Annotated in this window: 56 protein-coding genes, 1 tRNA gene and 1 pseudogene (1 of these 58 running past the window's edge); 33 read left to right on the plus strand and 25 right to left on the minus strand. The window is 69.7% G+C overall.

The features are described from left to right. The 14 genes and pseudogenes from B8W67_RS04665 to B8W67_RS04730 all read left to right on the plus strand — a co-directional run. Nucleotides 1-248 (plus strand): annotated as a pseudogene (locus B8W67_RS04665) (MlaD family protein); the annotation flags it as partial. Next, entirely contained in the window at nucleotides 245-1,306 is a 1,062-nt protein-coding gene (locus tag B8W67_RS04670) for an MlaD family protein (protein ID WP_234806659.1), read from the plus strand. The pseudogene B8W67_RS04665 and the gene B8W67_RS04670, both read left to right, overlap by 4 nt. Nucleotides 1,307-1,311: 5 nt before the next feature. Further along, complete coding sequence (locus tag B8W67_RS04675) at nucleotides 1,312-2,337, plus strand: MlaD family protein (protein ID WP_234806660.1); 1,026 nt, start codon at nucleotides 1,312-1,314, stop codon at nucleotides 2,335-2,337. Continuing rightward, nucleotides 2,334-3,473 (plus strand): MCE family protein, encoded by a 1,140-nt coding sequence (locus B8W67_RS04680; protein ID WP_069393377.1) that lies wholly within the window; start codon nucleotides 2,334-2,336, stop codon nucleotides 3,471-3,473. Before B8W67_RS04675 ends, B8W67_RS04680 begins: the two co-directional genes overlap by 4 nt. Then, a complete protein-coding gene (locus B8W67_RS04685) occupies nucleotides 3,470-4,585 on the plus strand; it encodes an MCE family protein (RefSeq protein WP_085302468.1) in 1,116 nt (371 codons plus the stop codon). The genes B8W67_RS04680 and B8W67_RS04685 overlap by 4 nt, the downstream gene beginning before the upstream one ends. Then, a complete protein-coding gene (locus B8W67_RS04690) occupies nucleotides 4,582-5,853 on the plus strand; it encodes an MlaD family protein (protein WP_085302470.1) in 1,272 nt (423 codons plus the stop codon). The genes B8W67_RS04685 and B8W67_RS04690 overlap by 4 nt, the downstream gene beginning before the upstream one ends. Before the next feature lie 19 nt (nucleotides 5,854-5,872). Continuing rightward, nucleotides 5,873-6,532 carry an Rv1363c family protein gene (locus B8W67_RS04695; RefSeq protein WP_085302472.1) on the plus strand — a complete coding sequence of 220 codons (660 nt, stop codon included), beginning with the start codon at nucleotides 5,873-5,875 and terminating at the stop codon, nucleotides 6,530-6,532. 22 nt (nucleotides 6,533-6,554) lie between these two features. Then, nucleotides 6,555-7,148 carry an Rv1363c family protein gene (locus tag B8W67_RS04700; protein ID WP_085302474.1) on the plus strand — a complete coding sequence of 198 codons (594 nt, stop codon included), beginning with the start codon at nucleotides 6,555-6,557 and terminating at the stop codon, nucleotides 7,146-7,148. Next, on the plus strand, nucleotides 7,145-7,945 hold the full coding sequence (locus B8W67_RS04705; RefSeq protein WP_085302476.1) for a mannan-binding lectin: 801 nt from the start codon (nucleotides 7,145-7,147) through the stop codon (nucleotides 7,943-7,945). Before B8W67_RS04700 ends, B8W67_RS04705 begins: the two co-directional genes overlap by 4 nt. A 57-nt stretch (nucleotides 7,946-8,002) precedes the next feature. Further along, nucleotides 8,003-8,407 carry a DoxX-related protein gene (locus B8W67_RS21075; RefSeq protein ID WP_085302478.1) on the plus strand — a complete coding sequence of 135 codons (405 nt, stop codon included), beginning with the start codon at nucleotides 8,003-8,005 and terminating at the stop codon, nucleotides 8,405-8,407. After that, nucleotides 8,404-8,598, plus strand: a complete 195-nt coding sequence (locus B8W67_RS04715; protein ID WP_085302480.1) for a hypothetical protein — start codon at nucleotides 8,404-8,406, stop codon at nucleotides 8,596-8,598. The genes B8W67_RS21075 and B8W67_RS04715 overlap by 4 nt, the downstream gene beginning before the upstream one ends. 23 nt (nucleotides 8,599-8,621) lie before the next feature. After that, nucleotides 8,622-9,530: an oxygenase MpaB family protein gene (locus B8W67_RS04720; protein ID WP_084229000.1), complete on the plus strand. Its 909-nt coding sequence runs from the start codon at nucleotides 8,622-8,624 to the stop codon at nucleotides 9,528-9,530. Nucleotides 9,531-9,538: 8 nt separating this feature from the next. Further along, nucleotides 9,539-10,345: an oxygenase MpaB family protein gene (locus B8W67_RS04725; protein ID WP_085302482.1), complete on the plus strand. Its 807-nt coding sequence runs from the start codon at nucleotides 9,539-9,541 to the stop codon at nucleotides 10,343-10,345. Between the two features lie 76 nt (nucleotides 10,346-10,421). After that, entirely contained in the window at nucleotides 10,422-11,720 is a 1,299-nt protein-coding gene (locus tag B8W67_RS04730) for a TetR/AcrR family transcriptional regulator (protein WP_085302484.1), read from the plus strand. A gap of 52 nt (nucleotides 11,721-11,772) precedes the next feature. On the opposite strand, the gene B8W67_RS04735 is transcribed toward B8W67_RS04730, so the two are convergent. From B8W67_RS04735 to B8W67_RS04745, 3 genes are all read right to left on the minus strand, one after another. Further along, nucleotides 11,773-11,846, minus strand: a tRNA-Met gene (locus B8W67_RS04735). Between the two features lie 89 nt (nucleotides 11,847-11,935). Then, entirely contained in the window at nucleotides 11,936-14,905 is a 2,970-nt protein-coding gene (locus B8W67_RS04740; RefSeq protein WP_085302486.1) for a UPF0182 family protein, read from the minus strand. 74 nt (nucleotides 14,906-14,979) lie between these two features. After that, nucleotides 14,980-15,999: a YlbL family protein gene (locus B8W67_RS04745; RefSeq protein ID WP_085302488.1), complete on the minus strand. Its 1,020-nt coding sequence runs from the start codon at nucleotides 15,997-15,999 to the stop codon at nucleotides 14,980-14,982. Nucleotides 16,000-16,094: 95 nt separating this feature from the next. On the opposite strand from B8W67_RS04745, the gene B8W67_RS04750 reads away from it, so the two are divergent. Genes B8W67_RS04750 through B8W67_RS04760 form a run of 3 tightly spaced genes read left to right on the plus strand, consistent with a single transcriptional unit; the run spans nucleotide 16,095 to nucleotide 19,791 of the window. Next, nucleotides 16,095-17,492 carry a zinc-dependent metalloprotease gene (locus B8W67_RS04750; protein ID WP_085302490.1) on the plus strand — a complete coding sequence of 466 codons (1,398 nt, stop codon included), beginning with the start codon at nucleotides 16,095-16,097 and terminating at the stop codon, nucleotides 17,490-17,492. Between the two features lie 36 nt (nucleotides 17,493-17,528). Next, nucleotides 17,529-18,431, plus strand: coding sequence for a bacteriocin biosynthesis cyclodehydratase domain-containing protein (locus B8W67_RS04755; RefSeq protein ID WP_234806661.1), 903 nt, complete (start codon nucleotides 17,529-17,531; stop codon nucleotides 18,429-18,431). Then, entirely contained in the window at nucleotides 18,421-19,791 is a 1,371-nt protein-coding gene (locus B8W67_RS04760; protein WP_069393362.1) for a macrolide-binding ATPase MABP-1, read from the plus strand. Before B8W67_RS04755 ends, B8W67_RS04760 begins: the two co-directional genes overlap by 11 nt. Nucleotides 19,792-19,797: 6 nt before the next feature. Here B8W67_RS04760 and B8W67_RS04765 read toward each other — a convergent pair whose 3' ends face one another. Together B8W67_RS04765 and B8W67_RS04770 are read right to left on the minus strand one after the other, a co-directional pair. Next, nucleotides 19,798-20,067, minus strand: coding sequence for a WhiB family transcriptional regulator (locus tag B8W67_RS04765; RefSeq protein ID WP_085302492.1), 270 nt, complete (start codon nucleotides 20,065-20,067; stop codon nucleotides 19,798-19,800). 386 nt (nucleotides 20,068-20,453) lie between these two features. Further along, nucleotides 20,454-22,562, minus strand: coding sequence for an ATP-dependent DNA helicase UvrD2 (locus tag B8W67_RS04770; RefSeq protein WP_085302494.1), 2,109 nt, complete (start codon nucleotides 22,560-22,562; stop codon nucleotides 20,454-20,456). Between the two features lie 97 nt (nucleotides 22,563-22,659). Here B8W67_RS04770 and B8W67_RS04775 point away from each other — a divergent pair, with 97 nt between their 5' ends. Continuing rightward, entirely contained in the window at nucleotides 22,660-22,926 is a 267-nt protein-coding gene (locus B8W67_RS04775; protein ID WP_069393359.1) for a mycoredoxin, read from the plus strand. 16 nt (nucleotides 22,927-22,942) lie between these two features. Here the strand turns inward: B8W67_RS04775 and nudC are convergent, their stop codons facing one another. Genes nudC through B8W67_RS04795 form a run of 4 tightly spaced genes read right to left on the minus strand, consistent with a single transcriptional unit; the run spans nucleotide 22,943 to nucleotide 31,375 of the window. Next, complete coding sequence (nudC, locus tag B8W67_RS04780) at nucleotides 22,943-23,869, minus strand: NAD(+) diphosphatase (RefSeq protein WP_085302496.1); 927 nt, start codon at nucleotides 23,867-23,869, stop codon at nucleotides 22,943-22,945. 9 nt (nucleotides 23,870-23,878) lie between these two features. Further along, nucleotides 23,879-24,946 (minus strand): potassium channel family protein, encoded by a 1,068-nt coding sequence (locus tag B8W67_RS04785; RefSeq protein WP_069393357.1) that lies wholly within the window; start codon nucleotides 24,944-24,946, stop codon nucleotides 23,879-23,881. A gap of 40 nt (nucleotides 24,947-24,986) precedes the next feature. Continuing rightward, on the minus strand, nucleotides 24,987-28,247 hold the full coding sequence (locus tag B8W67_RS04790; protein WP_085302498.1) for an ATP-dependent helicase: 3,261 nt from the start codon (nucleotides 28,245-28,247) through the stop codon (nucleotides 24,987-24,989). Next, on the minus strand, nucleotides 28,244-31,375 hold the full coding sequence (locus B8W67_RS04795) for an ATP-dependent helicase (protein ID WP_085302500.1): 3,132 nt from the start codon (nucleotides 31,373-31,375) through the stop codon (nucleotides 28,244-28,246). Before B8W67_RS04795 ends, B8W67_RS04790 begins: the two co-directional genes overlap by 4 nt. A 76-nt stretch (nucleotides 31,376-31,451) precedes the next feature. On the opposite strand from B8W67_RS04795, the gene B8W67_RS04800 reads away from it, so the two are divergent. Beyond that, nucleotides 31,452-32,237, plus strand: coding sequence for an alpha/beta hydrolase (locus tag B8W67_RS04800; protein WP_109561710.1), 786 nt, complete (start codon nucleotides 31,452-31,454; stop codon nucleotides 32,235-32,237). A gap of 2 nt (nucleotides 32,238-32,239) precedes the next feature. Continuing rightward, a complete protein-coding gene (locus B8W67_RS04805; RefSeq protein ID WP_085302502.1) occupies nucleotides 32,240-32,551 on the plus strand; it encodes an MGMT family protein in 312 nt (103 codons plus the stop codon). A 100-nt stretch (nucleotides 32,552-32,651) separates the two neighbouring features. On the opposite strand, the gene B8W67_RS04810 is transcribed toward B8W67_RS04805, so the two are convergent. From B8W67_RS04810 to B8W67_RS04820, 3 genes are all read right to left on the minus strand, one after another. Then, nucleotides 32,652-33,506: a TIGR02569 family protein gene (locus B8W67_RS04810; protein WP_069393353.1), complete on the minus strand. Its 855-nt coding sequence runs from the start codon at nucleotides 33,504-33,506 to the stop codon at nucleotides 32,652-32,654. Between the two features lie 36 nt (nucleotides 33,507-33,542). Then, complete coding sequence (gene moeZ, locus B8W67_RS04815) at nucleotides 33,543-34,721, minus strand: adenylyltransferase/sulfurtransferase MoeZ (protein WP_085302504.1); 1,179 nt, start codon at nucleotides 34,719-34,721, stop codon at nucleotides 33,543-33,545. 184 nt (nucleotides 34,722-34,905) lie between these two features. Continuing rightward, complete coding sequence (locus B8W67_RS04820; RefSeq protein WP_069393351.1) at nucleotides 34,906-35,937, minus strand: DUF3152 domain-containing protein; 1,032 nt, start codon at nucleotides 35,935-35,937, stop codon at nucleotides 34,906-34,908. Nucleotides 35,938-36,119: 182 nt separating this feature from the next. On the opposite strand from B8W67_RS04820, the gene B8W67_RS04825 reads away from it, so the two are divergent. Beyond that, nucleotides 36,120-36,755, plus strand: coding sequence for an HTH-type transcriptional activator FasR (locus tag B8W67_RS04825; RefSeq protein WP_069393350.1), 636 nt, complete (start codon nucleotides 36,120-36,122; stop codon nucleotides 36,753-36,755). A 26-nt stretch (nucleotides 36,756-36,781) separates the two neighbouring features. Here the strand turns inward: B8W67_RS04825 and B8W67_RS04830 are convergent, their stop codons facing one another. Further along, nucleotides 36,782-37,045, minus strand: coding sequence for a DUF3107 domain-containing protein (locus B8W67_RS04830; RefSeq protein WP_069393349.1), 264 nt, complete (start codon nucleotides 37,043-37,045; stop codon nucleotides 36,782-36,784). 185 nt (nucleotides 37,046-37,230) lie between these two features. Between B8W67_RS04830 and B8W67_RS04835 the strand changes: the two genes are divergently transcribed. Next, on the plus strand, nucleotides 37,231-38,121 hold the full coding sequence (locus B8W67_RS04835; protein ID WP_085302506.1) for an MmpS family transport accessory protein: 891 nt from the start codon (nucleotides 37,231-37,233) through the stop codon (nucleotides 38,119-38,121). 27 nt (nucleotides 38,122-38,148) lie between these two features. On the opposite strand, the gene B8W67_RS04840 is transcribed toward B8W67_RS04835, so the two are convergent. Further along, the gene (locus B8W67_RS04840; RefSeq protein WP_069393347.1) at nucleotides 38,149-38,841 is read right to left on the minus strand and encodes a ferritin-like fold-containing protein; all 693 of its coding nucleotides are present in this window, start codon (nucleotides 38,839-38,841) and stop codon (nucleotides 38,149-38,151) included. Nucleotides 38,842-39,204: 363 nt separating this feature from the next. Here B8W67_RS04840 and B8W67_RS04845 point away from each other — a divergent pair, with 363 nt between their 5' ends. Both B8W67_RS04845 and B8W67_RS04850 read left to right on the plus strand, forming a co-directional pair. Then, nucleotides 39,205-40,710: a DEAD/DEAH box helicase gene (locus B8W67_RS04845; protein WP_069393346.1), complete on the plus strand. Its 1,506-nt coding sequence runs from the start codon at nucleotides 39,205-39,207 to the stop codon at nucleotides 40,708-40,710. Between the two features lie 23 nt (nucleotides 40,711-40,733). Next, on the plus strand, nucleotides 40,734-41,963 hold the full coding sequence (locus B8W67_RS04850) for an Rv3212 family protein (protein WP_085302508.1): 1,230 nt from the start codon (nucleotides 40,734-40,736) through the stop codon (nucleotides 41,961-41,963). A 15-nt stretch (nucleotides 41,964-41,978) separates the two neighbouring features. Here the strand turns inward: B8W67_RS04850 and B8W67_RS04855 are convergent, their stop codons facing one another. Continuing rightward, nucleotides 41,979-42,779, minus strand: a complete 801-nt coding sequence (locus B8W67_RS04855) for a ParA family protein (protein WP_069393344.1) — start codon at nucleotides 42,777-42,779, stop codon at nucleotides 41,979-41,981. Nucleotides 42,780-42,884: 105 nt separating this feature from the next. Here B8W67_RS04855 and B8W67_RS04860 point away from each other — a divergent pair, with 105 nt between their 5' ends. Genes B8W67_RS04860 through B8W67_RS04870 form a run of 3 tightly spaced genes read left to right on the plus strand, consistent with a single transcriptional unit; the run spans nucleotide 42,885 to nucleotide 45,077 of the window. Next, complete coding sequence (locus tag B8W67_RS04860; protein WP_234806662.1) at nucleotides 42,885-43,496, plus strand: acid phosphatase; 612 nt, start codon at nucleotides 42,885-42,887, stop codon at nucleotides 43,494-43,496. Next, a complete protein-coding gene (locus tag B8W67_RS04865) occupies nucleotides 43,489-44,586 on the plus strand; it encodes an isochorismate synthase (RefSeq protein ID WP_085302512.1) in 1,098 nt (365 codons plus the stop codon). The genes B8W67_RS04860 and B8W67_RS04865 overlap by 8 nt, the downstream gene beginning before the upstream one ends. Then, a complete protein-coding gene (locus B8W67_RS04870; protein ID WP_085302514.1) occupies nucleotides 44,583-45,077 on the plus strand; it encodes a GNAT family N-acetyltransferase in 495 nt (164 codons plus the stop codon). The genes B8W67_RS04865 and B8W67_RS04870 overlap by 4 nt, the downstream gene beginning before the upstream one ends. On the opposite strand, the gene B8W67_RS04875 is transcribed toward B8W67_RS04870, so the two are convergent. The 5 genes from B8W67_RS04875 to ectA all read right to left on the minus strand — a co-directional run bounded on the left by B8W67_RS04875 (nucleotide 45,017) and on the right by ectA (nucleotide 48,702). Further along, complete coding sequence (locus B8W67_RS04875) at nucleotides 45,017-45,460, minus strand: hypothetical protein (RefSeq protein WP_085302516.1); 444 nt, start codon at nucleotides 45,458-45,460, stop codon at nucleotides 45,017-45,019. The two genes, B8W67_RS04870 and B8W67_RS04875, sit on opposite strands and share 61 nt — an antisense overlap. Beyond that, complete coding sequence (gene thpD / locus B8W67_RS04880) at nucleotides 45,457-46,356, minus strand: ectoine hydroxylase (protein ID WP_085302518.1); 900 nt, start codon at nucleotides 46,354-46,356, stop codon at nucleotides 45,457-45,459. The genes B8W67_RS04875 and thpD overlap by 4 nt, the downstream gene beginning before the upstream one ends. Continuing rightward, nucleotides 46,353-46,745, minus strand: coding sequence for an ectoine synthase (locus B8W67_RS04885; RefSeq protein WP_085302519.1), 393 nt, complete (start codon nucleotides 46,743-46,745; stop codon nucleotides 46,353-46,355). The genes thpD and B8W67_RS04885 overlap by 4 nt, the downstream gene beginning before the upstream one ends. 32 nt (nucleotides 46,746-46,777) lie before the next feature. Further along, nucleotides 46,778-48,058, minus strand: coding sequence for a diaminobutyrate--2-oxoglutarate transaminase (ectB, locus tag B8W67_RS04890; protein WP_085302521.1), 1,281 nt, complete (start codon nucleotides 48,056-48,058; stop codon nucleotides 46,778-46,780). 74 nt (nucleotides 48,059-48,132) lie between these two features. Then, a complete protein-coding gene (gene ectA / locus B8W67_RS04895; RefSeq protein WP_069393337.1) occupies nucleotides 48,133-48,702 on the minus strand; it encodes a diaminobutyrate acetyltransferase in 570 nt (189 codons plus the stop codon). Nucleotides 48,703-49,023: 321 nt separating this feature from the next. Between ectA and B8W67_RS04900 the strand changes: the two genes are divergently transcribed. Both B8W67_RS04900 and B8W67_RS04905 read left to right on the plus strand, forming a co-directional pair. Continuing rightward, entirely contained in the window at nucleotides 49,024-49,995 is a 972-nt protein-coding gene (locus B8W67_RS04900) for a diacylglycerol/lipid kinase family protein (protein ID WP_085302523.1), read from the plus strand. A 270-nt stretch (nucleotides 49,996-50,265) separates the two neighbouring features. Next, on the plus strand, nucleotides 50,266-50,520 hold the full coding sequence (locus B8W67_RS04905) for a WhiB family transcriptional regulator (protein ID WP_069393335.1): 255 nt from the start codon (nucleotides 50,266-50,268) through the stop codon (nucleotides 50,518-50,520). Nucleotides 50,521-50,581: 61 nt separating this feature from the next. Here the strand turns inward: B8W67_RS04905 and B8W67_RS04910 are convergent, their stop codons facing one another. Together B8W67_RS04910 and B8W67_RS04915 are read right to left on the minus strand one after the other, a co-directional pair. Then, nucleotides 50,582-52,099 (minus strand): two-component system sensor histidine kinase PdtaS, encoded by a 1,518-nt coding sequence (locus tag B8W67_RS04910; RefSeq protein ID WP_069393334.1) that lies wholly within the window; start codon nucleotides 52,097-52,099, stop codon nucleotides 50,582-50,584. A gap of 15 nt (nucleotides 52,100-52,114) precedes the next feature. Continuing rightward, complete coding sequence (locus B8W67_RS04915; RefSeq protein WP_069393333.1) at nucleotides 52,115-52,330, minus strand: biotin/lipoyl-binding carrier protein; 216 nt, start codon at nucleotides 52,328-52,330, stop codon at nucleotides 52,115-52,117. A 166-nt stretch (nucleotides 52,331-52,496) separates the two neighbouring features. Between B8W67_RS04915 and B8W67_RS21655 the strand changes: the two genes are divergently transcribed. Next, nucleotides 52,497-52,571, plus strand: a complete 75-nt coding sequence (locus tag B8W67_RS21655; RefSeq protein WP_109470188.1) for a 50S ribosomal protein bL37 — start codon at nucleotides 52,497-52,499, stop codon at nucleotides 52,569-52,571. Between the two features lie 23 nt (nucleotides 52,572-52,594). On the opposite strand, the gene rsrA is transcribed toward B8W67_RS21655, so the two are convergent. Then, on the minus strand, nucleotides 52,595-52,891 hold the full coding sequence (gene rsrA, locus B8W67_RS04920) for a mycothiol system anti-sigma-R factor (RefSeq protein ID WP_069393332.1): 297 nt from the start codon (nucleotides 52,889-52,891) through the stop codon (nucleotides 52,595-52,597). Next, the gene (locus tag B8W67_RS04925) at nucleotides 52,888-53,583 is read right to left on the minus strand and encodes a sigma-70 family RNA polymerase sigma factor (RefSeq protein WP_085302597.1); all 696 of its coding nucleotides are present in this window, start codon (nucleotides 53,581-53,583) and stop codon (nucleotides 52,888-52,890) included. The genes rsrA and B8W67_RS04925 overlap by 4 nt, the downstream gene beginning before the upstream one ends. Before the next feature lie 230 nt (nucleotides 53,584-53,813). Between B8W67_RS04925 and B8W67_RS04930 the strand changes: the two genes are divergently transcribed. Next, on the plus strand, nucleotides 53,814-54,314 hold the full coding sequence (locus tag B8W67_RS04930; protein WP_085302525.1) for a YbaK/EbsC family protein: 501 nt from the start codon (nucleotides 53,814-53,816) through the stop codon (nucleotides 54,312-54,314). A gap of 35 nt (nucleotides 54,315-54,349) precedes the next feature. Beyond that, nucleotides 54,350-55,198 carry an SDR family oxidoreductase gene (locus B8W67_RS04935; RefSeq protein WP_069393330.1) on the plus strand — a complete coding sequence of 283 codons (849 nt, stop codon included), beginning with the start codon at nucleotides 54,350-54,352 and terminating at the stop codon, nucleotides 55,196-55,198. A 21-nt stretch (nucleotides 55,199-55,219) separates the two neighbouring features. On the opposite strand, the gene B8W67_RS04940 is transcribed toward B8W67_RS04935, so the two are convergent. Next, nucleotides 55,220-56,074 (minus strand): SOS response-associated peptidase, encoded by an 855-nt coding sequence (locus tag B8W67_RS04940; protein ID WP_085302598.1) that lies wholly within the window; start codon nucleotides 56,072-56,074, stop codon nucleotides 55,220-55,222. Between the two features lie 68 nt (nucleotides 56,075-56,142). Between B8W67_RS04940 and aroA the strand changes: the two genes are divergently transcribed. Continuing rightward, nucleotides 56,143-56,207 carry the start of a 3-phosphoshikimate 1-carboxyvinyltransferase gene (gene aroA / locus B8W67_RS04945; protein WP_085302527.1) on the plus strand. Its footprint extends 1,222 nt past the window's final position, so only the first 65 of its 1,287 coding nucleotides appear in the window; the start codon lies at nucleotides 56,143-56,145; its stop codon lies off the right edge, out of view.

Here is a 56,207-nt window from a genome sequence, read left to right on the forward strand (position 1 = left end):
GTCCACCACCGGGGCCCGTCGAGAGCCCCCCGCCGGTCGAGGCACCCGCCCCACCGCCGCTGGCCGCCGAGGTGCATCCGCAGTCGGCAATCATCGGCGGCAACGTCGGTGTGGTCGGAAGCGCCGTGGAGAAGAACCAGATCGCCCGCATCGCCGGCCGCAGCGATACCAGCACAGTGCTGCTGTTGGGACCACTGCTGCGCGGCAGCACGGTGCAGATCAGTCCGGTCACAGAGGAGGGCCGATGAGGACCCGTCGTATGCCGTTGGTCGGGCTGGCACTGTTCACCACGTTCGCGCTGCTCGTCACATGGATGGTGTACAACACGCTGCGCCGCGAGATCAACGGCCCCACGTACTTCTACTCGGCGGTGTTCACCGACGTATCGGGGATGGCGCCCGGCGACGACGTACGCGTGGCGGGCGTTCGCGTCGGGCGGGTCGACAAGATCGCACTCGACGGGACATCGGCGCGAGTGTTCTTCCGAGTGCTGCGCAGCCAGCCGCTCTACACCAACACGGTGGCGTCGGTGACCTACCAGAACATCATCGGTCAGCGCTACCTCGGGTTAGCCCAGGGGTTGGCTCAAGACACCGGTGACGACCACCGCCGGTTGCCGGACCGCGGGGAGATACCCGTCGGACGAACGAACCCGTCGTTGGATATCTCCTACATGCTCAACGGGTTCGAACCGCTGTTCGCCGTACTCGATCCCGACCAGGTGGACAATCTGAGCAACGCGACCGTGTTGGCACTGCAGGGAAACCAGAGCTCGATGCTGACGTTGATCACGCAAACCTCCGCGCTGGCCGAGATGTTCGCCGGGCCGGATGAGGTGCTGAGCACCCTGATCGCCAACCTCGATCGGCTGATGTCTGATTTGGCGAAGCAGAACCCCAATATCGAGACAATGATCCAGCAGTCACGCGACGCCATGGTGACGTTGGCCGATCACCGCGACGACCTCCTCGCCTCCGTCGGATCGATCAACGCGACGATGGCCCGCTTGGCGACGATCGTCGACAACGTCGCGCCTGACCTGCAGGAGTTTGTCGAGCGCCAGCCGGGTCTGCTGAACTACGGGATTCACGACGGGCGTGAACGATTCGCCTACATGGCGGCCAATCTGCCGTTCGTGCTGCAGGGGATGGCTCGGGTCAGCCAGGGCGGCAGCTATGCCGACGTGTACGCCTGCGAATTGGACTTTGGGCTCTGGCAAGGGCTGTTCCACTGGTTCCGCGCATTCGTGGGGGCGGCGACACCGAGTCCCGGCAGTGAACATTGGCATACGGCGGCGTGCAGGTGAGGATTATGCCCAAATTCAGCAAGCGTCCGCTCGAGTCGTTCAGCCGGCCGTGGATCGGAGTGTTCGCGATTATCACGATCGTCGCGGTTCTCGTCGGACTCGTGTCCTACGCCGGCCTGGGAGTCGGCAAGACCCGGTACAGGGGGAATTTCGCGCAGGCGGCGCAGATCCACTCCGGCGACGCGGTGACGATCGCCGGGATCAAGGTCGGTCAGATCGAGAACGTCGCACTCGCCGGCGATCACGTCATCGTCGGCTTCTACCTCGATAACGGCATCGCCCTCGGAGCCGACACTCGCGCGGCCATCAAACTGACCACGATTCTGGGGTCGCGGTACCTCGAGTTGTCGCCGGCCGGTGAGGGGCCCCTCGATGATCGGACGATCCCGCTGTCCAACACCGACGTTCCCTACGATCTGCAGCGGACTCTGGCCGGCGCAACCAGCACCTTCGGACCGGTAGACGCGGAGAGGTTCGTCGATTCCATCGAACTACTCAACGCCAACCTCGGTGGCGTTCCCGAGGAGCTTCCCGGTGCGCTGACCAATCTGCAGTCGATGTCAGACATCCTCGCCGACCGCCGAAGCCAGCTGGGAAGTCTGCTGACCAATACCGAGGCAGTGACCACCATGTTGCGCACCCAACGCGCCAATATCGGTGCCCTGGTGCTGCAGGGACGTTCGGTCCTGCGCGAGATCGCCACCCGCCGTGCCGCTGTTCAGCAGCTCTTCGACAGCGCCACCACCCTGGTCGACCGGGCCAAGACGATCCTCGATGACGAACCGGCCATCGATCAAATGATCAAAGACTTCAACGAATTCATGCGCATGACCGCCGACCACGACGAACTGTTGACCAGCTTCCTGCAGTCGGCCCCGGTGGCGGTGCGCAACTTCGCCAACGTGACCGGCAGCGGTAATGCCGCCGATGTCTTCCTGCCCGCCGGGATCTTCGTGGACTCCTGGATGTGCGCGCTCAGCGGCCGGGCCCAGCAGTTCAACCTTGTCGAGTACTTCAAGGACTGCCAATGAGGCGACAGATCAAGCTGATCATTCTCAGCGGTGCGATCCTGCTCGTGCTGGCCATCACCGGTATGGCAGCGGTCGGTCCGACTCTTCTGACGCGCATCCCCAGCGTCTCGCTGAACAAGGTCACCGTCACTGCGCAGTTCGCCGACGCCGTTGGGCTCTACTCCGGCAACGGAGTCTCGGTACTGGGCATGGAAGTGGGAAAGGTTCGCAGCATCACCCCCAAAGGCGGCTATGTGGAGGTGAAGCTGGCGATAGACCCCGGCGTCGACATCCCCGCCGATGTTGAGGCGGTGACGGTGTCGACCTCGGTGCTCACCGACCGGCACGTCGAGTTGACACCGCCCTACAGCGGTGGGCCGAGGTTGAAAGACGGCGACATCATCGGCGTGAACAACACACGCACCCCGGTCGAGTTCGAACGCACCCTGGCGATGATGCACAAGCTCGGTAGTGCCTTGCACGCCGACGAGAACAATCAGGGTCCACTCGGTGAGTTCGTCGAACTCGGTTCACAGATCACCCTGGCAAACGGAACCGACATCAAAGACACACTCGCCAGGCTGTCCAAGGCGCTGGAGGTCGGCTCCGACAAGGGCGCCCAATCGAAGAAGAACATCCAGGCCATCATCACCAACGTCGCTGAACTCAGCAAAGCCGCGTCCGACAACGACGCGGCTCTACGCGAATTCGGCTCCTACGTCCACGCTCTGGGCGACGTGCTCGCCGCCGAAAACCTCGGCGCCGGGCTGACGGGCGCGAAGATCAATCAACTTCTCGCCGAGACTTCGCGTCTGCTGGAGGGCAACCAGGAGCGACTCAAGGGCTCATTCAGCGATGTGCGCGGCATAGCCGACGTCCTCACCGACAACCAGCGCGATCTGGCCGAGCTCCTCGACGTCGGACCGCTGTTCGTCGACAACTTCTACAACATCATCGACAAGGAAGCGGGCAGCCTGCGCGCTCACCTCTTGGTCAGCAAGACCCTGTTCAACAGCCAGTTCGGCAAGGAGATCTGCAACCTTATGGGTTTGCGGCAATTGGCTTGTGCCACTGGGACGATGACAGATTACGGGCCGGATTTCGGGTTGGGCACCATGGTCGATCTGATGCAGGACGGGATCGGAGAGGGCCCATGAGACGTCCACTGGCCGGTCTGCGTCTTCTGCGCAACGTCATCGCCGTCGCATCAACGGCGGTCCTTGCCGGGTGCGGCCTCGACCTGGAAAGCGTGGCGCTCCCTGCCCCCGGTGGCGGCGGTACGTTCTACACGCTCAACGCGGTGTTCTCCGATGCGCTGAACCTGCCTACCAAAGCGAAAGTGCGGCTGTACGGAGCACAGATCGGGGAGGTCTCCGAGATTCGCGCCGAGGAGTTCACCGCCCACATCGCCATGCACATCCGATCGGACGTACCGCTGTATGAAGGCAGCACCGCGGAGTTGCGGGCGGCGACCCCCCTCGGCGATGTGTTCGTCCAGATCCGGCCCGATCCGAATCGCGGCGAGGACGCCGAGTTGCTGCGCGACGGCGAAACCTTACCGTTGGACGCCACCGCCAACGCTCCGACCATCGAAGAGCTTCTCGGATCGATGGCGCTGCTCGTCAACGGCGGGACGGTGCGATACCTGGTGTCGATGCTCAACGGCGCGGGAGACGCCGTCGGCGGGCGGGGTTCCAAGGTCGCCACCCTCATCGAGCAGACCGACACGCTGCTGTCCCGGATGAGTGCGCGCTCGGAACAGTTGGATGCCTCCCTGCAGAACTCGGCGGATCTGGCCGCGGCGATGTCGGAGCGCCAATCCACGTTCGACGAGGCGCTCACCGGCCTGGCGCCGGCACTCAACGTCATCTCCGACAACACCGACGCCCTGATCGATCTGATCAATACCGGGGCTCGGATCACCGCTCAACTCGCACGGTTCCCCTCGCTGCAGGGAACCGACACCCGCAGTATCAGCCAGGACATCAACACCCTCGCCGGGGTGCTCAATGAGATCACCGTCGATCCGGAGTTGTCGCTGACCCCGTTCAACCGGTTCCTCGGGATCTTGATGAAGACGTTCAACGGTACCGCGGCGCACCTGCACGGTGAGATTGCCAAACTCACCCTCGCCCCCTGGCCGGACAAGAACTACCCCGGCGATCCCGAGTTCCACTGGTCGGACGGGACCGACTGGCACCTGATGATCGGGGCTTTCCGCTACGAGTGGAACATGCTGCTGTCTCACATCTACGGGCCGCAACGATGAGGCCGTTCCTGGACCTGGTGGACCAGCTCTGCCGGCTCGCCATCGTCATCGTCCGCCGCGGCCATCAGCGGCGCATCCTGCTGTCGGTGCTCGGGCTGATGCTCACCACCGTCATCGCGGGCGCCTATGTCACGATCTTCGGAGTCGGGATCAACCCGACTCAAAAAACGATCACGGTGCGGGTCCTACTCGACGAGTCCGGTGGTTTGTTGGCCAACCAGGATGTGACCCTGCGTGGCATTCCCGTCGGCCGCGTCGAGGCGGTGCGCCTGACCGCCACCGGTGCCGAGGCGGTGGTGGCCATCCGGGCCGACACCCCGATTCCCCGCGATACCGACGTGCGTGTCTCCGGACTGTCAGTGGCCGGCGAGCAGTATCTCGATTTCCGCCCCACGCACCAGGACGGGCCGTATCTGACCAACGGCTCATTGGTCGGCAGCGAACAAACCAGTGTCCCGGTGTCTCTGCCGCAGATCATCGATGACAGCCGTGGTGCCCTTGCTCAAATCGATGCGGACAAACTCACTGCCGTCTTCGGGGAACTGCGCGTCGGTCCCGACGGCCCCCGGAAGCTGTCGGCGATTCTGGACGGGACCGTGCTGCTGACCTCGACACTGGAGGGGGTGCTTCCGGAGACGATCAGCATGCTCCAAGACGTCCGGCCCTCGTTCACGCTGCTGTCCGACGTCTCCCCCGGTCTGGGCGAGACGGGCATGGACCTACAGAACATTCTCAGCGGAGTCAACAAGATGGACAACGGCTTCCGCGAGCTCGTCGACCTCGGCGGCACCGAACTCGAACAGGTCGATTCCTTCATCGCCGACAACCGCGAGAACGTCTACGCCCTGCTGGGCAACCTGACTACGCTGTCTCAGCTGCTCTACCTTCGCGTTCCTGCACTGGAGAACCTGTGGCGCCCCGATCACGAGTCGCTGGTGGACCGGCTCTCCAGCACCGTGCACGACGGCGGCATCTGGGTCCTCGCCGACCTGTACCCGAAGTACCGCTGCGACTACAACCTGCCCCGCCAGCCACCATCGGCGGCCGATTTCTCCGCGCCCTACCGCTACACCTACTGCGACAACGACGATCCGTCGGTGCTGATTCGGGGCGCCCGCAACGCACCCCGCCCACCCGATGATGACACCGCCGGGCCGCCCCCGGACCACGATCCCTACGAAACCCTGCCCCCACCACCGGTGTACCCGCCCTACACCCTGGACACCCCGTACGGAGGCCCGTCCATGCCCGCGTGGGTCCCCAACTGAGCGAAAGAAGGGTATGCACATGTCGACCATCAACAATGTCTTCGACCGCGTCGATGAACTCCCGGTGAAGAGCGACTCCGACGCCGCCAGCAGCGAATCCGAGTCTAGCACCGGTGACGAGACGGACGTCGACGAGAGCGCTGCTGCCGAGACCGACACCGCCGCGCAGGAGCCGCCCGCGCCTCGGCGCGGTTGGCGTGGTTGGCGCGGTCGCATGGTGGTAGCAGTCGCTGTCGTCGGGGGTGCAGCCGCGGTCGCGACGATCGGCTACCTGGGATGGCGTCTGCATCAGGTCACCGCCGTCGACGCCGCACAGCAGGCCGCTCTCGCCGCGGCCACCGACTACGCAGTCACGTTGACCACTCTCGACGCCAACTCAATCGACGAGAACTACACCCGAGCTCTCGACGGGGCGACCGGAGAATTCAAGGAGGCGTACAGCCTCGGCTCGGCGCAATTGCGTCAGACCCTGATCGACAACCACGCCGCGGGCAACGGCGTGGTCGTCGATGCCGCGGTGAAGAGCGCGACGACCACCCACGCCGAGGTGTTGCTGTTCGTCGATCAGTCGATCACCAACGCGGTGCGCACCGAACCGCGGATCGACCGCAACCGCATTCAGATGACCATGGAACTCGTTGACGGCCGGTGGTTGGCGAGCGAAGTCGAGTTGACATGAGCGCGTGGAGAAGAGGCCGAGCATGACCGCAGTCGTAGACCACTCCACCGACGAGGAGACCGAGACGGAGCCACTGGACGCCGCACCGTCGTCACGCCGGCGGGTCGGGTTGCCCCGTCGGGCCCGGAAGTGGCTCGTCGGGGCCGGCGCCGCCGTGTTCGTCGTCGGCGCAGGCTTTCAGAGTTGGCTGCTGATCGACCAGCATCGCGATCGCGCTGCCGGCCGGGCAGCTCTGTTCGCCGCGGAGAGCTACGCGGTGACCCTGACCACCGCCGACCCCGCGAGCATCGACGATCAGATCCACGCCGTCGTCGACGGGTCGACCGGGGATTTCCGCGACCGGTACACCAAGAACAGCGCGGATCTGCGCGCGATGCTGCTCGCCAGCAAGGTGAGCACCACAGGCAGCGTCGTCGACTCCGCGGTCAAGTCAGCCGATTCGCGCCACGCCACCGTGCTGCTGCTGGTACGCCAATCCTTCACCACACCGGCCATGGAAGACGAGCCGGTCGGCGCCTCAACCGACGTCACCGGAATGACGATGCTGCTGGACCACGTCGACGGGAGGTGGCTGGTCAGCGAGATCCGTGCCACCGCAGGGGGTATAACGCCATGAGAGCCCTCGCATCCGCGGCCGTCGCCGCGCTCGCGGTCGTGGCCGCCCCATTGGTCACCGCACCGCGGGCTGGTGCCGCCGCCGATCAGTTCTGTGCTGAGTTGCACGCCGATTGGGATGGTCAGCACTGCACCACGGTGCTGACGTCGCCGCGGCAGGCGCAACGTGTCATCTCCGTTGACCTTCCGGGCGCGCTGCTCGATGATCCGACCGCTGGCCCGGTGGTCCGCGATTTCTACCGGCAGCTGATGGACGGGTGGCGAAGCTCCGGTACCGACTCACTACGCGATACCCGCGCCTACGCCTATTACGAGCTGCACGCGGGGCCGGGGCCGGTGCAGTCCCTGGTCGTTCACGAAGTACTCGAACCCCATGGCATGCAGCCGAATAACGCCTTCCGAACGTTTGTGTTCGACATGCAGCGCGGGACCCGGCTGACATTGCCCGATGTGTTCAAACACGGCGTCGACCCGGCAGCGGTCATCCCGTCGGTCGGGGCCCCCGAGCTCACCGCCGCGCTCGACAACGCTGCTCCCCCACACGCTCCCAACACCTATCCGTTCACCCTCGCCGAGTTCACTCCCGGCCCGAACGGACCCGGATACTCCGGCAACTATCGCACCTTCGCGTTGACGCCCGAGCACCTCGTCCTGTTCATGCCCGGCACCCCGCTGCTGCGTGAGGACCCCCAGCCACCAGACCGTTTTGTGTGGTCCATGGACGGTGGCGCGGCGATCGCCCGGATACCCCTGTCATCACTTGCCGACGCGCTACGGCCCGAATACGGCGGCCATTGACGAGTCCTCGACCACCTGCCCGTTCCTCACCCACATCACCGAAGGAGCACGATCACCATGACCCACCGCCGCAGCACCACGGTCCGCGCCGCGGGCCTGTTCCTCGTCGGGACAGGTGCCGCTCATTTCTTCAGACCCGACACGTTCGAATCCCTCCTTCGCCCGGCCTTCCCCGTGAATACCCGCTGGCACGTCTATGTCAATGGCGTGAAGGAGACCCTGTTGGGCCTGGGCATGGTGGTGGCACGCACGCGTCGCGTCGCCCTTGCCGCAGTGGTGGTCCACCTGGTCAGGTTGGCCCGCAACGTCAACCGTCACAGCGATCGCCGCGTCGAACTCGATGTGGATTGGCGAGGCAGAGAGTTTCTTGACGAGGAAGGTTTGGTCACGGTGTATCCGATCGAGGAGTTCTCCGCCGGCCCCACGAATACCGCGCCGATCCCGCGGGAGTCGCTGCGATGATGCTGCTGGTACGCCTCATCGACCTGCTCGTACGCGCGGTCCGCTACCTGGGAACTCCCGAGGCCCGGTTCCTGCGCGCCGGCCTGGTCGTGGTGATCATCGGCGGTGCGTTGATCGGCGCCGCCGGACTGTTCTGGCTGCTGGCGCAACTCCCGACGCTGTTCGCCGGAGCGCCTGCGCTTCAACTCTGATCACCGACGTCGAAAGGACCGCAATGTCACCGAATCACCGTCAACAGGAGAGCCCGACACCGACCATGCTGACCACAGCCGAGACCCGCATCCAAATCGGTACCTACACACCTCGGTGGGACAACGAGGTCATCGACATGGCCGATGCCCTCGATTTCTGGTCGGCGGCTGCGGCCGCGGCCAATGTCACCATGCAGATGAGCCTGCCCGGGGTGGGTTATGGCGTCGCCGAGAGCCGCGTCGAATCCGGCGCTCTCATGGAGCACCCGTGGAAGCGGCTCCGTACGACCGCCCAGTATCTCGCGGTGGTGATCCTGGGCACCGACGAGGAACGTGCCGCCTACCGTGACGCGATCAACGTCGCGCACCGCATGGTCCGCTCCACCGCGGACAGCCCGGTGAAATACAACGCGTTCGACCGCGATCTGCAGCTCTGGGTAGCGGCCTGCCTCTACGTCTTCTACGAGGACACCTACCAATTGCTGCGGGGCCGGCTCACCGAGGAGCAGGCCGAGAGCCTCTATCAACACGGCAAGCTGCTCGGCACGACCCTGCAGGTCACCGACGATCAATGGCCGGCAACGCGCCCGGAATTCGACGAGTACTGGAACGCGACCTGTGAACGCCTCGAGATGGACGACTTCGTTCGCGACTATCTGCTGCGGCTGATCAACCTCAAGATGATCAATCCGCTGTTCCGTCTGCTGTTCGCACCGCTGCTGCGGTTCTTGACGATCGGGTTTCTCGCGCCACGGTTTCGGGAGATCCTCGGAGTGCAGTGGTCGCCGACCGAACAGCGGCAATTCGAGAATCTGTTTCTGTTCGTCTCCTTCGTCAACCGTTTCATCCCGAAATTCCTCCGTACCTTCAGCTACAGCGTCTTGATGTCGGATCTTCGCCGCCGCCTCCGGCGTCACAAGTCGCTGATCTAGGCACGGCGATGACCGAAGCCGACCGATTGGGCCCCGACAGTCTGTTGTGGCGCTATCTCGGTGACCGCCGGTACCTTTTCATGCTGCCGCGCTCGGTGTGCCTGTTGATGCTGCACCCGAGCATCGCAGCCGGAATCACCCAACACGCCTTGATGCGTGACCACATCTGGCTGCACAAAAAACGCACGGTGACCCAGGCCGTCAACATCGCCTACACCCATCACGACATGGCGCCGCTGATCCGTTTCTCCCACGACCACGTCAAAGGGGACACCGACCTCGGCACCAAATACCACGCGCTCAGCCCCGACATCTTCCACTTCCAGCACGCCGCCTATGTCGAGACCCTCATCACCATGGTCAACACCTTCATCCGGCCGCTGGATGCCGCCGAACACGAAGATCTCTACCAGGACTGCTGCTCCTGGTACCGACGCTACGGAATCTCGACACGGCCGATGCCCGGCACCTGGGGCGACTTCCTCGAGTACTTCGACGAACGCTGCCGCAGTGACCTGTCGGCCGGCCCGCACTTCGAGCGCTACCGCAGTGAGATCTTCGCGCCGTCGGACTGGACGATGCGTCATGTGCCGCGCCGGGCGATCCGGGCCATGCAGCACCCGCGGGCCCAGGAGCTCCTGGGACTCGAGGTGAGCGCGGCCGATCGTCGGTCGCTGCGACGGTTCACCCGTACAGCACGACTGTCGGCGACGCTGCCGCGCCATCACTGGAACGCCAAGGCCCGCACGGTCCTGCGGGCGGGAAACCATGGCATACCGGCGCACCACGCTGGAGGTTTGCCCGAGCCACCTTGATACGGGTTATGTTTGAAAACGGTCGGGGACTTCGCGAGTTTTCGGCGGTGTACGACCCGGCTAAGTGAGGCATTTCGTGACGGCACGACAGACACCAGCAGCGACGCGTAGCGTCCGGCGTCGGCCCAAGGACCGGAAAGCACAAATCGCGCGCGAGGCCGCCGAGGCGTTCAGCGCACTCGGCTACCACGCGGTGAGCGTGGAAGCCATCGCCGCCCGCGTCGGGGTGTCTGCGCCGGCCGTCTATCGGCACTACACCAGCAAATACGATCTGTTCCGTGGAGCGGTGCTGGCGCTGAGCCAACAACTCGTCGACGCCACCGCCACCGTCGACGCAGCCGACGAAGATCCGCACACCCGCCTCGAACAGATGGCGCGGGCGACGGTCGACGTCGCGTTACGCAATCGCGCGTCCGGCGGGCTGTATCGGTGGCAGACCCGCTACCTGCAGGATCCGGACGCGGCCCAATTGACCGCGCAGCTGCGGCTGGTCAACCACCGTATCCAGCGCCCGATCGCCGCGCTGCGGCCGACTTTGACCTCCGCACAGCAGTGGATGCTGTCGTCAGGGCTGCTCAGCGTGGCCGGCAGCATCGTCGACCACCACCTGCGCGCCCCCGACGACACCATCCGGGCGATCCTGACCGGCGGGATCAACGCCCTGGTCTCAGCCCCGCTGCCGGATCCCGGCGCCGTGTGGGAGCGTCGCGCGGGCTGGCGCATCTTCGCCGCCGACGCCGGAACTTACGAGGCGCTGCTGCACGCGGCGATGCGGCTCTTCGCGCACCGCGGCTACGCCGAAACCAGCATGGCGCAGATCGCTGAAGCGGTGGAGCTTCCGGTCTCGGGAATCTACCGCTATTTCTCGGGCAAATCGGAGATCCTGGCGACCGCGATGCGTCGCGCCGCCGACCGACTCTCCGCCGAACTCGCCCGAGTTCAGGGCCCGCGCACCGCGCCACGGGAGACGCTGACACGACTGGTGGATGCCTACGTGACGACCTCGTTCGCCAACCCAGAACTCGCGTCGGTGTATTACAGCGAACGGGTCAGCCTCACCCCCAACGATCAGATGCTCCTGCGCAGCGTGCAGCGCTCCACTGTCGGCTCTTGGGTGGAGTTACTGATCGCCGCACGACCCGAACTCGACGCGACCGCCGCGCGGTTCCTCATCCACGCCGCCATGGTCCTCGTCGTAGATCTCGGCCGACTGGTGCACTACGACCGGATGGCCGAAGGGGACGGCGACTGCGGCGACCCTCTCAGTTATCCGCAGGCCTGCGTCCAGACGCTGATGGAGGCCGTGCTCTTCGACACCGACGTGGCCGATGCAGCGCCCTCCGGCGCGGGGACCGGGTCTGCCTCAACGGGCTAGCGCGGACAGGAAAATGGCCCCCGGGTGATCACCTGGGGGCCATTTCCACTAGTAGCGGGGACAGGATTCGAACCTGCGACCTCTGGGTTATGAGCCCAGCGAGCTACCGAGCTGCTCCACCCCGCGTCGGGCATCCATAGGCTACCGAACCGGTGCCGACACCACCAAATCGCGCTGCGACCAGCGCTGTGGCCGTGTGGATACCGGCCATCCGCCTACTTGGTGTCCTCGAACTTGGTCATCGCGTCGTCGAGGCGCTGCAGCGCCTCCCCGTACCCGGCGAAGTCACCCTTGGTCTGTGCCTCGCGGACCGCGTCGATGGCCTTGTCGATCTCGCGCAGCGCCGCGGCCTTCTCCGCCGACAGCCCCGGGGTGGCCTCGGGCACCTCGGCGGCCGGCACCGACTCCGAGGGCTCTTCGCCGGGGCCGCTCTGCGGCGGGCTGGGCGGCGCGCCGGCGTCCGTCGGGGCGATGCCGGTGGCGGTGGCGTCAGCGCCCTTGCCGAACAGCTCGGTCAGCGCGTCACGCACCGTCGGTCCGTAGCCGATCTTGTCGTTGTACATCATCGCCACCCGGATCAACCGCGGATACGACGACGCCGCATCGGAGGATCCCGGTGAGGCATAGACCGGTTCGACGTAGAGCAACCCGCCGTCGGCCAGCGGCAGGGTCAGCAGGTTGCCCCACCGGATCCGGTTCTGGTTGTCCCGGCCGATCACACCGAGGTCCTGGCTGACCGCGGTGTCGGTGGTGATCGCGTTGTTGGCCAGCTTCGGCCCGTTGACCTGACCCGGGATGGTCAACACGGTCAGTTTGCCGTAGGTGTCGGGGTCCGAACTCGCCGAGATGTAGGCGGCCAGGTAGTCGCGTTTGAACCGGTTCATCGCGCTGGTCAACTGGAACGACGCCGCACCGTTCTTCTTGGCAAGGTCTTTGGCGACGATGTAGTAGGGCGGCTGGAAGCTGCTCGCGGTCGGGTTGGGGTCCAGCGGCACATCCCAGAAGTCGGACGTGGAGAAGAACGTCACCGGATCGTTGACGTGGTATTTGGCCAGCAGCATCCGCTGGACCTTGAACAGGTCCTCCGGGTAGCGCAGGTGCTCCGCGAGCTGCGGGCTGATCTCACTCTTGGGCTTGACCGTGCCGGGGAACACCTGCATCCACGACTTCAGCACCGGGTCGTCCTCGTCCTGGGCATAGAGGGTCACGGTGCCGTCGTAGGCGTCGACGGTGGCCTTGACCGAGTTGCGGATGTAGGAGACCTGTTTGTCCAGCGCCAGCCGGTTGAACGCCACCTCGGTGGAGTCCGCGGTCGCCGAGGACAGGGTGGTCAGCTCCGAGTACGGGTAGTTGTCCAACGTGGTGTAGCCGTCGACGATCCACACCATGCGCTTGTCGACGATCGCCGGGTACACCGTGGAGTCGGTGGTCAGCCACGGCGCCACCGACTCGACCCGCTTCGCCGGGTCCCGGTTGAACAGCAGTTTGCTCTGTGGACCGATCACCGAGGAGAACAAGAAGTTGCGTTCGGCGAATTTTGCGGCGAACACGCTGCGCGCCAACCAGTTACCGATCGGCACCCCGCCACTTCCGGCGTAGGTGTAGTTCTTGGTCTCGGTGTTGGTCTCGTAGTCGTATTCCCTATCGGGCCCGTTGCTGCCGACGATGGCGTAGTCGGCCGGGGTGTCGGCGATCACCGGGCCGTAGTAGATGCGCGGTTGGTCCAGCTGGGCGGGCCCGTCGGAGACCACGGAGCCGTTGGCGCCGACCACGTTGGCCAGGAATTCGGGGTAACCGCCGTTTTGGTTGGGGTCGTTGGCGATTCCACGCACCGTGTTCGCCGGTGAGGCGATGAACCCGTTGCCGTGGGTGTAGACGCTGTGCCGGTTGATCCAGTCGCGCTGGTTGTCGATGAGTCGATCGGGGTTGAGTTCGCGAGCGGCGACGACATAGTCGCGCAGGTGCCCGTCCTTGTCGTGGTAGCGGTCGATGGCCAGCTGATCGGAGAAGTAGTAGAAGTTCTTGCCCTGCTGGAACTGGGTGAACGCCGGGGAGACGATGGTCGGATCCAGCAGCCGGATATTCGAGGTGGTGGCCTGATCGGCGGCGACCTGTTTGGCCGTCGCCGGGGCGTTACCCGGGTAATCCTCGTAGGTGACCACGTCGCTGGTGAGGCCGTAGGCGTTGCGGGTCGCCGCGATGCTTCGGCTGATGTATTCGCTCTCCTTCTGCGCCGCATTGGGTTTGACACTGATCTGTTCGACCAACATCGGCCAGACCGCGCCGACGATCAGTGACGACAACAGCAGCAGAACAAGCCCGATCGCCGGGATACGCAGATCACGCAACACGATCGCGGAGAACACCGCCGCCGCACAGATCACCGCGATCGCCAACAGGATCAACTTCGCCGGCAGCACCGCGTTGATGTCGGTGTAGCCGGCACCGGTGAACGGTTTGCCCGCTCGCGAATGTGACAACAGCTCGTAGCGGTCCAGCCAGTAGGCGAACGCCTTGAGCAGCACCAGCACCCCGACCAGGCTGACCAGCTGGATGCGGGCGGGCCGACTCAGCGCCCCGGCCCGGCCGGTCAGACGCACTCCGCCGAACACGTAGTGGGCGGCCAGATTGGCCAGAAACGCCAGGAATACCGCCACCAGCACGAAGCTGAGCACCAGCCGGTAGAACGGCAGTGAGAACGCGTAGAACCCGAGGTCCTTGCCGAACTCCGGGTCGGCGATGCCGAAGCTGTGGCCGTGCAGGAACAGTTGCACCACGGCCCAGTAGCTCTGTCCGATCGCCCCGGCGAGCAGCCCCACGAACGCCGGCACGCCGATACCGATCAGGTGCAGCCGTGACATCACGATGGTGCGGTAGCGCTCCACGGGGTCGTCGGGGCCGTTGCTGGGCACGAAGACCGGTCGGCTGCGGTAGGCCAACACCAGCCCCGCGTAGATGATCCCGGCCACCAGCAGCGCCACCGCCAAAAACACCACCAGGCGGGTCACCAGCACGGTGGTGAACACCGATCGGTAGCCCAGTTCTCCAAACCACAACCAGTCGACGTACCCGTCGATCAACCGCGGTCCGATCAGCAGCAGTGCGACCACCACCAGCCCGATCGCGATCAACACCCGGCTGCGCCTGTTCAGCTTCGGCATTCTCGCCGCGGGCCGCATACCCACGTTGCTACGCTCCCTGCTCGTTTAACGGATCGTCACAACTGTACGCATCGCGGTGGGCGGCGGCGCGGCGGCGACTAACACAACGGTGGTTCACCGCCGTCGCGCAACACGTGCAGGGCCTCGACGGTCTGGTCGAGGGTCTCGACTTTGACCAACGTCAACCCGTGCGGTTCCGAGCGCGCCTCGTAGCAGTTGTCGACCGGCACCAGGAACACTTTGGCGCCGGCCTCACGCGCCGCGAGCATCTTGTGGGTGATCCCACCGATCGGCCCGATCTCCCCGTCGGCGTCGATGGTGCCGGTGCCGGCGATGAATTTCTGGCCCGCCAGCCGACCGTCGGTGAGCTTGTCGATCACCGCGAGACTGAACATCAGACCCGCCGACGGCCCACCGATGTTGGCCAGGTGGAAATCGACGACGAACGGTGCCCACGGCGCATCCTGCACCAGCACGCCCAGCGCCCCCGAGTCGCGTTCGGGGTGCTCGCCGAGGGTGATCCGCGCGATCCCCGGCGGGGCCTGTTTGCGGCGGTAGTCGACGACGATTTCCTGGCCGGGGCGGGTCTTGTCCATGAACGCGCTGAACGCGGCGACATCGGCGACCATCACCCCGTTGACCGCGTCGATGGCGTCGCCGGCCTGCAGCTGTCCCGCCGACGGGCCGGGGTCGTTGACCGCGGCGACGGTGACCGCCGCCGGATAGTCCAGATGCGCCAGGGCGGCGTATTCGGCGCTGGCCTCGGATCGTTTGAAGTCCGCGCTGTTCTCGTCGTCGATCTCTTCGCGGGACTTCCCCGGCGGGTAGTAGAGGTCGCGGGGCATCAGCTGCTGGCGCCCGGAGACCCACAGCGCCAACGCCTCCCCCAGCGTCAACCCGTCCCGCTGGGCGACGGTGGTCATGTTCAGGTGCCCGGTGGTCGGATGGGTCTCGGCCCCGATGACCTGCACGACCTGCTTGCCGTCGACGTGCCCGAGGGTGTCGTAGGTCGGTCCGGGCCCCAGCGCCACGAACGGAACCGTCACCACCGCGAGCAAAACACCGAAGACCACAACCGGGACCAGCGCCACCATCAGCGTCAGAATCCGCCTGTTCACGCCGCTTACCCTAAACGCAGCGGGGGTGGGGGCCGTTCACTCAGGGCGCAGCGCGCCCCGCGCGCCGGGTCGACACGGGTCGGTACCGTTGGGGTATGGCTGACCTGCCTTTCGGCTTTTCCTCCTCCGGCGAGGACCCCGACCGTGACCGTGACAAGGGTGATCGCGGCGGCAATTCGGGGTCCGGTTCGTCAGATCCGTTCGGCCTCGGGGGTGATTTCACCGAGTTCAACGTCGGCGACCTGGGCCAGATATTCACCCGGCTGGGCCAGATGTTCTCCGGTGCCGGCCCGGCGATGACCGGCGGCGGTGCCGGCCCGGTCAACTACGAGCTGGCCCGCAAGTTGGCCGCCGACTCGATCGGGTTCGTCGCCCCGGTGTCCGCGGCCACCACCGCGGCGGTCACCGATGCGGTGCATCTGGCCGAGACCTGGCTCGACGGCGCCACCTCCCTGCCCGCCGGCACCACCCGCACCGCGGCGTGGACGGCCACCGACTGGCTCGACAACACACTGGCCACCTGGCGGCGTCTGTGTGACCCGATGGCCGAGCAGATCTCCACGGTCTGGGCCTCGGCCCTGCCCGAGGAGGCCAAGACCATGGCCGGTCCGCTGCTGTCGATGATGTCGCAGATGGGCGGGATGGCGTTCGGTTCCCAGCTCGGCCAGGCCCTGGGCCGGCTGTCACGGGAAGTGCTGACCTCCACCGACATCGGGCTGCCGCTGGGCCCCAAGGGGGTGGCCGCACTGCTGCCGGAGGCGATCGAGGCGCTGTCGGAGGGCCTGGAGCAGCCCCGCGGGGAGATCATGACGTTCCTCGCGGCCCGTGAAGCCGCCCACCACCGGTTGTTCTCCCATGTGCCGTGGCTCTCCAGCCAACTGCTCAGCTCGGTGGAGGCCTATGCGCGGGGCATGAAGATCGACATGACCGGCATCGAGGAGATGGCCCAGGGGCTCAACCCGGCGATGCTGACCGACCCGGAGGCGCTGGAGCGGCTGCTCACCGAGGGGATGTTCGAACCGAAGGCCACCCCGGAGCAGACCCAGGCCCTCGAGCGACTGGAGACCCTGCTGGCGTTGATCGAGGGCTGGGTGCAAACGGTGGTCACCGACGCTCTCGGCGAACGCCTTCCGGCCACTGCCGCGCTCAGCGAGACGCTGCGGCGCCGCCGCGCCACCGGCGGTCCCGCCGAACAGACCTTCGCCACCCTGGTCGGGTTGGAGCTGCGGCCCCGCAAGCTGCGCGAGGCCGCCGACCTGTGGGCGCGGCTGACCGCCGCCGTCGGTGTCGACGCCCGCGACGGCATCTGGCAGCACCCCGACCTGCTTCCCGACGCCGCCGATCTCGACGAACCGGCCGGGTTCATCGACTCCGTCCTCGGTGGGGACACCAGCGGCATCGACGAGGCGATCGCAGAGTTCGAGAAGGACGCGGCGTTCGAGAAGGACCAGCGCCGCGACGACGGGCCGACCGAACCGCCTGTGGATCGCTGAACACGCCGCGGCGCCGATCGTGGCAGGGTCACGATCATGGCCCGTTGGTATGTGCTCAACCCGGCGATGCCGGTGCTGCTGCGCCCCGACGACACCGTGCAATTGGGCTGGGACCCGCGCCGGGCGGTGCGGATCACCCCACCCCCCGATATGAGTGCGGCGGCGCTGGCGTCGCTGCTGCGATCGATGCAGGCACGGATGAGCGCGGTCGCGGTGCACCGGCGGGCCCGCGCCGACGGCCTGGTGGAGCCCGCGGCGCTCACCGAGCTGCTCACCGACCTGGTCACCGCCGGGCTGGCGCGCGTGGAGACATCGCCACGGTCCTCGCCGTCCCGGTGCCCGTCGATCCGGGTGCACGGGCGGGGCCCGCTGTCGGATCTGCTGGCGTCGTCGCTGCGCGGCTGCGACGCCCACGTCGAGCACAGCCACCAACCGCACGCCCGGGTCGCCGGGGCCGACCTGGTGGTCCTCGCCGACACCCTGGTGGTCGACCCGCGGTTGCTGCGCGCGTTACACGCCGCGCGGGTGGCGCACCTGGCGGTGCGGGTGCGCGACGGCGTCGGGCTGATCGGCCCGCTGGTGATCCCCGGCGTCACCCACTGCCTGACCTGCGCCGATCTGCACCGTGGCGATCGGGACCCGGCCTGGCCGGCCCTGGCCGCACAGCTGCGCGAGACCGTCGGCTCCGCGGACCCGGCCACGGTGCTGGCCACGGGGGCACTGGCGCTGGCCGAGGTGAACCGGGTGGTGGCCGCGGTGCGCGGCACGGCGATCGACCCCGCCCCGCCGCCGACGTGGAACGCCACCGTGGAGTTCGACGTGGCCGCCGGGACGCTGCTCACCCGACGCTGGCAACGCCACCCCCGGTGCCGGTGCTGGCCGGGCGTCGCCGGCGTTGTTGCACCATCGGTGCGCACATCCGTCGCCCATGGGGGATGATGGTGAGGTGACGGAGATCAAACGCGGCCGTGCCGCACGCAATGCCCGGCTGGCGTCGCTGCCCGTCGGGTTCGCCGGCCGCGCCGCTCTCGGGCTCGGCAAACGGATGGCGGGCAAGTCGAAAGACGAGGTCACCGCCGAGATGATGGAGAAGGCGGCCGACCAGCTGTTCACCGTGCTCGGTGAGCTCAAGGGCGGGGCGATGAAGGTCGGCCAGGCCCTGTCGGTGATGGAGGCCGCGATCCCCGAGCAGTTCGGCGAGCCCTACCGGGAGGCGCTGACCAAACTGCAGAAGGACGCCCCACCGCTGGCCGCCGACAAGGTGCACCGGGTGCTCGACGGCCAGCTGGGCACCAAATGGCGGGAACGGTTCTCCTCCTTCGATGACACCCCCATCGCCTCGGCCAGCATCGGTCAGGTCCACAAGGCCGTGTGGAGCGACGGCCGCGCCGTCGCGGTCAAGATCCAGTACCCCGGCGCCGACGAGGCGCTGCGCGCCGACCTGAAGACCATTCGGCGGCTCACCGGCGTGTTCAAGCAGTTGGCCCCCGGGGTCGATGTCCAGGGTGTCGTCGACGAGCTGATCGAACGCACCGAGATGGAGCTGGACTACCGGCTCGAAGCCGACAACCAGCGGGTCTTCGCCAAGGCCTATGCCGGCCACCCGCACTTCCTCATCCCGAACGTGGTGGCCAGCGCCCCCAAGGTCGTCATCCAGGAGTGGATCGAGGGCGTCGGCATGGCCGAGATCATCCGCAACGGCACCGTCGAACAACGGGATCTGATGGGTACCCGGCTGGCCGAGTTCACCTGGGACGCGGCGCGGCGGCTGGAGTTGATCCACGGCGACGCCCACCCGGGCAACTTCATGCTGCTGCCCGACGACCGGATGGGCGTGATCGATTTCGGCGCGGTGGCGCCGATGCCCGGCGGGTTCCCCCCGGAACTGGGTGCGGCCGTGCGCTACGCCCGCGACGACGACTACGACAACGTCATCGCCGTGATGCGCCAGGGCGGCTTCATCCAGAAGGGCCAGGAGGTCTCGGTGCGCGAGATCGACGAGATGCTGCGCCAGTACGTCGAACCGGTCGAGGTGGAGGTGTTCCACTACACCCGCAAGTGGCTGATGCGGATGGCCGGTAAGCAGTTGGAACGCCCGGTCGAGCAGCTCAAGATGGCGCGTCAGCTCGACCTGCCGCCGAAGCTGGCGATGCCGATGCGGGTGCTGGGCTCGACGACGGCGATCATGTGTCAGCTCGACGCGCACGTCCCGATCAGGCGGCTCTCCGAGGAACTGGTGCCGGGCTTCACCGATCCCGACGTCGAAAAGGATGTCGAGAAGGTCGGCCCGACGGCCTGACCGCGCTCACGCGGCGGCCGGCTCCTTGCGGGGCCGGCCCCGGGGCCGCTTGCGCGCGACGATGCGCCCGCGGTGGAAGATCTCCCCGCCCCAGACACCCCACGGCTCACCGCGGTCCAACGCCGCGGTCAGGCAGGCGCGCCGCAGCGGGCAACCGGTGCACAGTTGTTTGGCCCGGTCCAGGTCGGCGGGGTCGTCGGCGAACCACAGGTCGGGGTCGCCCGAGTGGCACGGCAGCGTCGGGCGCGGTGGCGACGCGACGGTGGGAGTCGACATGGGATGCTCACCTGCTTCCTGATCGGGTGACGGTGCTGGTCACGGGCGTTGGATCAGGGCCGACGGCGGGGAGCCGACAACAATGGCCACGGATCCGGGGGTCCGTGGCCAGGTGCCGAATGAGAACTATCTCAGTGGGGTGTCCCGGCCCGGACGCGCCGCGGCGGCGCGGTGGGCGGCGGCGGCGTGACGGGCGGCCGCAGCTACGGTGCGAGCGATCGCGCTGTTCATGGCCGCCTCCTCTCGTCATCGTGGGCCTGGTCGTGGGCGTGGTCGTGGGCCTGGTCGTGGGTCTGACACGGCACGCCTCGGCGGGACCGAACGAGGATATCCGGATCGCTCGGTCACCGGCAAATGATTTTTGACCTGCGGCGTCGGCGGTATGGCTAGCCGCGGTCGCGCACCATCGCCAGCACCGCGGCGCCGTACTGTTCGAGTTTGCGGGCCCCGATGCCGGGGATGGCGACCAGAGCGGCATCGTCGGTGGGCAACAACTCCGCGATCGCGATCAAGGTGTTGTCGGTGAACACCACGTAGGCGGGCACCTTCTGCTCTTTGGCGGTGTGCAGCCGCCACTCCTTGAGCTGACCCAGCAACTGCTCGTCGATGTCGGCGGCACAGGTCTCGCAGCGGCGCAGCATCACCGCCGTCGCCGTGGACAGCCGGGCGTTGCAGACCCGGCAGTGCGCCGGGGCGCCCCGGCTGCGGCGGGACCGCCGTGGGGTGTCCACGGCGGCCTGCGGGGCGATGCCGGTGAGGAACCGGGAGGGTTTCCGGCTGGCCCGCCCGCCGGGGGTGCGGGCCAGCGACCAGCTCAGTGCGAGGTGGATCCGCGCCCGGGTGACCCCGACGTAGAGCAGCCGACGTTCCTCCTCGACCGCCTCGCTGTCCGGCCCGTGGGCCAGCGCGTGACTGATCGGCAGGGTCCCGTCGGCCAGGCCCACCACGAACACCGCGTCCCACTCCAGGCCCTTGGCGGCGTGCAACGACGCCAGCGTCACCCCCTGCACCACCGGGGGGTGACGGGAGTCGGCCCGGTTGCGCAGCTCGCGCAGCAGACCGGGAAGGTCGAGTTCCGGGCGCGCGGCCACCTCGTCGTCAACGAGGTCGACCAGTGCCGACAGCGCCTCCCAGCGCTCCCGTGCCCGCACCCCGGTCGGGGCGGTCGCGGTCAGGCCCAGCGGTTCGAGCACGGTGCGCACCAGCGCGGGCAGCCCGGCAGACACCTCGTCGGCGATGTCGCGCTCGGCGGCGCGCTGCAGCGCCAGCACCGCCTGGCGGATCTCCTGGCGGGTGAAAAACCCTTCCCCGCCGCGCACCTGGTAGGTGATGGCGGCCTCGGTCAGCGCCTCCTCGTAGACCTCCGATTGGGCGTTGATCCGGTAGAGCACCGCGATCTCGGCGGGCTCCACGCCGGCCTCGATGAGTTTGCCGATCGCCGCGGCGGTGGCGGCGGCCTCGGCGACCTCGTCGGGATATTGGTGAAACGACGGCTCCGGTCCCGGCTCGCGCTGGCCGACCAGCTGCAGCCGGCTGCCGGCCACCCGGCCGCGAGCGGCGGCGATCACCCGATTGGCCAGCGACACCACCTGCGGGGTGGACCGGTAGTCACGTTCCAGCCGCACCAGTGCGGCCTCGGGGAACCGCCGGGTGAAGTCCAACAGGTAGCGCGGGGAGGCGCCGGTGAACGAGTAGATCGTCTGGTTGGCGTCGCCGACGACGGTGACGTCGTCGCGCTCCCCCAGCCAGGCCGTCAGCACCCGCTGCTGCAGCGGGGTGACGTCCTGGTATTCGTCGACGACGAAGCAGCGGTAACGACCGCGGAACTCCTCGGCCACCCCGGGATCGTTCTCGATGGCCGCAGCGGTGTGCAGCAGCAGGTCGTCGAAGTCGAGCAGGGCGACCTCGCCGCGGACCTTCGCCGTCTCGTAGCCGCTGTAAACCGCGGCGATCTTCTCCGCGTCCAGCGGGATGTCACGGCCGGCCGCGGCGACCGCCGCGCCGTACTGTTCGGGGCTGATCAGCGAGGCCTTCGCCCACTCGATCTCACCGGCCAGATCGCGCACGTCGTCGGTGGAGGGGTTGATCCCGGCCCGGTTGGCGGCCTGGGCGACCACGGAGAACTTGCGGTCCAGCAGCTGCCAGGGGGTGTCGCCGACCACCCGCGGCCAGAAGTAGCGCAGCTGGCGGCGGGCGGCGGCGTGAAACGTCAACGCCTGCACTCCGCCGACCCGGGTGTCGGTGGCCGCGGCGCCGTCCAGGGCCCGCAGCCGGGCACGCATCTCCCCGGCGGCGCGGGAGGTGAACGTCACCGCCAGCACCTGCCCGGCCGCTACGTGCCCGCCGGAGACGAGGTGGGCGATGCGGTGGGTGATGGTGCGGGTTTTCCCCGTGCCCGCGCCGGCGAGCACGCACACCGGGCCGCGCGGGGCCAGCACGGCGGCGCGCTGTTCCTCGTCGAGACCGGCGATCAGCGGGTCGGCGTTTCCCGGCATGTCCCCATCCTGACATCGACACCGGACAGCGCCGTGGCAGGGCGGCGCGCCGGGCGGTGAGAACGCGGCCGCCGTCAGCGGATAGGTTGGAGCCACTATGAGCTCCGCACCCGCCGAGACCGGCGCGTTCACCTTGTACTCCACTCCGTGGTGCCCGTACTGCCTGCGGCTGAAAACCATGTTGAAGGCCGCCGGCATCGCCTACACCGAGATCAACATCGAGAAGGATTCCGCCGCCGCGGAGTTCGTCGGCTCGGTCAACGACGGCAACCACACGGTGCCCACCCTGCGGTTCGCCGACGACTCGACGCTGACCAACCCCAGCGTCAAGGAGGTCAAGGCCAAGCTGGCCGAGCTCGGCTGACCTTTCTGGCGGGGGTTCAGCCCGCCGCCACCCACGATTCGATGATCTCGCGGGCGATCGAGATCGACGCGGGCAACAGCAGCGGCGACTCGGAGTTACTCGACCAATCCCCGGCATCGAGCGCGGCGGCGATGTGCTCGCGGGTGAACCAGGCCGCCTCGACGATCTCCCCGTCGGCGAAGACGAACTCCTGGCCGGGGTCGGCGACGGCGTGGAACCCCACCATCAGCGACCGCGGGAACGGCCACGGCTGGCTGCCCAGGTAGCGCACGTCGTGCACCCTCAGCCCGATCTCCTCACGAATCTCGCGCACCACGCAGCTCTCCAACGATTCACCGGCCTCGACGAACCCGGCCAGCAGCGAGAACAGCCGCGGCGGCCAGCCGGCTTGACGTGCCAGCACCGCCCGGCCGGCGTCGTCGTGCACGAGGCAGATCACCGCCGGGTCGATGCGGGGGAACTCCTCGTCGCCGGTGAGCGGGTTGACCCGCGCCCAGCCGGCCCGGGTGGCGCGGGTGGGGGTGCCGTCGACCGCGGAGAACTGGGCCCGCTCATGCCAGTTGAGCAGCGCGACGGCCGACGCCACCAGCTGCGCGCTGACATCGTCGAGATGGTGGCCGCCGCGGCGCAGGTCGAGCACGGTGGCGGGCTCGCCGGCCTCGTCGGGGGCGGCCAGCCGGTCGCGGATCGCCCAGACGTGGCGGCCACCGTCGATGCGGCCCAGGAACACCGCGTTGCGCGGCGGGGCGTCGGCGAGGTCGGCGGCCCGCTGCACCACCACGCGCCCGCCGTCGGTGACCAGCACCTGGTTGCGTCCGTCGATGCGCAGCAGCGCCGCCTGGGCCCAGCCGGCGACGGCGGCGTCGACGTCGGTGCGCAGCTGGTCGGAGCGATCCGCCCCGACCCGCGACAGCAGGGGCGTGTGTTGCAGCCGAAACTCCACGCGCGGGCCCTAACTGGCCGCGGTACGCACGTAGAGCAACCGGTCGCCGGCCTCGACGGTGTCGACCTCGGGGGCGTCGATGCGCAGCAACTGTCCGTCGCGCACCACCCCGAGCACGATGTCACGCAGATGCCGCGCGGACCCACCCACCTCGGTCTGGGCCACCTCCCGTTCGGCGATGGTCAGCCCGGTGTCCGGCGACAGCAGGTTCTCGATCATCTCCACCACCCGCGGGGTGGAGGTGGCGATGCCGAGCAGTCGCCCGGCGGTCTCGGAGGACACCACCACCGAGTCCGCACCGGACTGCTGCAGCAGGTGCTGGTTCTCGGCCTCCCGGATCGAGGCCACGATCTTGGCGTTGGGGGCGATCTCGCGGGCGGTGAGGGTGACCAGTGCGGCCGTGTCGTCACGGTTGGTGGCCACGATGATCGCCGCGGCGTGCTGGGCGCCGGCCAGCCGCAGCACGTCGGCCTTGGTGGCGTCGCCGAGTTGGGTGACCAGCCCGGCGTTCTCGGCGTGTGTGAGCGCGGACTCATCGGTGTCGACGACGACGATGTTGCCGGTCGGGACGTCGTCGCCGACCATGGCCACCACCGCGGTTTTACCCTTGGTCCCGTAGCCGACGACGATGGTGTGATTGCGCACTCGTTTCCTCCAACGCTGGATCTTCAACGCCTGCCGGGACCGTTCGGCGAGCACCTCGACGGTGGTGCCGACCAACACCACCAGGAACGCCACCCGCAGCGGGGTGATGATCAAGATGTTGGTCAGCCGGGCGTACTCGGTCACCGGGGTGACATCGCCGTACCCGGTGGTGGTCAGCGACACGGTCGCGAAATAGATGCAGTCCAAAAGGGTCATCGGCTCGCCGCGCACGTCGGTGTAGCCGTCGCGGGTCAAGTAGACGACGATGACCGCCGCCAGCATCGCCCCCATCGCGATGGTGATGCGGCGCATGATCGCGCGGGTCGGCGAGTCGCTCTCCGGGATCCGCAGCACCCCGACCAGCGCGTAGTCGGGCTGGGCGGTCAACGTCTCGTCGAGACCGCCCAGCCGGCGCAACTTCCCTCTGGCCATCGCACAATGTAACCACGTCGACCGGCGCCGGCCCGCCGGATCACCGGCCGGCGACCAACGCGGTCAACTCGGCCCGGTCGGGCACCGGCTCGGGGTACACGGTGACCCCGGAGCGCACATAGTGAAACGCGGTGCGCACCATTGCTTCCGGGGTGCCGCTGAGTGCCGCCCAGGCCAGCCGGTAGACACCGAGTTGCACGGCCGCGGCCTGCGCGCCCTCCCCGTCGGGTTGACCGCCGGTCTTCCAGTCCACCACGGTCGCACCGCCGTCGGATTCGGTGAACACCGCGTCGATGCGGCCCCGCACGATCGTCTCCCCCAAGACCAGCTCGAAGGGCACCTCCACCGCGATCGGTGTGCGCTGCGCCCACGGCGAGTCGAGGAACGCCTGCTGCAGCTGTTCTAGACATTCGTCGTCCTGCGCACCGTGGTCGCTGTCGGCCGCGCCGGGCAGGTCGGCCAGGTCGAAAAGACGATCGGCGCCGTAAAACCGTTGGATCCATTCGTGAAACGCGGTGCCGCGCAGCGCATGCGGGTCGGGGCGCACCGGAAGGCGCCGGCCACGTCGACGCGCCGCCGACGGGTCGGCGGCCAACTCCACCAACGAGCTCACCGACACCGCAACGCTCGCGTCCGGCGCAGCGGCGGGTTCGGCCTGCCTCTCGGCGAGCAGCGCGTCGACGTCGGCGGCCCATCCCTGCGGATCGTCGTCGTCATCGGATGTGTCGAGGCCGGCGGCGAGGGCCGCGGCCACCAGTTGCGCCCCCCGGTCCACATCGGCGCGGCGCTCCCCGGCCGGGTCGACCGGCCAGACGGCCTCGACCACGGCCTCACGCAGCGGGTTGGTCTCCCCCGCCGCCGGCGCCGGCGCCCAGCAGTCGACGGTGCCCACCGGGCTGCGGCCGTCACCGCCGCCGATGGTGGCGTGCAGTTCCTCGAGGAACCCCGAGGGCCCGCGCGGTTTGAGTCCGGTCGCGCCCCAGTGATGTCCGGAGACCAGCAGCGTGTCCTCCGACCGGGTGACCGCGACGTAGAGCAGTCGGCGTTCCTCGTCGATGCGCCGCTGGGCGAGCTGGGCGCGATGGGTGTTGATGCTGTCACCGAGCTGTTTGCGGTCGGTGATGCCGTCGGTGTCGAGCAACGGCACCCCGTGGGCGCTGAGCGAGGCCCGGTCCCCGCGCAGCGGCGGCGGCAGCTCCCCGGGATCGGTGAGCCAGGTGCTGCGTGAGGCGGTGGAGGGAAACACCCCGGCCACCAGGTGCGGCACCGCCACCACCTGCCACTCCAGCCCCTTGGCGGCGTGCACGGTGAGTACCTGGACCCGGTCGGGGGCCGGGGGTGGGGTCGCCGGCGGCAGTCCCTTCTCCACCACCGCCGCGGCGTCGAGGTAGGCCAGCAGGCCGGTCACGGTGGGCGCGGCGCCGCTGTCGGTGCCCCCGCCGGCCCGGGCGGCATAGCCGGCATAGGCGGCGACCACGTCGGCGAACGCGTCGAGTTGTTCGGTCCCGGACCCCGGCGCGGACACCGGGTGGGCGGCGCGGGCCTCGACGTCGGCCCCGGTGACCCGGCGCACCTCGGCGAGCAGATCCGGCAGCGGATGGTCGAGATGCCCGCGCAGCACGGCCAGTTCCTCACCGAGGGCGACCACGCGGCGATAGCCCGCCGGGGAGTAATCCGCGGGTGGTCCGGGGTCGGTGATGGCGTCGGCCAGGCAGGCGGTGTCGGTGTCGGGGCCCGCCTGGGCGGCCACCTCGACGGCGCGGGCCGGCGCCGGGGGCGGATCGGCCAGCGCCTGGGCGCGGCGCCACAACGCGGCCACATCGCGGGCGCCCAGCCGCCATCGCGGCCCGGTCAGCACCCGCAGGGCGGCCGCGCCCGCGGTCGGGTCGGCCACCAGCCGCAGCGTGGCCACCACGTCGGCGACCTCGGGCAGCGCCAGCAGACCGGCCAGCCCGACCACCTCGGCGGGCACGCCGCGCGCCCGCAACGCCTCGGCCATCGGGGCGGCATCGGCGTTGCGGCGCACCAGCACCGCCGCGCTCGGCGGCGCCGTACCGGCGGCCGCGGCCTGCGCGTAGCGACGCTGCAGGTGCTCGGCGACCCACTGCCGTTCAGCGACCACATCGGGCAGCAGAGCTGCGATCACCGTGCCCGGCGCCGCGTCGGGGGCCGGGCGCAGTTCGTGGACGGTCACCGAGCGGTCGCGGGCCGGCGCGGAGACCGCGTTGGCCACCGCCAGCGTCGACGGCGGGTTGCGCCAGCTGGTGGCCAGCTCCAGCGTCGGCGCGGGGGTGCCGTCCGCCCGGGGGAAATCGGTGGTGAACAGCGGCAGGTTGGTGGCCGAGGCGCCGCGCCAGCCGTAGATCGACTGGATCGGGTCACCGACCGCGGTCAGCGCCAGCGTGTCGTCGGCGCCGCCGCCGAACAGCGCCGACAGCGCGACCCGCTGGGCGTGACCGGTGTCCTGGTATTCGTCGAGCAGGACCACCCGGAAGGTGCGGCGCAGCTCCGCACCGATCTCGGGCAGGTCGGTGGCCAGCCGCGCCGCGGCCGCCATCTGCGTCCCGAAATCCATCACCGCCTCCGACCGCATTCGCGCGTTCACCGCGTCGATCAGCGGCACCAGGGCGCTGCGCTCGGTCTGGGCCGCCAGCAGCCGCATCAGCTCCTGGTTGGGTTCGGCCCGCTGGCGCGGCCCCGGGGGCAGGGTCAGCACCAGCTGTTCGAGATCGCGGTGGGTGTCGCGCAAGCCGGCGGTGTCGACCAGGTGCTCGGCGAGCTGATCGGCCAGGTGCAGCACCATCGTGGTGACCGCCTCGGGGGTTTTGCTCACCGCCAGCGCCCCCGGATAGCCGCACACCACGTCGTAGGCCAGCTGCCAGCGTTCGGTCGCGGCGAGCAGCCGGGTGTGCGGTTCGATTCCGGCGCGCATGCCGTGTTCGCGCAGCAGCCGGCCGGCGAACGCGTGGTAGGTGGCGACGGTGGGGCTGCCGCTCACCGCGTCAGGTCCGGAGACCATGGCGCGGGCGGCCAGGGCCGCCAGCCGGGCGCGGATACGGCGCAGCAGCTGGCCGGCGGCCTTGCGGGTGAAGGTCAGCCCCAGCACCTCGGCGGGGTCGGCGTAGCCGTTGGCGACCAGCCACACCACCCGCGCGGCCATGGTCTCGGTTTTCCCGGCTCCCGCTCCCGCGATCACCACCAGCGGCCCCGGCGGAGCGGCGATGATCGCGGCCTGCTCGGCGGTCGGTGGGTGCAGCCCCAGGGCGTCGGCCAGGTCGGCCGGGCTGTAGCGGGCGCTCACCGGACGTCCCGGTGGGCCGGGCAGGTCGACCGGATCGGGCAGTGATCGCAGCCGTCGTTGACCCGGGCGATGAACTGCGGTCCGGTGGTGGCCGCGGCGACCGCGCGGGCCCGCTCACGCCACTGCTGCGCCGCCTCGGGGGTCAACGGGTCCTGCTCCCGTTCGATGGGCCCGCCGGCTCCGGGTTTACCCAGGTAGACCAGGCGGGCACCGCCGGGCTCGGCGTCGGGGTCGACGTTCGGCGCCAGCAGCCCCGCACTGACCGCCAGCTGGTAGGCGGCCAACTGGGCGTGCTGCTGGGCCTGGTCCTTGCTGACCGGGCTGCGGCCGGTTTTCAGATCGACGATGACCGGCCGGCCCGCCTCGTCGCGTTCCACCCGGTCGATGCGGCCGCGCAGCCGGATGCCCGGCCCGGCGGCCGACGGTTCCTCCAGGAGCCCGTCGAGGTCGACCTCGACGCCGATTTCGGTGTAGCGGGCCCGGCTGTTGGCCCGCCATTGCAGGAACGCCGCCAACATCTCGCGGTGCCGGTCGAGTTCGTTGGCGGCGTACCACGCCGACCCGAACGGCAGCCGGGTCCAGGCCTGTTCCAGCTCGGCGTGCAGCGCCGCCTCCGTCCGGCCGGTCTCGGCGGCCAGGGCATGCAGCATCGACCCGATCGTCGAACGCAGTTCTCCGGTGTCGCGGTCCCGGCCGCCGTGCCGTTCGGCCAGCCAGCGCAGCGGACAGTCGGTGAGGATGCCCAGCGTCGACGGCGACAGCGTGACCGTGTGGCCCGCCCCGGCGGGCAGCAGCGGTTCGGTGGTGCTCAGCGGGGTCATCGCCGGCCAGGTCGCCGGGTCGGCACCGGGAACGTTGGCCCGCGCCAGCCGCGCCAGCTGGGTGGCTGCACGAGACCGGGCGGCGTCGTCGATCACGCCGGCCGGGGCGCAGACCAGCGCGCGCAACCGTCCCACCACCGCCGAGGCCGACAGCACGCGCGGTGCGCTCACCGGCCCGGCGTCGTCGGCGGCGGGGTCCTTTCCGCTGTCGGCGAGCTCGGTGAAAAACGGTGACGGCACGGCCGCGTCGTCTCCGCCGGCGCCGGCACCGTCGACGGCGGTCACCAACACCCGGCGGCGGGCCCGGCCCATCGCCGCGACCAGAAGGCGGCGCTCCTCGGCGACCAGCAGTGCCCGCACCGAGGCGTGCTCGGGGACCCCGTCGAGCACGTCGAGGAGCCGTTGGGTGCCCAGCACCCCGCCGCGCGGAACGGTGTTGGGCCACAAGCCGTCCTGCAGTCCCGCGACGACCACCAGATCCCATTCGTGGCCCAGCGCGGCGTGGGCGCTCACCAGGCGCACCGCCTCACCGCTGGGGCCGGTATCGGCGCCGGTGGGCAACCGCAGCGCCGCGACAAACTCGAGCAGGCCAGCCACGGTGGCCGCGCCGGTGCGGCTCACGTACTGCTCGGCGACGTCGAACAGGGCGGTCACCGCCGCCAGGTCGCGGTCGGCCTGCACACCGAGGGCCCCGCCCCGCTCGGCGACGGTCAGCCAACGCCGCTGCAGGCCGCTGTGGTGCCAGGCCTGCCAGAGCGTGTGGCGGGGATCCTCGCCGGCGGCGGCGCTGCGCGTGGCGTGGTCGAGGGCCGCGCGAACGCGGCGCAACGGGCGCGCCAGCGCCGCGGGCACATCGGCGGGCGGCCCGGCGCGCAGCGCCGCGACCAGCAACGCATCGGAGTCCGCGGTCGGATCGTCGGCGCTGCGGCGAAGCGCCCGGCGCAGCGCCCGCAGCGACACCGGGTCGATGCGGCCGATCGGCCCGGTGAGCAGGCGCACCGCCCGCTCGGCGTCGAGCCGGTCGGCGGCGGCGTGCAGCACCGTCAGCAAGGCGGCCACCGCAGGATGCTCGGCGAGCGCGCCGGTGGTGGCCGGCAACGCCACCGGCACCCCCGCGGTGGTCAGTGCCCGCGCCAGCGCGCCGGCCACCCGGGGCACCGAACGCACGATCACCGCCATCTGCGACCAGGCCAGTTTGTCGACGAGGTGGGCGCGGCGCAGCGTATCGGCGATCAGGGCGGCCTCGGCGTGTTCGGACACCGCCGCCCGCACGCTGACCGCGCCCGGCTCGGTCCCGCAACCGGTGACCGGATGGCGACGGCCGGGCAGCTTGTCGGCGACCGCGGTGATCGCCGCGGCGACCGCCGGCGCGCACCGCTGCGAGACCGTCAACCGCACCGCCGGGGTGTCCGCGCCGAGCAGGGCGGCGGGGTCGGCACCGCGGAACCCGAACACCGCCTGGTCGGGGTCGCCGGCGAGCAGGGTGCGCCTCGCCCCGGCGGCCAGCACGCGCACCAGCCGGGCGGCCTGCGGGTCGAGTTGCTGAGCGTCGTCGACCAGCAGCAGGGTGATCCGGGCGCGTTCGGCGGCCAGCAACTCCGGGTCCGCGGCGAAGGCCACCAGCGCGGCGCCGACCAGTTCCGCAGCCCCCAGCGTGGGCATGGTCGCCTGGGGGGCGGCCGTGCCGACCGCCGCGCGCAGGCGCATGACCTGCTCGTACTGCCGGGCGAATCGGCCGGCGGCCACCCATTCGGGGCGGCGGTGCTGGCGGCCGATGCGCTGCAACGCCGCCGGGTCCACGCCGCGTTCGGCGCAGCGCGCCAGCAGGTCGGACAACTCGTCGGCGAATCCGGCGGTGGGCAGCGCCGGGGTCAGCACGCCCGGCCAGCGCCCGGCACCGTCGGCGAGGTCGCCGGCGAGCAGTTCGCGGATGATGCCGTCTTGTTCGGCGCCGGTCACCAGCCGCGGCGGCGGATCCCCAGCGCGGTCGGCGGCGCGCCGCAGCACCGCGAACGCGTAGCTGTGCACGGTGCGCACCGCCGGTTCGGCGATCACCGCGTCACCGCCGGCGCGCAACAGTGCCCGCGTCAGGGCGGTGCGCGCCGACGCCGGCATCGGTCCGGCCCCGGTGAGCACCAGCACCGACCCCGGGTGCAGCCCGGCACGCACGTGCGCGGCCGCCGCGTCGGCGAGCAGGCTGGTCTTGCCGGTGCCCGGGCCGCCCAACACCCGCAGCGTCCCGTGCCCGCCGGGGTCCAGCGCGGCGGTGGCCCCGGCCGGCCAACGGGGATGCGGGGACGCGGTCATGCCCGCATGACACCACACCGCACCGACATCGGTGGCCGCGGTCGGTGTGCACGCGGCGGGCTGGGATCATCGAGCGGTGGACACGGGACTGCATGTGCACCGGTTCGGCCCCGAGGGCCGGGCGCAGGTGCTGGCGTTGCACGGACTGACCGGGCACGGTCGGCGCTGGGAGCAGCTGGCCCTCGAGCACCTGCCGCAGGTGAGCCTGCTCGCGCCCGACCTGCTCGGGCACGGCCGGTCCAGCTGGGAGGCGCCCTGGACGATCGAGGCGAATGTGGCGGCACTGGCGGGGCTGCTCGATGCCGAGGGCGGGCATCCGGTGCTGGTCGTCGGACACTCGTTCGGCGGGGCGATCGCCTTGGCGTTCGCCCGGGCCCGCCCGGATCTGGTGTCCGGGCTGGTGTTGCTCGATCCGGCGGTGGGGCTGGACGGGGCGTGGATGCGCGAGATCGCCGAGGCGACGCTGGCCTCGCCGGACTATCCCGATGTCGCCGAGGCCCGCGCGGAGAAGGCCCACGGGTCGTGGTCGGATGTCCCCGCCGCGGTGCTCGACGCCGACCTCGCCGAACATCTGATCGCGCTACCCACCGGGCGTTTCGGTTGGCGGATCTGTCTGCCGGCGATGATGGCGTACTGGAGTGAGCTGGCCCGCGCCCCGCAGCTGCCCGCTGGCACCCCCACCACGGTGGTGCGCGCCACCGGCAGCGACCCCGCCTATGTGGGCGAGGACCTCGTGGGCGGTCTGCGTCAGCGCCTCGGCGCGGCGTTCACGCTCGTCGACCTGCCCTGTCAGCACATGGTGGCCCAGGCCCTCCCGACGCAGGTCGCCGAGTTGATCCGCACCCGGCTGCCGCGGGGCTGAGCATGCCGCCGATCACCGACGCGCAGGTCGAGGCGGTGCGCGCGTTGATCGTCGCGATCCCGCCGGGGCGGGTCGCCACCTACGGCGATCTCGCGGCGGCCACCGGACTGACCAGTGCCCGTCAGGTCGGCTGGATTCTGCGCACCGACGGCGCCGACCTGCCCTGGCACCGGGTGATCCGCGCCAGCGGACGGCCGGCACGCCACCTCGGCGACGAACAACTGGCGCGGCTGCGCGCCGAAGGGGTGCTGGCCAGAGACGGCAGGGTGGATCTGGCCGTCTATCGGTGGCAGCCGACCGGTCAGACTCGGTGAGCCGCACGTTTCGGTGCGCCGGCGGGTGGGTCGGCCAACTGCGCGGCCGGCGGGCGGGCCCAGCGCGGGTGGGCCGCGCGCGGCCAGAGGGGCCTGCGGCTTACAGCATCATCCGCACCAGCGCGGCGGTGCGCGCCAGGCCGGGGAACGCCTCGGCGGTCGACCGGGGGTGCAGCGCGTGCACAGCCAGCCGGAAGATCAACGCCCGCAGCAGCATTTGCGGCCATTCCGGAAGCGCGTCCCACCGTTCGATGAGCCCGTCATCGGCCTCTCCCCAGGACAGCGCATCAACGACGACCACCCCGGCCGCCCAGGACGCCGGCCGCCAATAGGGGGTGATGTCGGTGATCCCGGGGGCGGCGCTGCCGGCGAACAACACCGTGCCGTAGAGGTCGCCGTGCACCAGCTGAGTGGGACTGTTGGTCTGCTTGCGCAGCCCGGCGAGCTGGTTGATCAGCTCCACCGAGCGTTGACCGTCGGCGGAGCCGGGGGCGACCTGGGCGCCCGGCGGCAGCGCCTGCAGGGGCCGCTCCTCCCAGGCCGCCCGGTCGGCGACGCTGAAGACGTCGACCTCGCTCCACGGCAAGGTGGGCGCCTGGGTCAGGAATCGGGGCCGTTCGAGTTTGCTGGTGGCCTCATGCAGCCGGATGCCGGTGGAGACGACCTCGTCGTGGCGCGGCTCCGGTGTGCCGGCGACGAACGTGTCGGCGCGCCACCCGGCCACCACATAGCGGCCGTCGGTGGAACGCACCGGCCGGGCGAGCCGCACCCCGTCGACGAACAGGGTTTCGCGGACTTTGGCCGACCATGCGGCCCGGGCATTGTCGGCGACCAGCGACAGCACCACCTCGCCGCAGCGCCAGCCCCCTTCCCAGCTGACGCCGAGCGACACCGGGTGCACCTCGCTCAGCCCGAATGCCACCAGCACATGATCGGGGGGCGGCTCGAAAGTCACGAAGCCAGCCTAACGGTGCGCTCGCCGACTGTGCGGTTAGTACATGACCATGTCGGGATCTATTTGCCGGGCCCAGGCCGCAATGCCGCCCTGAAGGTGCATCGCGTCGGAGAAACCGGCCTTTTTCAGGGTCGCCAACGCCTCCGCCGACCGCACCCCGGTCTTGCAGTACAGCACCGGCGTGCGGTCCTGCGGCAATTTGGCCAGCCCCTCCCCGGTCTTCAGCGACGACTGCGGGATCAACTCGGCGCCGTCGATGTGGTTGATCTCCCATTCGACGGGTTCGCGCACGTCGATCAGCGCCACCTTGCGCTCCGAGCGCAGCAACTCCTGCAGCTCGCGCGGGGTGACGGTGGATCCGGCGGCGGCGTCGGCGGCGGCATCGGAGACCACCCCGCAGAACTCGTCGTAGTCGATCAGTTCGGTGATCTTCGGGGTGGCCGGGTCCTTGCGGACCTTCACGGTGCGGTAGCTCATCTCCAGCGCGTCGTAGACCATCAACCGGCCCAGCAGCGGCTCCCCGATGCCGGTGATCAGTTTGATCGCCTCGGTGCCCATCACCGAGCCGACCGAGGCGCACAGGATGCCCAGCACCCCGCCCTCGGCGCACGACGGCACCATTCCCGGCGGCGGGGGCTCGGGGTACAGGTCGCGGTAGTTGAGCCCCCGACCGTCGGGGGCGTCCTCCCAGAACACCGAGATCTGGCCCTCGAACCGGTAGATCGACCCCCACACGTACGGCTTGCCGGCGAGCACCGCAGCGTCGTTGACCAGATAGCGGGTGGCGAAGTTGTCGGTGCCGTCGAGGATCAGGTCGTAGTCACCGAACAGTTCCACGGCGTTGTCGGTGGTCAGCTGGGTGTTTTGCAGGCGCACGTCGACCAGCGGGTTGATCGCCCTGATCGAGTCGCGGGCGGACTCGACCTTGGGCCGGCCGATGTCGGCGACGCCGTGGATGACCTGACGCTGCAGGTTGGACTCGTCGACCACGTCGAAGTCGATGATGCCCAGCGTGCCGACCCCGGCGGCCGCCAGGTACAGCAGGGTGGGAGCGCCGAGCCCGCCGGCCCCGATGACCAGCACCCGGGCGTTCTTCAGCCGTTTCTGCCCGTCGACGCCGACGTCGGGGATGATCAGGTGGCGGCTGTAGCGGGCGACCTCGTCGCGAGTCAACTCAGCCGCCGGCTCAACCAGCGGCGGCAACGGTGTCGACACGGGGAAATCTCCTTGTCGTCTGGGTCTGGTCTGGGTCTGGTTCTGGGTCTGGGTGGTCGGTCGCCGATGTCGCGGGCGGGATCTGACCGCGTCCGGATCAGCAACCGACATCACAGCAGGTGAGTGGTGCAACGGCAAACCGGCACCAAAGCTTCCCGACGCATTCAGGAGCCTCCCGACGCCCTCAGGCGATCGGGTACGGCCAGGGGTTGAACCGGCAGGTCTTGCCGTCGGCGTGCACCCAGTCCGGGTCGAACCGAGCGGCGTCGTTGTTGGCGGTGGAGAAGGTCTGCTGCATCATGATCGGCGCGAGCGCCCCCTCTTTCTCGCAGGGTTCGTGCCGTTCGTAGCCGATCGCATGGCCGACCTCGTGGTTGATCAGGTACTGCCGGTAGGAGCCGTTGTCGCCCTGGAACGACATGGCGCCCCGCTCCCAGCGGGCGGCGTTGATGAACACCCGCGCTTCCCGGTCGGCGCCGTAGACCGGGTTGTAGCAGGAGGCCTCCAACTCGATCTCGTAGCCGCATCCCTCCCGCACGGTCATCGGCGAGGTCAGCGACACCCGAAAGTCCGGTTCCTCCGGCGAGGAGGCGTCGATGCGGGTGAACCCGAACTGCGCGTTGTGAATCCAGCTCTTGGGGTTGCTCAACGTCTGGTCGACCAGCGTCGCGAACGACACGTCACCGCCGAACCCGGCCGTCTCGATGCCGTCCTCGACCTCGACGGTGTAGGTGAACATCTTGTCCTCGCCCTGCCCGACCGGACCCATCACCCCGGGCACGATGTGCCAGGTCTTCGCGCCGGCGACCGTGTAGAAGCCCCCATCGGGCAGTTTGCCGGCCGGCAGGTTGGCGTCGAACTGGGTCAGCCCGCGTGGCGGCGCCCCCACGATCGCGGTGCCCTGGGATCCGATCGTGGGCGGGCCCTGCACCGGGTCGTCGGCGAGGCTGCTCGACGCGGTGGTACCGGTCACGGTCTGATACAGCACGACCCCGGTGACCGCGATCAGCCCGGGCAGCGCGTAGGCGCGCCACCCGTAGGTGGAGACGAACCGCCCCAGCCAGCTCTGTTTACGCCAGCGCGGGCCCTGCCGGTCGGCGCGCGCACGCCCCGGGCCGCCTTCGAGCGGATCCCGTCGAGCACGCAGCGGCTCACGCCACTGATCACGGAGCACCGGCACCTGCCCGCCCCCGTGCCGCGCCGGATCGTAGGTCACCGCTCCAGAATGGCATACCCGGCGCAGCCAGCACGTTTTCGGCACGCCCGAACCCTGTACGGGTCGCCGCGGCGCATCCTCGCCGGTGCAGGCGACGCCGGGGTGGGGGCGTCAGAGTAATGTCGGGGCGGTCATGGCCCCGACGCGGCCAGGCTGAGCAGCCAAGCCGGATTGAGGATTTGATGAGCGAGCGTGCCAACACAGCCGAGCGTGGGGCGCGGCGCGGCAACCGCCTACCGCGCGACGAGCGGCGCAGCCAGCTGTTGGTGGCCGCCAGCGAGGTATTCGTCGACCGGGGATATCACGCCGCGGGCATGGATGAGATCGCCGACCGCGCCGGGGTCAGTAAACCCGTTCTCTACCAGCACTTCTCATCGAAGCTGGAACTGTATTTGGCGGTGCTTCAGCGCCATGTGGACAACCTGGTCTCCGGGGTGCGCCAGGCGTTGCGCACCACCACCGACAACCGTCAGCGGTTGCATGCCGCGGTGCAGGCGTTCTTCGACTTCATCGAACACGACGGCCAGGGCTATCGGCTGATCTTCGAGAACGACTACGTCTCCGAACCGAAGGTCGCCGCCCAGGTGCGAGTGGCCACCGAGGCCTGCACCGACGCGATCTTCGATCTGGTGGCCGCCGATTCCGGGCTCGACCCGCACCGGGCGCGGATGGTCGCGGTCGGCCTGGTCGGGGTCAGCGTCGACTGTGCACGCTACTGGCTGTCGAACAACCGCCCGATCTCCAAGGAAAACGCGGTCGAAGGCACCGTGCAGTTCGCGTGGGGCGGGCTGTCCCACGTGCCGCTAACCCGCCAGTAGCCGCGCCGGCTTACCTTCTTGCCGCCTTACTTCTTGCCGGATTTGGCCCCGGAGGCGCCGATCGCGGCGATCCCGAAGCCCACCCGCGGTGTGTCGGCGGCCCCGACCTCGACGTAGGCGACCTTGGCGGTGACGACGAGGAACTTGCGTCCCTTCTCGTCGGTGAAGGGCAGCAACGCCGATCCGTCGGCCAATGCGGCGGTGACCAGGCCCTCGATCTCCTCGGGTGTCTGCGCGCTGGTGAACACCAACTCGCGCGGGCTGTCGGTGATCCCGATCTTGACCTCCACGCCGGCCCCTTTCGTTTGAGTAGACGTCTCCCTCAGAAGGCTAGTGGACGGGGCGTGACGGCTTCACGTCCGCACCGACCGCGGTGCGCACGGCGCCGGAAAACACCCGCCAACTGCGATAACAGTTCGCTAACGGGCCTGCGCGTCGCGACGAGCCCGACCGGGTACGCCGATACCGTCGCACCGTGACCGATCTCGATTCCCGCCGCCGTGACCGCGTGGACTACGCGGATTACCTCAGCGACGAGTCCACCGGTCACCGGCGTTCCCGGCCGCACGGGGTGTCGAGCCCCTACCGCGGTTTCGCCGGTGGCGACCGGCGCCGCCGCGACAACACCGCCGACCGCGCCGCCGGGTACGCCGGGTACGGCGGGTACGGCGACGAATACGGGTCCGACGACGAGTATTCGGAGTACGGGGACTACGGCGATTACGGCGATTACGCGGACTACGGCGACTACGGGGAGGACGACTACGCCGGAGGCGCGGTCGCGGCCCCGCACTGGCGGCCGGTGGCGATCACCGCCGCGGTGGTGTTGGTGATCGCGGTGATCGCCACGGCGTTGATCCTGCAGGGCGGCGGCAACGGCGGCACCGCCGGCACCGTGTCGGCCCCGCCGACCCGCACGGTCATCGCGACCCCGCCGCCGCCGACGTCGCTGCCCGCCGAGACGGTGACCAGTGTGCCGCCGCGGACCACCACCGCGACCCCCAGCACTACCCCCGCCACGACCCCGGCCACGACCCCGGCCACGACGACGCCGCCGTCGGCGACCGCCCCGCCCACCGCGGCGCCGGCCCCCGACCCGCGGACCGTCACCTACCGGGTCACCGGGACCAAACCGCTGCTGGATCTGGTGACCATCGTCTACACCGATGAGCAGGGCTTTCCGCGCACCGATGTCAACGTGTCACTGCCGTGGAGCCGTCGGGTGGTGCTGAACCCGGGCGTCACGGTGCGGTCGGTGACCGCCAGCAGCCTGCGCTCGGAACTCAACTGCACGATCACCGATGCGGCCGGTCAATTGATCGCGCAGTCGGCGAACAACTCGATGCTGGCCACCTGCACGCTGTGACCGGCGCCGATATGGCGCACCGGCGGCTCAGGCCAAGCCCAGTTCCCGCATCCGGGTGTCGTGGGTGTGCTGGATCCGGTCGAAAAACTCGGTGACCTGGCCCAGTCCGCCGGTTCCGGCGAGCACCAGGTCGACCAGTTCGTCGCGGTCGGCCAGGACGTACTGCGCCCGGGTGATCGCCTCCCCCAGAAGCCGGCGCGACCACAGCGCCAACCGGCTGTGCTGTTTGGCGCTGGTGGTCACTGCCGCGCGAACCTCCGCGACGACGAACTGAGAGTGCTCGGTCTCCGAGAGCGCCTCACGGACCACGTCGGCGACCTCGTCGGGCAACGCGTCGGCGATCTGGCGGTAGAAGTCGGCCGCCAACGCATCACCGAGGTAGGTCTTGACCAATGCCTCCAGCCAGGTGCTCGGCATGGTCAACCGGTGGTAGTCATCGAGGGCGGCCGCGTACTGCGTCATCGCGGGCACCACGTCGACACCGCGGCGTTCCAGGGTGTCGCGCAGCAGGTCGTAGTGCCGCATCTCAGCAGCCGCCATGCTCGCCATCGAAATTCGTCCACGCAGGTCAGGCGCCATTTTAGCCTCGTCGGTCAGCCGGTAGAACGCCGCGATCTCCCCGTAGGCGAGCAGGGCGAACAACTCGTTGATCCCCGGATGATCCGCCGGCAGCCGAGACGGCGCGGTGGTCAGCTCATCGGAGGGCGGCAGGGCGTTCATTGCACCCACTCTAAAGCGTCTCGCGCGCCGCGTGCCGCGGCGGCGGCGATGCCTGCGGCCGTGCGCCGCCCCCACCGACCCGATCCACCAGCTATGATGGTGGACGATCACGGTGGACCACCGCCGCGATCACAAGAAATGTGCGTGCACTGGTCGGCCCTGTTGGCCGGCTCCGGTCGCCACAGCCGCGTGGGCGGCCCCAGTCCCGGGTGCCCCCGCGTCGATGCTGGACACACGGCCGGTTGCGGACCCTGGTGACCACCCCGGTGAAGGATCTGGGATCAGACGAGGTTTCCGGACTCGTGCGCGCTCGGACAGATCAACGATCGCCATCGAGATACCGCGAAAGGCTCACCACTTCTGATGACCCCAATCACCACCCAGCACAGCTTCGCCGAGCTCGGGGTGCGCGACGAGATCGTGCGCGCCCTGGCCGACAACGGCATCGAACATCCCTTCGCGATTCAGGAGTTGACCCTGCCACTCGCGCTGGCCGGCGACGACCTGATCGGTCAGGCCCGCACCGGCATGGGCAAGACGTTCGCGTTCGGGGTGCCGTTGCTGCACCGCATCACCGGTGACGACACCCGTCCGTTGACCGGCATCCCGCGGGCCCTGATCGTGGTGCCCACCCGCGAGTTGTGCCTGCAGGTCTACAACGACCTGACCGAGGCCGCGAAATATCTGACCACCGCCGACCGACCGGTCGCGGTGGTCTCCATCTATGGGGGGCGCCCCTACGAGCCGCAGATCGAGGCGCTGCAGGCCGGGGTCGACGTGGTGGTCGGCACCCCGGGCCGGCTGCTCGATCTCGCTCAGCAGGGCCACCTGCAGCTCGGCGGACTGTCGGTGCTGGTCCTCGACGAGGCCGACGAGATGCTCGACCTGGGCTTCCTGCCCGACATCGAGCGGATCCTGGCCCAGACCCCCGACGACCGGCAGTCGATGCTGTTCTCGGCGACGATGCCCGACCCGATCGTGACGCTGGCGCGTAGCTTCATGAACCAGCCCACGCACATCCGCGCCGAGGCGCCGCACTCGTCGGCGGTGCACGACGCCACCGAGCAGTTCGTCTACCGCGCCCATGCGCTCGACAAGGCCGAGCTGGTCACCCGGGTGCTGCAGGCCCGCGGGCGCGGCGCCACCATGATCTTCACCCGCACCAAACGCACCGCCCAGAAAGTCGCCGACGAGCTCGCCGGCCGCGGGTTCAAGGTCGGCGCGGTGCACGGCGATCTGGGGCAGGGGGCGCGCGAACAGGCCCTCAAGGCGTTCCGCACCGGAGAGAACGACGTCCTGGTCGCCACCGACGTGGCCGCCCGCGGTATCGACATCGACGATGTCACCCACGTCATCAACTATCAGTGTCCCGACGACGAGAAGACCTATGTGCACCGGATCGGGCGCACCGGCCGCGCGGGACGCACCGGGGTGGCGGTCACCCTGGTCGACTGGGACGAGCTGGCCCGCTGGGCGATGATCAACAAGGCGCTGGATCTGGACTGCCCGGACCCGGCCGAGACCTACTCGAGTTCGCCGCACCTGTACGCCGAGTTGGACATCCCCGAGGATGTCAGCGGCCGGGTCGGCAAGCCCCGCACCACCGCCGGCAGTCGGCCGGAGCGGTCCGGCCGGGACCGCCGCCAAAGCGGCACGGAGACGGCGGCCAGTCGGCCGCGGCGCAGCCGGTCGCGGCGGCGTACCCGCGGCGGCAAACCGGTGACCGCCGACGGCACCGCCGCCGCATCGACCGCGCCGACCACGGGCCCCGACACCCCCGCCGGTGAGACCGGCGAGGCGCCGCGGCGCCGTCGGCGCCGGCGTCGCCCCCGTGCGACAGCCGACGCCACACCGGCCGCCGGCAACTGACCGGCGGGCAATCACGCATCGGGATGGTCAAACCCGAACGCCGCACCCGGGCCGACCTGCTGGCCGCTGCGTCCATCGTGGTGGTGATCGCGGTGGCCGCAGCGTTGATCTGGTGGGTCAGCGACGCCCGGCACACCGACAGCTCGCCCGCGACCATCCCGCTGCCCCAGCCCACCCCGGCGGTGGCGGTGCCGCTGGCCGTGGCTGAGCTGTGGACGACGCCGAGCCCGGCGACCACCCGGCCGGTGCTGATGGACGGCACCGTGGTGGTCGGTGCCGGGCCGCAGATGAGCGGGCGGGACCCGCAGACCGGCGAGACCGTCTGGAGTTTCCGCCGCGGTGTGGATTTGTGCGGGGTGTCGTGGGTGTACCGCTACGCGGTGGCCGTCTACCCGGACCGGCGGGGCTGCGGTCAGGTCAGCGCCATCGACGCCTCCACCGGCCGGCGCGGACCGGCCCGCTCCAGCTACGCCGACGAGACGGTGCGGCTCTCCTCCGACGGCACGGCCCTGTTGTCGGCGGGACGCACCCGGTTGGAGACGTGGCGTTCGGATCTGGTCCGCACCCTGTCCTACGGCGAGATCGACGCCCGGGTGAAACCGTCGGCTCGCGGGCGTAACAGCGGGTGCACGCTCGGCTCGGCCGCGGCCAGCGCCGCTGCGGTGTCGGTGCTCGAGTCGTGCGCCGACCGCGACGAGCTGTCCCTGACGTTGCTGCGCCCCGGCAAGGACGAGGACGAACCCGAGCAGCGCGACGTGCCGCTGCCCGGCGTCGGCGCGGAGTCGACGGCCCGGGTGCTGGCTGTGGTCGACACCACCACGGCGGTATACCTGCCCAGCCCGCATCCGCATGTCGCGGTGATCGACGAGACCGGGGCGACGGTCTCCGCGACGGCGCTGCGCACTGCCCCGAGCGGCGCCGCCGTCGATGCGGTGGCGGTGTCGCGCGCCGGTGCCCTGGTGACCTGGTGGACCGGTGATGCGGTCGCCGTGTTCGACAGCGCCGATCTGACCTACCGCTACACCCTCACCGAGACCGCCGACACCGGCCGACCGGTGGGGCCGGCGACGATGATGGCCGACCGGCTGCTGGTTCCGGTCACCGCGGGGGTGGCGGTCTATCAGCCCGAGACCGGTGTTCACGAGCGGACGATCGCGCTGAGCCGGCCGTCGGATGCGGCGGCGGTCATCGCGGCGGTCTCCGGTTCGACGATCCTCGAACAGCGCGGCGACACGCTGGTCGCCCTGGGCTGAAGCTCCGCGCGGCGGCTACACCTGCGGGGTGAAGGTGGGCAGCTTGGCACCGGTCTTCCAGTACTTCAGCAGCGACTCGGCCAACTCGCGGTAGGCGGCGGCCCCCTTGTTCTTGCGGGCGGCGAGCACCGAGGCCCCCGAGGCGCTGGCCTCGGCGAAGCGCACCGTCCGCGGAATCGGCGGGGCCAGCACCGCCAGTTCGTAGCGGTCGGCGATGTCGAACAGCACATCGCGGCTGTGGGTGGTGCGCGAGTCGTACAGGGTCGGCAAGGTGCCGAGCAGGCGCAGCTCCGGGTTGGTGATTTGCTGAACATCGGTGACGGTGCGCAGCAACTGGCCGACCCCGCGATGGGCCAGCGTCTCGCACTGCAGCGGCACGATCACCTCGTCGGCGGCGGTCAAACCGTTGAGGGTCAGCACTCCCAGCGACGGCGGGCAGTCGATGAGCACGACGTCGAACCGGTCATCGAGTTTGGCCAGGGCGCGTTTGAGCGCATACTCGCGGCCCGCCCGCATCAGCAGCATCGCCTCCGCACCGGCGAGGTCGATGTTGGCCGGCATCAGGGTCATCCCCTCCGGGGTGTCGACCAACGCGGTGTCCGGCTCCACGTCACCGAGCAGCACCTCGTGGATCGAGACCGGAAGCGTGTCGGGATCGGTGCCCAGCGAGAACGTCAGACACCCCTGCGGGTCGAGGTCGACGAGAAGCACCCGCTGGCCCTGGTCGGCCATCGCCGCCCCCAGCGAGGCCACCGTCGTGGTCTTGGCCACCCCGCCCTTCTGGTTGGCCACCGCCAACACCCGCATCCGTGTCACTCACGCCCTCCTCGCGCGTCGTGCCGCGTCGCGTCGCGGCCCCGACTGCCATCCTGACATGCCCACCGATGGTTGCGCCGGATGGTTGCGGCACAATCGGATCCCGTGGACACCGCGCAGCCACCGCCGCAGCGGCGCTTGCTGTTGCTGCGTCACGGGGAGACCGAGTGGTCAAAGACCGGCCAGCACACCGGGCGCACCGACCTGGCGCTGACCGCCACCGGATGCGCGCAGGCATCGGCGGCGGCCGAGGTGCTGCGGCACCTGAACCTCACCGACCCGTTCGTGCTCGTCAGCCCCCGGCAGCGTGCGGTGCGCACCGCGGAGCTGGCCGGGCTGACCGTCACCGAGACCACCGAGTTGCTCGCCGAGTGGGACTACGGGGCCTATGAAGGGCTGACCACCACCCAGATCCGCCGGACGGTGCCCGACTGGCTGGTGTGGACCCACGGCTGCCCCGACGGCGAGTCGGTGGCCGAGGTCAGCGCCCGCGCCGATCGCGCGGTGGCCCTGGCGAACGCGCAGCCGGCGCACCGCGACGTGGTGTTCGTCGGCCACAGTCATTTCTCCCGCGCGGTGATCACCCGCTGGCTGGGTCTGCCGCTGGTCAACGGGACCCATTTCGCGATGCCGCCCGCCTCGGTCGCCGTCGCCGGTTTCGAGCACGGCCTGCCCCAGCTCGCCGCGCTGGGGCTCACCGGCGGCGGCGATGACTGAACCGGCGTTCGTCCTCGCCGGCCCCGACGGTGCGGTGGTGGTGCCCGCGGCCGCCGAGCACTACGCGTCGGCCGCTGCCGCCCAGGATGCCTTGCGCCGCGGAGATACCCCGATCGTGGTGGGCGCGTTGCCGTTTCGTCCCGGAGATGCTACGGCGCTGATGAGCCCGGCGACGGTGCAGCACAGCGCTGAGCTACCACGATGGGATCTCGGCCCGCTGCCGGCGGTGCAGATCACCGCGGCGGAGCCCGACGTCGACGAGCACCGCCGCCGAGTGGCCGCCGCGGTGGACATGCTGCGCGCCGACGGTACCGCGATGCACAAGGTGGTGTTGGCCCGGGCGCTGCGGCTGCGCGCCGTCGCACCGTTGGATGCCCGGGCCGTGTTGACCCGGCTGGTGGCCGCCGACCCCACCGGCTACGGCTACCTGGTCGACCTGTCGGCGGCCGGTCCCGGCTATGCCGGGCGGGCGCTGGTCGGCGCGAGCCCGGAGTTGCTGGTGACCCGGTGCGGGCAGACCGTGACCGCCCGACCGTTCGCCGGCTCCGCACCGCGTCACCGCGATCCGCAGCGCGACCGCAGCAACGGCGCCGCGCTGGCGGCCTCCGGCAAGGATCTGCACGAGCACCGACTGGTGATCGACGCCATGGCCGCGGTGCTGGACCCGTTGTGCGTCGATCTGCAGATCGCCGACACCCCGCAGCTGAGCCGCACCGCCACGTTGTGGCATCTGAGCACCCCGATCCGGGGCCGGCTCCGCCATACCAGCACCAGTGCACTGGATTTGGCGCTGGCACTGCACCCGACCCCGGCGGTCGGCGGGGTGCCCACCGATGCGGCGATCAGGCTCATCGACCGTCTCGAGGGTGACCGCGGGTTCTACGCCGGGGCCGCCGGGTGGTGCGACGCCGGCGGTGACGGCCGCTGGGTGGTGTCGCTGCGCGGCGCGGAGCTCGGCACCGACCGCCGTGACGTCCTGGCCCGCGCCGGGGGCGGCATCGTCGCCGAATCCGAGCCCGACGCCGAGGTGGCCGAGACCACCGCGAAGTTCGGTGCGATCCTCAACGCATTGTCGGTGAGCCCGCCGTGAGCCTGCAGATCCGCCCGGCCCGCCCCGGCGACGTCGCCGCGATCACCGCGATGGTCCACGAGCTGGCCGCCTTCGAGGACGCCGCGGCGCAGTGCACGGTCACCGAAACCGCGCTGCACACCGCACTGTTCGGGCCCGCGCCGGTCGCGCATGCCCATGTCGCGCTGGTCGACGGCGCGGTGGCGGGCACCGCGGTGTGGTTTCTCAACTTCTCCACCTGGGACGGGGTGGCCGGGGTGCACCTGGAAGATCTGTTCGTGCGGGCGGCCTTTCGGCGCCGCGGCGTGGCGCGGGCCCTGTTGGCGACCCTGGCGCGGCACTGTGTGCAGCACGGCTACACCCGGTTGTCGTGGGCGGTGCTGAACTGGAACACCGATGCGATCGCGCTCTACGACACCGTCGGCGCCGACCCGCAGCGGCAGTGGACGACCTATCGGCTCTCGGGGCCGGCGCTGGCCGGATTAGCGGCATCGCCGGATCCCCCGGACTGAGCCGACCCGGCCGCCCAGGCCACCGCCGCGGGGCTGAACAGCAGCGCCAGCACCCCCAGCGCGACCACCGCGACGGTGATGCCGTAACCCCACTGGTGCGAGCCGACCGCGACGTACCAGGCGACCGGAAGCAGCAGCAACTGGGTGAACACCGCGATGCCACGCCCCCAGCGGTGCCCGCGCACCAACGCCACGCCGCCGGCGGTCACCACCGCACCCACGAGCACGAACCAGGCCGCGGTGCCGAAACCGTTGACCGCGCTCTGGTCGGCGCCGGCCAGGCCGCGCACCACCAGCACCGCCGCGGCGATCAACGCCAGCGCACCTTCGCCGGCCACGACGAAGCCCGCCTTGCGCACCCCTTCGGGGGCCAGTTCGCTCACAACGCCACGGTAGCGTGCGGGTCGCGGGCGCCGAGATACTCGGGGCGTGGCGGCGCACCGCAGAACGGGTCGGCCAACCGGTTGTCCACCGAGTTGAACACCACGAACACGTTGGACCGCGGCAGCGGGGTGATGTTGGAGCCCGACCCGTGCAGCAGGTTGGCGTCGAACCACAACGCCGAGCCGGCCGGACCGGTGAATTGGTCGATACCGGCGCGATCCACCTCTTTGATCAGGGTGTTCTGGTCGGGGATCCCCATCTCCTGACGCACCAGCGACGTCTCGTGGTGGTGGTCGGGGGTAGCGCCCACACACGGGTAGAACGTCTGGTGGGAGCCCGGGATCAGCATCAGCGACCCGTTGTAGGGATAGTTGTCGGTCAACGCGATCGAGCAGGACACCGCGCGGATCTCCGGCATGCCGTCTTCGGCGTGCCAGGTCTCGAAGTCCGAGTGCCAGTAAAACCCGGTGCCGGTGAACCCCGGCATCATGTTGATCCGCGCCTGGTGGATGTAGACATCACCGCCGAGGATCTGCCGGGCGATCGGCAGCACGGTGTCCAACCGCACCACCTCGGCGACCACGTCGCTGAGCAGGTGCGGGGCGAACACCGACCGGATCCCGCCGCCGGGTTCGCGGATGACCCGCGGGTCGTCGTCGAGGGCCGCGCCGAGACGTTCCAGTTCCTGCTGCACCGGCCCGAGCTGGTCGGAGTCGACGGTGTCGGGGCGGATCAGGTAGCCGTTGTCATCGAAACGCTGCAGGTCATGGTGCCCCAGCGGTCCGTCGTGGGCGGTTCCCCACACCGCCGACTCGACCCGCGGGACCGGACTGATCGCGTGGCCGAGTCGGGTGGGGTAACGGTCTTGGAGGCGTGTGAGGGTCGCCTGGGTCATGCCTGCGCTGGCGGGGCGGCGTAGGCGCCGGTCTCGTCGTGAACCTCCCGTCCGGTCACCGGGGGGTTGAACACACAGAGCATCCGCATCTGCTCGTCGCAGACGATGCGGTGCCGCTCGTGGCCGTCGAGCAGATACATCGAACCGGCAGCCAACGGGTAGTCGATGCCGGTCTCCAGGTCGGTGAGGGTGCCTTTGCCCTCCACCAGCCACACCGCTTCGTAGTGGTGTTTGTAGTGGAATTCGCTGACCGATCCGGCCTGGATGGTGGTCTCGTGGAACGAGAACCCCACGTTGTCGTCGGCCAGCACGATCCGCTTGGACCGCCAGGCTTTGTCGGCCACGTCGCGGTCGGTGCCGGTGATCTCGTCGGTGGTACGCACGATCATCGGTTACAACTCCTCTCGTCAGGCAGGTCTCGTCAAACCAGGGTCGCCGTGACGGCCTCGGCGATGACATCCATGCCGTGCGCCAGGTCGTCGCGCGAGGTGGTCAGCGGGGGCAGCAGTTTGACGACCTCGTCGGAGGGTCCGCTGGTCTCCATCAGCACGCCGCGATCGAAGGCCGCCCCGCACACCGCGCTGGCCGCGTCCTCCTGCTCGAAGCGCAGCCCCTGGGCCATCCCGCGGCCCCGGGCGCGCACCCCGTCGTGCTTCTTGGCGATCCCCTCGAGGCGCTCGCGCATGAAGTCGCCCTTGACGGCGGTCTCGGTGGCGAACGTCGGGTCCGACCAGTACGTCTCGATCGCCTTGGTGGCGGTGATGAACGACGGGTTCTGGCCGCGGAAGGTGCCGTTGTGCTCCCCCGGGGTCCACACGTCGAGGTCCCGACGGAACAGGGTCAGCGCCATCGGCAGTCCGTAGCCCGAGATCGACTTCGACAACGTGACGATGTCGGGGACGATGCCGGCCTCCTCGAAGCTGAAGAACGGTCCGGTGCGCCCACACCCCATCTGCACGTCATCGACGATGAGCAGAATGTCGCGCTTGTGGCACAGTTCGGCCAGCGCCTGCAGCCACTCCACCCGCGCCACGTTGAGACCGCCCTCGCCCTGCACGGTCTCCACGATCACCGCGGCCGGGCGGTTGAGGCCACTGCCGGAGTCGTCGAGCACCCGCTCGAACCACTGGAAGTCCTCGGTGACCCCACCGAAGTAGTTGTCGTAGGGCATCGGGGTGGCGTGCACCAGCGGGATGCCCGCGCCGGCGCGTTTCATGGAGTTCCCGGTGACCGACAGCGAACCCAGCGTCATGCCGTGGAAGGCGTTGGTGAAGCTGATGATCGACTCGCGGTTGGTGACCTTGCGGGCCAGCTTCAACGCCGCCTCCACCGCATTGGTGCCGGTGGGGCCGGGGAACTGCACCTTGAAGTCGAGGTTGCGCGGCTGCAGGATCCGGTCGTTGAACGTCTCCAGGAAGTGCTGTTTGGCGACGGTGGCCATGTCCAGCGAGTGCACGATCCCGTCGGAGGCCAGGTACTCCAGCAGCGGCTCCTTGAGGACGGGGTTGTTGTGCCCATAGTTGAGCGCCCCCGCCCCGCCGAACAGGTCCAGGTACCGGCGCCCGTCGGCATCGGTGATCCAGGATCCGCTGGCGGTGGCCATCGTCGTGGGCCATCCCCGGCAGTAGCTGCGCACCTCGGATTCGACGTTGGTGAAAACGTCGGGAAGGTTGCTTTCGGTCATGCTGGTCAAGGTGGTCATGGGGATCCTCCATTCGGTTACCCAGCAGGCGTTCTGCAAAGATTTCCGGGCCGCCGCGGCCCGCGGTCCGGGTCCTAGGAGCCCGGGCCGTTCGGTAGGGGTTCGGTGATCGGCCCGATCCGCAGCATCGGTTCGGGCTCGTGGGCGTCCTCGCCGCCGGCTCCGTCGTCGAGCAGTTCGGCGCCGAAGCCCTCGTGTTCGGTGAGGGTGACTCCGTGGCGGCGGGCGAACGCCGCGAAGAAGGCCCGCGAGGCCTCGTTGCTGGGGGTCACCGTGGTCTCCACCGTCAGCGGATGCCCGTGCCGGTCGGCACGCACCCGGTGGGTCAGTGCGTCGATCATCGCGCTGGCCAGCCCGGTGCCCTGGGCGGATTCGGCAACCGCCACCTGCCAGACGAACAGCACCTCGGGACGGTCCGGCGGGTGGTAGCCGGTGATGAAGCCGCAGAGCGCACCGTCGCGCTCGGCGACGATCGAGGTGGCGGCAAAGTCGACCGCCATCAGCAGGTAGGAGTAGGTGGAGTTGACGTCGAGCACCTCCGTCGCCGCGGCGAGATCCCGCATGGCGATGGCGTCGGTGCCGGTCGGGGGGCGCAGCGACTCCGCTCGCGCCCGCTGGCTTACGTGTTCCTCAGCGCGGTTCATAACGAGTCAGCAGTCACCACAATCCGAATCAGTCGTCAATCGTCAAATCAAAACTCAGTGCATCGGTACAACGACCGTATGCGCTCCGAAGTGCCCGATCAAACCGCAGTCACACGGCGCGTCGACTGGATACCCACAAATACACCCGATCAACCAGCGGATATGCGACACACCACGAGTTAATAAGCTGATCTATCAATGTTATCGAATCGTGACCTACCGCTCGGGGTGCTCGCGCCGCGCCCCTGCCGGCACCGCGGCGCCGGTCAGCCCGCTCGCCCACGGCGCGCCCCGGCGGGCCCACGCCCCTAGACTCCTCTCGTGCGCGCCGTACTGATCGTCAACCCCAACGCCACCTCCACCACGCCCGCCGGGCGTGACCTGCTGGTGCATGCGTTGAAGAGTCGTTTGGCGCTGACCGTGGCGCACACCGATCACCGCGGCCACGAGGCCGAGCTCGCCCGTGCGGCCGTGCACGAGGGGGCGGACCTGGTCATCGTCCACGGCGGCGACGGCACCGTGCACGGCGTGGTCAACGGCCTGCTGGGTCGGCCCGGGCCGTTGCCGCAGACGCCGGTGCCGGCGGTGGCGGTGGTGCCCGGCGGTTCGGCCAACGTGTTCGCCCGGTCTCTCGGGCTGGCCGCCGACCCGGTGGTGGCCACCAACCAGCTCATCGATCTGTTGGGCCAGCGCGACCCGCGGCGCTGGCGTCGCGTCGGACTCATCGACTGCGGCGAGCGGTGGGCGGTGTTCGGCGCCGGAATGGGCGTCGACGGCGAGGTGGTGGCCGCGGTGGAGGCGCGCCGCCGCAAAGGCCGCGGGGTGACGATGTCGCGCTACGTGCGCGCCGCGGTCCCGGCGGTGCTGGCCAGCAGCCGGCGCTCCCCCACGCTGACGCTGCACCTGCCCGACCACGAGCCGGTCACCGGGGTGCACTTCGTGTTCGTCTCCAACACCAGCCCGTGGACCTACGCCAACAACCGCCCGGTGTGGACCAACCCGGCGACCACGTTCGAGACCGGGCTGGGGGTGTTCGCCACCACCAGCATGAAGGTGCTGCCCAGCCTGCGGCTGGTCCGCCAGATGCTCGCCAAGAAACCGAAGCTGGAGTTCGACCACCTCATCCGCGACGACGACGTCGCCGGGCTGCGGGTCATCAGCCACGACACCCCGATCGCCAGCCAGATCGACGGGGACTACATCGGCAACCGCGGCGACATGACGTTCCGCGCCGTTCCGGATGCTTTGAGCGTGGTGGCACCGCCCGCAAAAACCCCTATTGACCTGCAATAAGACAGTCGATTTCGGTGCGGACGCCCATAGTGTAGTACGGCCGAATCGGGCTCCGGAAATCGGGGCATCACATCCCGGGGGCGGCGTCAACGCCGTGACGGGAACGTGATATAGCCCACGGACATATGTGTTTCTATTGACATCTGTCCAGCGTGTGCAAGTATCGGACGGTCGGATGCAACAGTTCAGCGACTTTTTTGCGCCCGGAATAACAGCCGAAGATAAATGCCCGTGCGCTGCGCTGCGCACTCAGTGAGGAGTAACGAGATTATGGATTGGCGCCACAAAGCGGTCTGTCGCGACGAGGACCCGGAACTGTTCTTCCCGGTGGGGAACAGCGGTCCGGCGTTGGCGCAGATCGCGGAAGCCAAGCTGGTGTGTGCGCGCTGCCCGGTGGTCACCGAGTGCCTGGGTTGGGCGCTGGAGACCGGCCAGGATGCCGGTGTCTGGGGTGGCATGAGCGAGGACGAGCGCCGCGCGCTCAAACGGCGCAACGCCCGGACCAAGGCCCGCAGCAGCGTCTGATAGCAGATAACTCAACGACGGTGGCCCCGAGACTCGTCTCGGGGCCACCGTCGTCTCCGGGTCAGCTCGGCACCCGCGGCAGGCGCCCGCGACGCCCGATCGGGATGCGCAGCACGGCATCGGTGCCGCCCGAGTCGGCGTCGGCCGCGTCGGACATGCCCAGGGTGCCGTCGAGTTCGGCCGAGACCAGGGTCTGCACGATCTGCAGCCCGAGCCGGTCACTTTTCTCCAGGCTGAAGTCGGCGGGCAGCCCCCGCCCGTCGTCGTGGACCACCACCTGCAGCCAGCGCGCCGACCGGTCGGCGCGGATCGTCACCGCCCGTTCGGTCGCGGTGGCGTCGAAGGCGTGCTCGATGGCGTTTTGCACCAGTTCGGTGATGACGATGACCAGCGCCATCGCCCGGTCGGCGTCGAGCACCCCCAACGCCCCCACCCGGTTGATCCGGATCGGCGAGTCCACGGTGGCGACATCGTTCATGCTGGGCAGGATCCGGTCGATCACCTCGTCGAGATTGACCTCCTCGTCCACCGACATCGACAGCGCGTCGTGCACCTGGGCGATCGAGGCGACCCGGCGCACCGATTCGGCCAGCGCGGCCCGCCCCTCCGGGTTGGTGGTGCGGCGCGCCTGCAGACGCAGCAGCGCCGCCACCGTCTGCAGGTTGTTCTTCACCCGATGGTGGATCTCGCGGATGGTGGCGTCCTTGGACAGCAGCGCACGATCCCGGCGCTTCACCTCGGTGACGTCGCGGATGAGCACCGCCGCGCCGCTGGGCTCGGCACCGCTCATCAACGGCAGGGTGCGCAGCAGCACCGCCGCGCCGCCGGCGTCGACCTCCATGCGCATGCCGGCGCGCCCGGCCAGGCTGGCCCGCACGTGGTCGACGAGTTCGGCGGCCTCGAACGGATCGGAGATCAGCGGACGGGTCAGCTCGATGAGGTCATGGCCCTCCAGTTCGGAGGCCAACCCCATGCGGTGATACGCCGACAGCGCGTTCGGACTCGCGTAGCGCACCGAACCGTCGACGGCGAGGTGGATGAACCCGTCGCCGACCCGCGGGCTCGACCGCGACACCGTGCTGTCGGCCACGTTGGGAAACGTCCCCTCCGCCAGCATCTGCGCCAGGTTCTTCGCGCACCGCAGGTAGGCCGTCTCCAGCGGGCTGGAGCCGCGCTGCTCGGCCACCGCCGCCTGGTGGGTCAGCACCGCCACCACCTGCCCGTCGTGGCGCACCGGGATCGCCTCCACGCTCATCTCGGTCGGCCGCCACGCCGTGCTCGGAACGGCATCGTCGGCATGGCGGATCAGCCCGGTCCGGAAGGCACCGGCGACCAGCGGCACGTCCCCGGCGGTGACGACGATGCCGACCGCGTCGGTCTGCAACACCGTCGGCGCCGTATTGGGGCGGCATTGCGCGACACAGACCAGGGCGCGGTCGTCGCGGCGCACCCACATCAAGTAGTCGGCGAACGACAGGTCGGCCAGCAGCTGCCACTCCCCGACCAGCGCGTGCAGATGGTCGACCGCCTCCCCGGGCAGCACGGTGTGTTCGGCGAGCAGCTCACCGAGGGTCGACATCGCGGGCGTCCGGGGTCAGCTGATGACCGCGATCAGGTCCCCGGCCTGGATCACATCGCCGACCGCCACGCTGACGGTGGTGACGGTTCCGGCGATCTCGGCGAGCACCGGGATCTCCATCTTCATCGACTCCAGCAGTACGACGGTGTCGCCGACCTCGATGCGGTCCCCTTCGCCGACCACGACCTCGAGCACACTGGCCACGATCTCCGCCCGAACGTCCTCGGCCATTCCCACTCCGCTCGTTCTGGTCGTTGCACGGTCATCACGCTGGACTACATCGAACCACAACCGGTCACAGGGAAGCGGACACAGCCCACCCCGACGGCCGTGAGACAATCAAGGCAGCGATCGGTAGACCGATCATCATCCCAACCGCGGAACCGGAGGTATTCCCATGGGCAAGCGTGGCCGCAAAAAGCGCGACCGGAAGCACAGCAAGGCCAACCACGGCAAACGTCCCAACGCCTGAGCTGTCGGCGCCGCCGGCCGGGGTCAGCCGCGGATGATCGTGGTGCGGCTGATCTCGACCCGCAGCCGCTCCCGCAGCCGGGCCGGTGCCTTCTCGCCGCTGCATTTGGTGGCGATGAGCACCTTGATCCGCTCCTCGACGCCGTACTGGCGCAGGCAGCCGGGGCAGTTCTCCAGGTGTTGACGCAGCCGGTCGCGGCTCTCGGCGGTGCACTCACCGTCGAGCAGCGTCCACACCTCGGCGATCACCTCCGCACAGTCGACCTGATTCTCGGTGCCGCCGGTCTCCGGCGACCCGCACCCACATGCGAAGTCGGTCACGACGACACCTCCTCGGCAGCCTGGTCCCCGCGGATGAATCCCCGATCCTTGGCCACGTCGGCGAGCAGGTCGCGCAGCTGTCGGCGCCCCCGGTGCAGCCGCGACATCACCGTGCCGATCGGGGTGCCCATGATCTCGGCGATCTCCTTGTAGGGAAATCCTTCGACGTCGGCGTAGTACACCGCCATCCGGAAGTCCTCGGGCAGCTTCTGCAGCGCCGCCTTGATCTCGGTGTCGGGCAGCGCCTCGAGCGCCTCGATCTCCGCCGAGCGCAGCCCGCGGGAGGAGTGCGCCGCCGCGGACGCGGCCTGCCAGTCGGTGATCTCGTCGGTGGGGTACTCGGCGGGCTGGCGCTGCTTTTTGCGGTAGCTGTTGATGTAGGTGTTGGTCAGGATGCGGTACAGCCACGCCTTGAGGTTGGTGCCCGCCCGGAACGAGCGGAACCCGGCGTAGGCCTTCACCATCGTTTCCTGCAGCAGATCCTCGGCGTCGGCGGGGTTGCGGGTCATGCGCAGAGCACCGCCGTAGAGCTGGTCGAGCAGCGGGATCGCGTCCCGCTCGAACCGGGCAGTCAGCTCGGCGTCGGTTTCATCGGGGGCGCGGTCGGTGACCGCCGCTGCCTGACGGGACGGTTGCGGGGTCTGCGATGGGGTCTGCGGCGGGGTGGCGCCGGCATCGTCGATGTCGGCCATCACCACCCCTTCCGTCGGGCGTTGTAGACACGCCGTGAGCACCGGACCTCTCCTTCGTCTGATCCTACGGGTCGGGTCGCCACGCCCGGCGCCGGCCTCGACCACGGTCTCCGATCACGGTCTCCGGGGGTGACCTCCCCGACATTGACTTCCCCTGACAACAGCGCGTCGCCGTGCGGTGTTCCCGGCCGGCCCGGCAACCCACCGTCCCGCGCGCTTAGGCTGAGCCGATGGCAGGCGGGGCGACGCCGGCGATCACCGCGCTGGTCGCGGCGCAGGTGCCGCACACGGTGCTGCGTTTTCATCACGATCGGCACGTCACCGCGTTCGGCGCCGAGGCGGTCGGTGGGCTCGCCGCCGCCGGGATCGCCGCCGAGCAGGTGTTCAAGACCCTGGTGCTGGCGGTGCCCGGCGCCGGGGCGGCCGGTGTGGCGGTGGCGGTGCTGCCGGTGCCGGCGCGGCTGTCGGTGAAGGCGGCGGCGGCCGCGCTGTCCGCACCCAAGGCGGCGCTGGCCGATCCGGCGGTGGCGCAGCGCGCCACCGGGTATCGGGTGGGCGGGATCTCCCCGTTCGGTCAGCGGCGCGCGCTGCCGACCGTCGTCGACGCCTCGGTGTGGCGCTGGCCGCAGGTGGTGTGCAGCGCCGGCCGACGCGGCTGGGACGTGGCGCTGGCCCCCGCCGACCTGATCGCGCTGACCCAGGCGGTCACCGCCGACCTCGTCGCTGTTTAGGGCCCTGCGCAGCGATCCGGCATTAGGCTGGCGCCATGTCCCTTCACGGCAAGACCATGTTCATCTCCGGGGCGAGTCGCGGCATCGGCCTGGCCATCGCGACCCGGGCGGCCGCCGACGGCGCCAACGTGGCGCTAATCGCCAAGACCGCTGAGCCGCACCCCAAACTGGAGGGCACCGTCTACACCGCGGCCCGCCAGATCGAGGAGGCCGGTGGCCAGGCATTGCCGATCGTCGGCGATATCCGCGACGGGGACTCCGTCGCCGCGGCGGTGGCGTCGACCGTCGACCAGTTCGGCGGTATCGACCTCTGCGTCAACAATGCCTCGGCGATCAACCTCGGCGCGATCACCGAGGTGCCGCTGAAACGGTTCGACCTGATGAACGCCATCCAGGTGCGCGGCACCTACGCGGTCTCCCAAGCCTGCATCCCGCATTTGAAAAACAGTGCCAACCCGCACATCTTGACGCTGTCGCCACCGATCCGGCTGGAGCCGCAGTGGCTCAAACCCACCGCGTACATGATGGCGAAGTTCGGCATGACGCTGTGCGCGTTGGGCATGGCCGAGGAGTTGCGCGCCGACGGGATCGCCTCCAACACGCTGTGGCCGCGCACGATGGTGGCCACCGCCGCGGTGCAGAACCTGCTCGGCGGTGACGAAGCGATGGCGCGGGCCCGTAAACCGGCGGTCTACGCCGACGCCGCCTACGTCGTGTTGACCAAACCGGCCTCGGAGTTCAGCGGGCACTCCCTGCTCTGCGAGGACGTGCTGGTCGACTCCGGGGTGCGTGACCTGTCGGTGTATGACTGCACCCCCGGCGGCGAACTCGGGGTGGATCTGTGGGTCGATTCGGTCAACCCGCCCGGCTACCGCGCACCCTGACCGTCGGTCACCGCGACACGCTCACAGCAACGTCAACTGCCCGGGGGCCGGCCCGGCCGGCGCGATCAACTCGGGGCCATTGTTGGCGACGTTGTTGACCAGGGTCGACACCTCCCGCACCGCGATGTCGTCCACCGCCGGCGCACCGGTGAGCAGGGCGGGATCGGCCGGGCGGTCCGGGTCGAGCCAGCGGTCCCAGTCGGCCGCGGCGATCGGCAGCGGCATCCTGTCGTGCACCTCGGCGGCCGCCCCGACCGCGGCGGTGGTGATCAGGGTGCAGCTCAGCAGCGCGGTGGCGCCCGCGGCGGGTTTCCACACCGTCCACACCCCGGCGATCAGCAGCGGCCGGCCGTCGACACGGTGGAAGTAGAACGGGGTCTTGGCGGCCCGGGTGGCGCGGCCGTGCACCACCGTAGGCGCCTCGGCACGCCACTCGTACCAGCCGTCCATCGGCACCAGGCAGCGCCGCGACGCGGCGCTGGCCCGAAACGCCGGCGAGGTGGTGACGGTCTCGGCGCGGGCGTTGATCAGCAACCGCGTCGACTCCGGTGTGCCGTCGGGGCGGGCCTTGGCCCACGGCGGCACCAGGCCCCACCGCATCCGCCGCAACCGGCGGGTGATGACCCGGTCACCATCGAGGTCGCCATCCAGGTGGCCATCGAGGTCGCCATCGAGGTCGCCATCGCGGTGAGCGGCGGTGAGGGTGGCGATCGCGGTGGTGGGCGCCACGTTGTAGTTGGCGGCAGAGTTGGCGGCGCCACCGTCGGCGGTGGGGTCGTCGGGGCGGCGGGGCGTGTCCGGGTCGATCTCGTTGATCGCCCCGAGCGTTTCGGCCAGCAACGCCGGATCGGTGGTCACCGCGAATCGTCCGCACACACCGTCCATGGTGGCAGAGCCTGCCCGCCCGGTGCCGGCTCAGCGGTGCGGCAGGGCAGGATGGAGCGGTGACCTTCTGGACGGCGCCGACGGCGGCGGGCCCGGTACACGCCACGGTGCGGGTGCCCGGGTC

This window comes from Mycolicibacillus koreensis, assembly GCF_002104795.1.
Taxonomy (GTDB): Bacteria; Actinomycetota; Actinomycetes; order Mycobacteriales; family Mycobacteriaceae; genus Mycobacterium; species Mycobacterium koreense.

Coding starts and splice junctions, on each gene's coding strand:
- B8W67_RS04670 (WP_234806659.1), top strand. CDS start 245: ATGAGGACCCGTCGTATGCCGTTGGTCGGGCTGGCACTGTTCACCACG.
- B8W67_RS04675 (WP_234806660.1), top strand. CDS start 1,312: ATGCCCAAATTCAGCAAGCGTCCGCTCGAGTCGTTCAGCCGGCCGTGG.
- B8W67_RS04680 (WP_069393377.1), top strand. CDS start 2,334: ATGAGGCGACAGATCAAGCTGATCATTCTCAGCGGTGCGATCCTGCTC.
- B8W67_RS04685 (WP_085302468.1), top strand. CDS start 3,470: ATGAGACGTCCACTGGCCGGTCTGCGTCTTCTGCGCAACGTCATCGCC.
- B8W67_RS04690 (WP_085302470.1), top strand. CDS start 4,582: ATGAGGCCGTTCCTGGACCTGGTGGACCAGCTCTGCCGGCTCGCCATC.
- B8W67_RS04695 (WP_085302472.1), top strand. CDS start 5,873: ATGTCGACCATCAACAATGTCTTCGACCGCGTCGATGAACTCCCGGTG.
- B8W67_RS04700 (WP_085302474.1), top strand. CDS start 6,555: ATGACCGCAGTCGTAGACCACTCCACCGACGAGGAGACCGAGACGGAG.
- B8W67_RS04705 (WP_085302476.1), top strand. CDS start 7,145: ATGAGAGCCCTCGCATCCGCGGCCGTCGCCGCGCTCGCGGTCGTGGCC.
- B8W67_RS21075 (WP_085302478.1), top strand. CDS start 8,003: ATGACCCACCGCCGCAGCACCACGGTCCGCGCCGCGGGCCTGTTCCTC.
- B8W67_RS04715 (WP_085302480.1), top strand. CDS start 8,404: ATGATGCTGCTGGTACGCCTCATCGACCTGCTCGTACGCGCGGTCCGC.
- B8W67_RS04720 (WP_084229000.1), top strand. CDS start 8,622: ATGTCACCGAATCACCGTCAACAGGAGAGCCCGACACCGACCATGCTG.
- B8W67_RS04725 (WP_085302482.1), top strand. CDS start 9,539: ATGACCGAAGCCGACCGATTGGGCCCCGACAGTCTGTTGTGGCGCTAT.
- B8W67_RS04750 (WP_085302490.1), top strand. CDS start 16,095: ATGGCTGACCTGCCTTTCGGCTTTTCCTCCTCCGGCGAGGACCCCGAC.
- B8W67_RS04755 (WP_234806661.1), top strand. CDS start 17,529: ATGGCCCGTTGGTATGTGCTCAACCCGGCGATGCCGGTGCTGCTGCGC.
- B8W67_RS04760 (WP_069393362.1), top strand. CDS start 18,421: ATGGGGGATGATGGTGAGGTGACGGAGATCAAACGCGGCCGTGCCGCA.
- B8W67_RS04765 (WP_085302492.1), bottom strand. CDS start 20,067: ATGTCGACTCCCACCGTCGCGTCGCCACCGCGCCCGACGCTGCCGTGC.
- B8W67_RS04770 (WP_085302494.1), bottom strand. CDS start 22,562: ATGCCGGGAAACGCCGACCCGCTGATCGCCGGTCTCGACGAGGAACAG.
- B8W67_RS04775 (WP_069393359.1), top strand. CDS start 22,660: ATGAGCTCCGCACCCGCCGAGACCGGCGCGTTCACCTTGTACTCCACT.
- B8W67_RS04785 (WP_069393357.1), bottom strand. CDS start 24,946: ATGGCCAGAGGGAAGTTGCGCCGGCTGGGCGGTCTCGACGAGACGTTG.
- B8W67_RS04795 (WP_085302500.1), bottom strand. CDS start 31,375: ATGACCGCGTCCCCGCATCCCCGTTGGCCGGCCGGGGCCACCGCCGCG.
- B8W67_RS04805 (WP_085302502.1), top strand. CDS start 32,240: ATGCCGCCGATCACCGACGCGCAGGTCGAGGCGGTGCGCGCGTTGATC.
- B8W67_RS04825 (WP_069393350.1), top strand. CDS start 36,120: ATGAGCGAGCGTGCCAACACAGCCGAGCGTGGGGCGCGGCGCGGCAAC.
- B8W67_RS04840 (WP_069393347.1), bottom strand. CDS start 38,841: ATGAACGCCCTGCCGCCCTCCGATGAGCTGACCACCGCGCCGTCTCGG.
- B8W67_RS04845 (WP_069393346.1), top strand. CDS start 39,205: ATGACCCCAATCACCACCCAGCACAGCTTCGCCGAGCTCGGGGTGCGC.
- B8W67_RS04850 (WP_085302508.1), top strand. CDS start 40,734: ATGGTCAAACCCGAACGCCGCACCCGGGCCGACCTGCTGGCCGCTGCG.
- B8W67_RS04865 (WP_085302512.1), top strand. CDS start 43,489: ATGACTGAACCGGCGTTCGTCCTCGCCGGCCCCGACGGTGCGGTGGTG.
- thpD (WP_085302518.1), bottom strand. CDS start 46,356: ATGACCCAGGCGACCCTCACACGCCTCCAAGACCGTTACCCCACCCGA.
- B8W67_RS04885 (WP_085302519.1), bottom strand. CDS start 46,745: ATGATCGTGCGTACCACCGACGAGATCACCGGCACCGACCGCGACGTG.
- ectB (WP_085302521.1), bottom strand. CDS start 48,058: ATGACCACCTTGACCAGCATGACCGAAAGCAACCTTCCCGACGTTTTC.
- ectA (WP_069393337.1), bottom strand. CDS start 48,702: ATGAACCGCGCTGAGGAACACGTAAGCCAGCGGGCGCGAGCGGAGTCG.
- B8W67_RS04905 (WP_069393335.1), top strand. CDS start 50,266: ATGGATTGGCGCCACAAAGCGGTCTGTCGCGACGAGGACCCGGAACTG.
- B8W67_RS04910 (WP_069393334.1), bottom strand. CDS start 52,099: ATGTCGACCCTCGGTGAGCTGCTCGCCGAACACACCGTGCTGCCCGGG.
- B8W67_RS04915 (WP_069393333.1), bottom strand. CDS start 52,330: ATGGCCGAGGACGTTCGGGCGGAGATCGTGGCCAGTGTGCTCGAGGTC.
- B8W67_RS04925 (WP_085302597.1), bottom strand. CDS start 53,583: ATGGCCGACATCGACGATGCCGGCGCCACCCCGCCGCAGACCCCATCG.
- B8W67_RS04930 (WP_085302525.1), top strand. CDS start 53,814: ATGGCAGGCGGGGCGACGCCGGCGATCACCGCGCTGGTCGCGGCGCAG.
- B8W67_RS04935 (WP_069393330.1), top strand. CDS start 54,350: ATGTCCCTTCACGGCAAGACCATGTTCATCTCCGGGGCGAGTCGCGGC.